Origin of the sequence: Novosphingobium sp. TH158 (assembly GCF_002855555.1) — a bacterium.
Classification (GTDB): Bacteria; Pseudomonadota; Alphaproteobacteria; order Sphingomonadales; family Sphingomonadaceae; genus Novosphingobium.
Map to the genome: position 1 here is coordinate 2,000,657 of NZ_PKRT01000001.1, position 56,082 is coordinate 2,056,738.

General features: G+C 65.1%; 56 protein-coding genes (2 of these 56 only partly in view). 20 read left to right on the plus strand and 36 right to left on the minus strand.

All coding sequences use genetic code 11. The features are described from left to right. The 3 genes from C0V78_RS09855 to C0V78_RS09865 all read right to left on the minus strand — a co-directional run. On the minus strand, positions 1-344 hold the 5' portion of the coding sequence (locus C0V78_RS09855) for a polysaccharide biosynthesis/export family protein (RefSeq protein WP_158241530.1). Its footprint begins 394 nt before the window's first position; 344 of the gene's 738 nt are visible here — the first part of the coding sequence; the start codon lies at positions 342-344; its stop codon lies off the left edge, out of view. A 106-nt stretch (positions 345-450) separates the two neighbouring features. Beyond that, complete coding sequence (locus tag C0V78_RS09860; RefSeq protein ID WP_371514433.1) at positions 451-1,593, minus strand: glycosyltransferase family 4 protein; 1,143 nt, start codon at positions 1,591-1,593, stop codon at positions 451-453. Then, a complete protein-coding gene (locus tag C0V78_RS09865) occupies positions 1,590-2,660 on the minus strand; it encodes an EpsG family protein (RefSeq protein ID WP_101797556.1) in 1,071 nt (356 codons plus the stop codon). The genes C0V78_RS09860 and C0V78_RS09865 overlap by 4 nt, the downstream gene beginning before the upstream one ends. 639 nt (positions 2,661-3,299) lie before the next feature. Between C0V78_RS09865 and C0V78_RS15290 the strand changes: the two genes are divergently transcribed. The 5 genes from C0V78_RS15290 (at position 3,300) to C0V78_RS09890 (ending at position 7,585) form a co-directional block, all read left to right on the plus strand. Next, positions 3,300-3,506 carry an IS3 family transposase gene (locus C0V78_RS15290; protein ID WP_371514434.1) on the plus strand — a complete coding sequence of 69 codons (207 nt, stop codon included), beginning with the start codon at positions 3,300-3,302 and terminating at the stop codon, positions 3,504-3,506. Positions 3,507-3,916: 410 nt separating this feature from the next. Continuing rightward, positions 3,917-4,552: an imidazole glycerol phosphate synthase subunit HisH gene (hisH, locus tag C0V78_RS09875; RefSeq protein ID WP_101797558.1), complete on the plus strand. Its 636-nt coding sequence runs from the start codon at positions 3,917-3,919 to the stop codon at positions 4,550-4,552. Between the two features lie 5 nt (positions 4,553-4,557). Further along, positions 4,558-5,316, plus strand: coding sequence for an AglZ/HisF2 family acetamidino modification protein (locus tag C0V78_RS09880; protein ID WP_101797559.1), 759 nt, complete (start codon positions 4,558-4,560; stop codon positions 5,314-5,316). Continuing rightward, positions 5,313-6,434 (plus strand): N-acetyl sugar amidotransferase, encoded by a 1,122-nt coding sequence (locus C0V78_RS09885; protein ID WP_101797560.1) that lies wholly within the window; start codon positions 5,313-5,315, stop codon positions 6,432-6,434. The genes C0V78_RS09880 and C0V78_RS09885 overlap by 4 nt, the downstream gene beginning before the upstream one ends. Further along, positions 6,431-7,585: a glycosyltransferase gene (locus C0V78_RS09890; protein WP_144039877.1), complete on the plus strand. Its 1,155-nt coding sequence runs from the start codon at positions 6,431-6,433 to the stop codon at positions 7,583-7,585. The genes C0V78_RS09885 and C0V78_RS09890 overlap by 4 nt, the downstream gene beginning before the upstream one ends. Here C0V78_RS09890 and C0V78_RS09895 read toward each other — a convergent pair. From C0V78_RS09895 to C0V78_RS09920, 6 genes are all read right to left on the minus strand, one after another. Beyond that, positions 7,560-8,132 (minus strand): DapH/DapD/GlmU-related protein, encoded by a 573-nt coding sequence (locus C0V78_RS09895; protein ID WP_101797562.1) that lies wholly within the window; start codon positions 8,130-8,132, stop codon positions 7,560-7,562. The genes C0V78_RS09890 and C0V78_RS09895 overlap by 26 nt on opposite strands. A 35-nt stretch (positions 8,133-8,167) precedes the next feature. Next, positions 8,168-9,604 carry a lipopolysaccharide biosynthesis protein gene (locus tag C0V78_RS09900; RefSeq protein WP_101797563.1) on the minus strand — a complete coding sequence of 479 codons (1,437 nt, stop codon included), beginning with the start codon at positions 9,602-9,604 and terminating at the stop codon, positions 8,168-8,170. Further along, positions 9,601-10,707 carry a DegT/DnrJ/EryC1/StrS aminotransferase family protein gene (locus C0V78_RS09905; protein WP_173843376.1) on the minus strand — a complete coding sequence of 369 codons (1,107 nt, stop codon included), beginning with the start codon at positions 10,705-10,707 and terminating at the stop codon, positions 9,601-9,603. The genes C0V78_RS09900 and C0V78_RS09905 overlap by 4 nt, the downstream gene beginning before the upstream one ends. Next, positions 10,692-11,276: an acyltransferase gene (locus C0V78_RS09910; RefSeq protein WP_216822174.1), complete on the minus strand. Its 585-nt coding sequence runs from the start codon at positions 11,274-11,276 to the stop codon at positions 10,692-10,694. The genes C0V78_RS09905 and C0V78_RS09910 overlap by 16 nt, the downstream gene beginning before the upstream one ends. 2 nt (positions 11,277-11,278) lie before the next feature. Continuing rightward, positions 11,279-12,145 (minus strand): Gfo/Idh/MocA family protein, encoded by an 867-nt coding sequence (locus C0V78_RS09915; RefSeq protein ID WP_254049881.1) that lies wholly within the window; start codon positions 12,143-12,145, stop codon positions 11,279-11,281. Positions 12,146-12,358: 213 nt separating this feature from the next. Next, positions 12,359-13,318 carry a UDP-glucuronic acid decarboxylase family protein gene (locus tag C0V78_RS09920; RefSeq protein ID WP_101797565.1) on the minus strand — a complete coding sequence of 320 codons (960 nt, stop codon included), beginning with the start codon at positions 13,316-13,318 and terminating at the stop codon, positions 12,359-12,361. Between the two features lie 148 nt (positions 13,319-13,466). On the opposite strand from C0V78_RS09920, the gene asnB reads away from it, so the two are divergent. After that, positions 13,467-15,413 carry an asparagine synthase (glutamine-hydrolyzing) gene (gene asnB / locus C0V78_RS09925; RefSeq protein WP_101798303.1) on the plus strand — a complete coding sequence of 649 codons (1,947 nt, stop codon included), beginning with the start codon at positions 13,467-13,469 and terminating at the stop codon, positions 15,411-15,413. On the opposite strand, the gene C0V78_RS09930 is transcribed toward asnB, so the two are convergent. Genes C0V78_RS09930 through rfbC form a run of 6 tightly spaced genes read right to left on the minus strand, consistent with a single transcriptional unit; the run spans position 15,405 to position 21,107 of the window. Next, positions 15,405-16,502, minus strand: coding sequence for a glycosyltransferase family 4 protein (locus C0V78_RS09930; RefSeq protein ID WP_101797566.1), 1,098 nt, complete (start codon positions 16,500-16,502; stop codon positions 15,405-15,407). The two genes, asnB and C0V78_RS09930, sit on opposite strands and share 9 nt — an antisense overlap. Then, a complete protein-coding gene (locus C0V78_RS09935) occupies positions 16,499-17,695 on the minus strand; it encodes a glycosyltransferase (protein WP_216822175.1) in 1,197 nt (398 codons plus the stop codon). The genes C0V78_RS09930 and C0V78_RS09935 overlap by 4 nt, the downstream gene beginning before the upstream one ends. A gap of 11 nt (positions 17,696-17,706) precedes the next feature. Continuing rightward, positions 17,707-18,582, minus strand: a complete 876-nt coding sequence (gene rfbA, locus C0V78_RS09940; RefSeq protein ID WP_101797567.1) for a glucose-1-phosphate thymidylyltransferase RfbA — start codon at positions 18,580-18,582, stop codon at positions 17,707-17,709. Then, positions 18,579-19,466 (minus strand): dTDP-4-dehydrorhamnose reductase, encoded by an 888-nt coding sequence (gene rfbD, locus C0V78_RS09945; protein ID WP_101797568.1) that lies wholly within the window; start codon positions 19,464-19,466, stop codon positions 18,579-18,581. Before rfbD ends, rfbA begins: the two co-directional genes overlap by 4 nt. After that, the gene (gene rfbB, locus C0V78_RS09950) at positions 19,459-20,541 is read right to left on the minus strand and encodes a dTDP-glucose 4,6-dehydratase (RefSeq protein WP_101797569.1); all 1,083 of its coding nucleotides are present in this window, start codon (positions 20,539-20,541) and stop codon (positions 19,459-19,461) included. The genes rfbD and rfbB overlap by 8 nt, the downstream gene beginning before the upstream one ends. A 2-nt stretch (positions 20,542-20,543) precedes the next feature. After that, positions 20,544-21,107 carry a dTDP-4-dehydrorhamnose 3,5-epimerase gene (gene rfbC / locus C0V78_RS09955; protein ID WP_101797570.1) on the minus strand — a complete coding sequence of 188 codons (564 nt, stop codon included), beginning with the start codon at positions 21,105-21,107 and terminating at the stop codon, positions 20,544-20,546. A gap of 237 nt (positions 21,108-21,344) precedes the next feature. Between rfbC and C0V78_RS09960 the strand changes: the two genes are divergently transcribed. From C0V78_RS09960 to C0V78_RS09970, 3 genes are all read left to right on the plus strand, one after another. Next, positions 21,345-22,580, plus strand: coding sequence for a sugar transferase (locus C0V78_RS09960; RefSeq protein ID WP_158241532.1), 1,236 nt, complete (start codon positions 21,345-21,347; stop codon positions 22,578-22,580). A 23-nt stretch (positions 22,581-22,603) separates the two neighbouring features. Beyond that, complete coding sequence (locus tag C0V78_RS09965; RefSeq protein ID WP_101797572.1) at positions 22,604-23,875, plus strand: nucleotide sugar dehydrogenase; 1,272 nt, start codon at positions 22,604-22,606, stop codon at positions 23,873-23,875. Between the two features lie 210 nt (positions 23,876-24,085). Next, positions 24,086-25,084, plus strand: a complete 999-nt coding sequence (locus C0V78_RS09970) for a GDP-mannose 4,6-dehydratase (RefSeq protein ID WP_101797573.1) — start codon at positions 24,086-24,088, stop codon at positions 25,082-25,084. A 55-nt stretch (positions 25,085-25,139) separates the two neighbouring features. Here C0V78_RS09970 and wecC read toward each other — a convergent pair whose 3' ends face one another. The 11 genes from wecC to C0V78_RS10025 form a co-directional block, all read right to left on the minus strand. Beyond that, positions 25,140-26,441, minus strand: coding sequence for a UDP-N-acetyl-D-mannosamine dehydrogenase (wecC, locus tag C0V78_RS09975; protein ID WP_101797574.1), 1,302 nt, complete (start codon positions 26,439-26,441; stop codon positions 25,140-25,142). Then, positions 26,419-27,564, minus strand: coding sequence for a non-hydrolyzing UDP-N-acetylglucosamine 2-epimerase (gene wecB, locus C0V78_RS09980; RefSeq protein WP_173843378.1), 1,146 nt, complete (start codon positions 27,562-27,564; stop codon positions 26,419-26,421). The genes wecC and wecB overlap by 23 nt, the downstream gene beginning before the upstream one ends. A 58-nt stretch (positions 27,565-27,622) precedes the next feature. Beyond that, positions 27,623-28,165 carry a hypothetical protein gene (locus C0V78_RS09985; protein ID WP_101797575.1) on the minus strand — a complete coding sequence of 181 codons (543 nt, stop codon included), beginning with the start codon at positions 28,163-28,165 and terminating at the stop codon, positions 27,623-27,625. A 107-nt stretch (positions 28,166-28,272) separates the two neighbouring features. Further along, entirely contained in the window at positions 28,273-28,791 is a 519-nt protein-coding gene (locus C0V78_RS09990) for a demethoxyubiquinone hydroxylase family protein (RefSeq protein WP_101797576.1), read from the minus strand. After that, positions 28,788-29,246 carry a disulfide bond formation protein B gene (locus C0V78_RS09995; protein ID WP_101797577.1) on the minus strand — a complete coding sequence of 153 codons (459 nt, stop codon included), beginning with the start codon at positions 29,244-29,246 and terminating at the stop codon, positions 28,788-28,790. The genes C0V78_RS09990 and C0V78_RS09995 overlap by 4 nt, the downstream gene beginning before the upstream one ends. A 19-nt stretch (positions 29,247-29,265) precedes the next feature. Then, a complete protein-coding gene (locus tag C0V78_RS10000) occupies positions 29,266-30,606 on the minus strand; it encodes a S41 family peptidase (RefSeq protein WP_101797578.1) in 1,341 nt (446 codons plus the stop codon). 106 nt (positions 30,607-30,712) lie between these two features. After that, positions 30,713-31,933 carry a murein hydrolase activator EnvC gene (locus tag C0V78_RS10005; protein ID WP_101797579.1) on the minus strand — a complete coding sequence of 407 codons (1,221 nt, stop codon included), beginning with the start codon at positions 31,931-31,933 and terminating at the stop codon, positions 30,713-30,715. Positions 31,934-31,943: 10 nt separating this feature from the next. Further along, positions 31,944-32,369 (minus strand): 23S rRNA (pseudouridine(1915)-N(3))-methyltransferase RlmH, encoded by a 426-nt coding sequence (locus C0V78_RS10010; RefSeq protein ID WP_101797580.1) that lies wholly within the window; start codon positions 32,367-32,369, stop codon positions 31,944-31,946. Next, the gene (rsfS, locus tag C0V78_RS10015) at positions 32,366-32,767 is read right to left on the minus strand and encodes a ribosome silencing factor (protein ID WP_101797581.1); all 402 of its coding nucleotides are present in this window, start codon (positions 32,765-32,767) and stop codon (positions 32,366-32,368) included. The genes C0V78_RS10010 and rsfS overlap by 4 nt, the downstream gene beginning before the upstream one ends. After that, entirely contained in the window at positions 32,764-33,450 is a 687-nt protein-coding gene (locus C0V78_RS10020) for a nicotinate-nucleotide adenylyltransferase (RefSeq protein WP_101797582.1), read from the minus strand. Before C0V78_RS10020 ends, rsfS begins: the two co-directional genes overlap by 4 nt. Next, entirely contained in the window at positions 33,414-34,697 is a 1,284-nt protein-coding gene (locus C0V78_RS10025; protein ID WP_101797583.1) for a glutamate-5-semialdehyde dehydrogenase, read from the minus strand. Before C0V78_RS10025 ends, C0V78_RS10020 begins: the two co-directional genes overlap by 37 nt. A 291-nt stretch (positions 34,698-34,988) precedes the next feature. Here C0V78_RS10025 and C0V78_RS10030 point away from each other — a divergent pair, with 291 nt between their 5' ends. Next, complete coding sequence (locus C0V78_RS10030; RefSeq protein ID WP_101798306.1) at positions 34,989-36,074, plus strand: M23 family metallopeptidase; 1,086 nt, start codon at positions 34,989-34,991, stop codon at positions 36,072-36,074. A gap of 4 nt (positions 36,075-36,078) precedes the next feature. Then, entirely contained in the window at positions 36,079-36,438 is a 360-nt protein-coding gene (locus tag C0V78_RS10035) for a polymer-forming cytoskeletal protein (RefSeq protein ID WP_101797584.1), read from the plus strand. Between the two features lie 21 nt (positions 36,439-36,459). Here C0V78_RS10035 and C0V78_RS10040 read toward each other — a convergent pair whose 3' ends face one another. From C0V78_RS10040 to C0V78_RS10050, 3 genes are all read right to left on the minus strand, one after another. Continuing rightward, positions 36,460-38,145: a long-chain fatty acid--CoA ligase gene (locus tag C0V78_RS10040; protein ID WP_101797585.1), complete on the minus strand. Its 1,686-nt coding sequence runs from the start codon at positions 38,143-38,145 to the stop codon at positions 36,460-36,462. Between the two features lie 127 nt (positions 38,146-38,272). Then, positions 38,273-38,971 (minus strand): DUF1013 domain-containing protein, encoded by a 699-nt coding sequence (locus C0V78_RS10045; RefSeq protein WP_101798307.1) that lies wholly within the window; start codon positions 38,969-38,971, stop codon positions 38,273-38,275. A gap of 150 nt (positions 38,972-39,121) precedes the next feature. After that, entirely contained in the window at positions 39,122-40,120 is a 999-nt protein-coding gene (locus tag C0V78_RS10050; protein ID WP_101797586.1) for an NAD(P)H-quinone oxidoreductase, read from the minus strand. 105 nt (positions 40,121-40,225) lie between these two features. On the opposite strand from C0V78_RS10050, the gene C0V78_RS10055 reads away from it, so the two are divergent. The 4 genes from C0V78_RS10055 to C0V78_RS10070 all read left to right on the plus strand — a co-directional run bounded on the left by C0V78_RS10055 (position 40,226) and on the right by C0V78_RS10070 (position 44,053). Continuing rightward, positions 40,226-40,426, plus strand: coding sequence for a DUF1192 domain-containing protein (locus tag C0V78_RS10055; RefSeq protein ID WP_101797587.1), 201 nt, complete (start codon positions 40,226-40,228; stop codon positions 40,424-40,426). A gap of 132 nt (positions 40,427-40,558) precedes the next feature. Continuing rightward, the gene (gene clpA / locus C0V78_RS10060; protein WP_101797588.1) at positions 40,559-42,925 is read left to right on the plus strand and encodes an ATP-dependent Clp protease ATP-binding subunit ClpA; all 2,367 of its coding nucleotides are present in this window, start codon (positions 40,559-40,561) and stop codon (positions 42,923-42,925) included. A 74-nt stretch (positions 42,926-42,999) separates the two neighbouring features. After that, a complete protein-coding gene (locus C0V78_RS10065; RefSeq protein ID WP_101797589.1) occupies positions 43,000-43,407 on the plus strand; it encodes a group II truncated hemoglobin in 408 nt (135 codons plus the stop codon). Further along, positions 43,376-44,053 carry a YoaK family protein gene (locus tag C0V78_RS10070; protein ID WP_254049883.1) on the plus strand — a complete coding sequence of 226 codons (678 nt, stop codon included), beginning with the start codon at positions 43,376-43,378 and terminating at the stop codon, positions 44,051-44,053. Before C0V78_RS10065 ends, C0V78_RS10070 begins: the two co-directional genes overlap by 32 nt. Before the next feature lies 1 nt (position 44,054). Here C0V78_RS10070 and C0V78_RS10075 read toward each other — a convergent pair whose 3' ends face one another. From C0V78_RS10075 to C0V78_RS10100, 6 genes are read right to left on the minus strand one after another with little or no spacing between them, the layout of a single operon-like run. Beyond that, complete coding sequence (locus C0V78_RS10075; RefSeq protein ID WP_101797591.1) at positions 44,055-44,333, minus strand: DUF167 domain-containing protein; 279 nt, start codon at positions 44,331-44,333, stop codon at positions 44,055-44,057. Beyond that, positions 44,314-44,898 carry a gamma carbonic anhydrase family protein gene (locus C0V78_RS10080; protein WP_101797592.1) on the minus strand — a complete coding sequence of 195 codons (585 nt, stop codon included), beginning with the start codon at positions 44,896-44,898 and terminating at the stop codon, positions 44,314-44,316. The genes C0V78_RS10075 and C0V78_RS10080 overlap by 20 nt, the downstream gene beginning before the upstream one ends. Beyond that, positions 44,895-47,117 carry a fused MFS/spermidine synthase gene (locus tag C0V78_RS10085; RefSeq protein ID WP_101797593.1) on the minus strand — a complete coding sequence of 741 codons (2,223 nt, stop codon included), beginning with the start codon at positions 47,115-47,117 and terminating at the stop codon, positions 44,895-44,897. Before C0V78_RS10085 ends, C0V78_RS10080 begins: the two co-directional genes overlap by 4 nt. Next, positions 47,110-47,667: a GNAT family N-acetyltransferase gene (locus C0V78_RS10090; RefSeq protein WP_101797594.1), complete on the minus strand. Its 558-nt coding sequence runs from the start codon at positions 47,665-47,667 to the stop codon at positions 47,110-47,112. Before C0V78_RS10090 ends, C0V78_RS10085 begins: the two co-directional genes overlap by 8 nt. Next, a complete protein-coding gene (gene hemB, locus C0V78_RS10095) occupies positions 47,660-48,655 on the minus strand; it encodes a porphobilinogen synthase (protein WP_101797595.1) in 996 nt (331 codons plus the stop codon). The genes C0V78_RS10090 and hemB overlap by 8 nt, the downstream gene beginning before the upstream one ends. Before the next feature lie 42 nt (positions 48,656-48,697). Continuing rightward, positions 48,698-50,266 carry a M23 family metallopeptidase gene (locus C0V78_RS10100; RefSeq protein WP_158241533.1) on the minus strand — a complete coding sequence of 523 codons (1,569 nt, stop codon included), beginning with the start codon at positions 50,264-50,266 and terminating at the stop codon, positions 48,698-48,700. 144 nt (positions 50,267-50,410) lie between these two features. Here C0V78_RS10100 and C0V78_RS10105 point away from each other — a divergent pair, with 144 nt between their 5' ends. From C0V78_RS10105 to C0V78_RS10125, 5 genes are all read left to right on the plus strand, one after another. Continuing rightward, the gene (locus C0V78_RS10105) at positions 50,411-53,053 is read left to right on the plus strand and encodes a helicase-related protein (RefSeq protein ID WP_101797597.1); all 2,643 of its coding nucleotides are present in this window, start codon (positions 50,411-50,413) and stop codon (positions 53,051-53,053) included. Positions 53,054-53,058: 5 nt separating this feature from the next. Further along, positions 53,059-53,373, plus strand: a complete 315-nt coding sequence (locus tag C0V78_RS10110) for an RNA-binding S4 domain-containing protein (protein ID WP_101797598.1) — start codon at positions 53,059-53,061, stop codon at positions 53,371-53,373. Continuing rightward, complete coding sequence (gene fdxA, locus C0V78_RS10115) at positions 53,370-53,708, plus strand: ferredoxin FdxA (RefSeq protein WP_101797599.1); 339 nt, start codon at positions 53,370-53,372, stop codon at positions 53,706-53,708. The genes C0V78_RS10110 and fdxA overlap by 4 nt, the downstream gene beginning before the upstream one ends. A gap of 300 nt (positions 53,709-54,008) precedes the next feature. Next, entirely contained in the window at positions 54,009-54,539 is a 531-nt protein-coding gene (locus C0V78_RS10120; protein WP_101798308.1) for a CarD family transcriptional regulator, read from the plus strand. A 128-nt stretch (positions 54,540-54,667) separates the two neighbouring features. Then, on the plus strand, positions 54,668-55,462 hold the full coding sequence (locus tag C0V78_RS10125; protein ID WP_101797600.1) for a head GIN domain-containing protein: 795 nt from the start codon (positions 54,668-54,670) through the stop codon (positions 55,460-55,462). Here the strand turns inward: C0V78_RS10125 and C0V78_RS10130 are convergent, their stop codons facing one another. Then, positions 55,463-56,082, minus strand: the 3' portion of a protein-coding gene (locus C0V78_RS10130; protein ID WP_101797601.1) for an L-threonylcarbamoyladenylate synthase. The gene runs 325 nt beyond the window's last position; the window shows 620 of its 945 coding nt (coding positions 326-945); its start codon lies beyond the right edge, outside the window — the gene reads right to left on this strand; the stop codon is at positions 55,463-55,465.

Here is a 56,082-nt window from a genome sequence, read left to right on the forward strand (position 1 = left end):
CGCTTGGCGAACTCGGCTGAATCCATGTCGCGGACGCTGGTCTGGCCGACCAGGGGCAGGTTGACCATGCCGAAGCCGTCCACCTGGTATTCGCCCGAAAGTTCGGGGACGCGGAAAACGTTGACGCGGATGATATCGAGCGGCCCGAGCGGCACGTCATAGGCTTCGCGTACCGGGCCATTGCGATCGGGAGCACCAAAATCGGCCGGAGCGTAGGGCAGCTTGCCACCACGCATTTCGCATCCGCCCAGCACTGTCACAACCAGCGTGGCGGCAAGCACGCGCGCAATGCGCTTGTGGCCTGTGCCCTTCGCGCCGCGTAACCTGTCAATCCGCTCGCCCAACTCGCCTCCTCCTTCCGCATAGGGGTTTGTACGGGCCCGAAACAGGCCTCTTGGCAAAGCTTCTAGGGCAAGCCCCGTCGATTGCAAGAGCCCGGCGGGGCCGGATTCATCCGTTTGCGACGGGCAGAGCGCCCGTTTCGCGCAAGGTATCCAGATAGATGCGGTTGACCCGTTCAATCGAGAACTCCTCGATCGCGCGCCTGCGCCCTTCGGCCGCCATGCGATGCCAGTCAGCATCGGAGGTCTCGCAGGCACGCGCCATCGCCGCCGTCAGGCTTTCGGCATCGGCAGGCTTGCACAGGAACCCACTCTCCCCGTCGCGAACGACATCGCGGCAACCGGGAACGTCGGTGGTGACAATCGGCCGCCCCATGGCCGAGGCTTCCAGCAGCACGCGCGAAAGACCTTCGCGATAGGACGGCAGCACGACGAAGTCCGCTGCGATCATCTGGGGGCGAACATCGCCGGACGGTTCGACGTGCTCGATAAGGCCTTCGGCAAGCCAGCCGGCGAATTCCTCGCGCCCGATTGCCGTGCGATTGGCGACATCAATCGGCCCCATCAGCCGGCAGACAGTATCGGGCCAGCGCATGCGCACGGCCCTGGCCGCAGCAACGTATTCCCGGACGCCCTTGTCCCCCACCACCCGGGCAACCATCAGGAATTGCCGCGGTTTCGGGCGATTCCCGTCGGGGCTGCGCCAATGCTTCGGATCTATGCCCGAGCCGGGCAGAAACGTTACCCGCGCCGGATCGACCAGCCGCGCATCCGTGAACAAGGCTGCATCGTCGGCGTTCTGGAAGAACACCCGACTGGCTCCCTTGAACGCCGTCCGGTACAGCAGCTTGACCACCCGCGTGACCAGGTTGGTGCGGATGAAGGCGGTGCCAAGGCCAGACACGTTCGGATAGGCCTTCACCCCGCACGAACGCGCCGCCAGCACCCCGTAGACGTTGGGCTTTATCGTCCAGCTCAGCCAGGCATCGGGCTTCTCGCGCCGGATGATGCGCCTCAATTGGAGCAGCGTGCCGAGATCGCGGAGCGGCGACAGGCCCATTGCATCGATCCCCACCGGCACGAAGCGGCACCCCATCTCCGCAAGCCGCGCTTCCATCTCGGGATCGGGCGGTGCGATCGCGATCACTTCGCAACCCTGCCGCTGCAATTCAGCAATCAGCCCGCTACGAAAGTTTACAAGATTCCACGCCTGGTTGGCGCAGACCACGATGCGGCACGCTGGCTTGGTCACAACAGCTCGAGCACCGACTGGTAAGGCACCCAAAGATAGGCGTGGGTGGCGAAGATGAGGAACACTGCCTGGATCATGGCAGCAAGCCCGACCAGCGCGATGCGCACGCCGGTGGCCATAGAATCGGAGACGCCGGCCAGTGCGCGGATTTCGCCGAAAGCGGCAATCTGGATGACCGAGAAGTAGAGCGCGATACGGTCAACCGCGGTCGAGGAGGAGGAAACGGCCAGCGCGCCCAGCGCGGCGAAGTTGGCCAACGCGATGGCGATCCACACCGAACGGACACGCGCGCTTGCCCCGAAATGCCGCCAGCGGGCGAGCACCAGCATCGAGGGCAGCAGGCTCATCAGGATGCGGGTCGCTGCACCACCCGAATCGTATTCCTGCTCAAGATAGCCCAGCTCAAGCTTGTCCAGCTGCGGCAGGAAGAAGGCAGCGAAAAGCGCCGCACCGACAACCATGGACGCAACCGCCAGCAGCTTGTTCCGCCGCACCAGCGCCCAGCCGAACATCGGGAACAGCAACGAAGCGCTCGAGTGGAACAGCGTGCCGATTGCCATGAGGGCAATCGTCTTGAGTGTCCGTGAATTGTCCAGCGAGGCCAGGGCCATCAACATCATGCCAATCGCCGCACCCTGGCGGACATAGCCCATGCCGACCACGATCAGCAGGTACGGAACGGCAAACAGTATGCCTAGCCAGGGCTCGCGCATGCGCGCCGCAACCTGTACTGTGCCCATGCCGAGCAGCAGGCAGCAGACGCCGTTGACGAGGTACAGGCCCATACCAAGCTGCGCCGAGATCCAGTTCAGCAGGCCGAACAGGGGATCAGTCGTGGTCATCGCGTCGAGCGCAGAACCCAGCGCGATTTCCTCGTGCATGAGGGTATAGGTGTCCCAGTCGCCACCCGTTTCGTGCCGAAGGCCGCCGATCAGCGCATAGGCGACAACGAATGCAACAAAGCCGGCCCGCTGCCCGCGCCGGTCGGCGAATGCGGACTGCGGATGCACCGGATAGGCGAGCGCCATCAGGGCAGGAAAGGCAAACAGCAACCAGTAGATCAGCATCGACGTGCAGCCGCCATCCCGTTGTCTCCTGCCAACGCCTAGTCCAGATGCCGTCCCTGCTCAATGCCGTATCGCGACCGGCGACGGGATGCAGCCTTGGTCGAATTCATGGATGCACTTAGTCCCGGCCTTTGTAGCCAGGCAATCTTACTGGGCCAAAGCGAGAAAAATTCCAATTTATTCCATTGTTATTAATGGCTTTTACGTTATTTTGCATTCGATTTTGCCCCAAACTCAGATAAAGTCCGATCAATTGGCCAATGGAAAGACTGACAGATGGGTCGAGCGAGATTCTCTGAAGAGCAGCTCATCGGGACGCTAGAGGGAGGCGAGCCGGGAGCGAAGATGGCTGATCTGAATCGCAGCGCGGCACGTCGGAAACAACGATCCAGAACTGGAAGGATGAATTCAGGGGGCCTCGCCGTATCGAACGCGAGTCGGTTACGGTCACTTTAGGTTTGAACGCAAGGCTGAAGCAGTCGCTGGTCAAAGCCACGGCAGATAATGCCATCCTGTAGATTTTTGCCGCAAAAAATCGGTGACGCCCGCTGCCAACCGAGGGGCGGTCGCGCGTCTCGAGGTGATCAAGCGGCTCCTGTGTTATGTCGTGTCGTGTGAGTAGGCGCTGATCCGAAGTGCATGAGCTACCGGCCTCAGCGGGATGACGATGCTGAAGTTCCGACGAGGTGGCGCGAGCTGACTCAACTGCGGTTCCGGTTTGGCTATTGCCAGCTGCATATCTTGCTTCTGCGGGAGGGCATCGTGAACAATCGCAAGAGGGCGCAGCGACTGTGTCGCGAGCAGAACCTGGCAGTTCGGCGGCGGCGCAATAGACGCCACCATTAGCTCCCCAACCATGGATTGGGCACCGCCCAACCCGCCTAGGGCCCTAGCTTCACAGATAACCCGCTTGCATCAGGGCGCCTTTCCGGAGTGCTGAACGCTGCGTTCAGGCCGCGGCATGGGCGAAGGACCACAGCCACGAGCGACCACTCTCAGCCGTTTGCTAAGAAACCTCAGCGGCAAGCGCCGCCGAACTGCACAGGCTATTGCTTAGCCTCCGCTCATGCGAAGCAAACGGGCCACGATTCTAATCCCAATCGATAGGAATCTCACGATCATGTCACTTCTTCCAGCTTGGTACATCCCATTTTGACCGCCGAAGAATGACGGCTTGATTTTCCGGCTCGATTGCTCAAAAAGAGGGATTAGAGTTTTTGCCCTCATTACATCCGGATCAGAGCCAAATCCTTGCCATGACCTTAATTATCGTTGACGCAGGGCTAGGTAACATCGGATCAGTGGTGTCTATGTTCCGGCGAATTGGACATAGAGTCAGGACGGTAGATGCTCCTTGTGAAGTTGACCGTTGTGATCGTCTTGTTTTGCCCGGGGTCGGCGCATTCGATGCGGGTATGGCTGCGCTTGCAGCACGCGGCTTCGATACCTGGCTATGCGACGTCGTGGGGCGAGGCAATCAGCTTCTTGGCATCTGTCTTGGCATGCAGCTACTTTTCGAATGCAGCGAGGAAGGCACGCGAGAAGGACTTGGTCTAATAGGAGGGCAAGTCGTACGCATTCCGGCGGAACGGGCGGAACTAAGGCTGCCACATATGGGCTGGAATATCGCCCGCCCCGTTCGCGATAATCCTCTCCTGCAAATGGGCGATGATGAACAACGCTTCTATTTCGTACACAGCTATTGCGTGCGCTGTGCCGATCCCGCGGATGAACTCGCCGTCACCGACTATGCTGGCCCGTTTACGAGCGTAGTTGGCCGGCGGAACCTTTTCGGCGTACAGTTCCACCCGGAAAAAAGCCACCGTTTCGGCATGGCCCTTCTGGAACGCTTCGCCACGGCGCCACTTGTCCCAGGCCTGGAAACTGAATAGCCGCCGTGCTGCGAACCCGCGTGATCCCCTGCCTGCTGCTGCGCAATCGCGGCCTGGTGAAGACCATTGGCTTCCGCCAGCCGAAATATGTCGGCGATCCGATCAACTCGGTGAAGATCTTCAACGAGAAGGAAGTGGACGAACTGGTCCTGCTTGACATTGCCGCTAGCCGCATGGACGCCCTGCCGGACGAGGATTTGCTGGCCGATATCGTCAGCGAAGCTTTCATGCCCATCGCCTATGGCGGCGGGATCGGCTCTCTTGATCAGGCCCGCCGGCTGGCGCGGCTGGGGATCGAGAAGATCATCGTCAATTCCGCAGCCCTGCGCGATTCGGCGATCGTATCGGCCATTGCCGACCAGCTTGGCACGTCAAGTACGGTCGTCTCGATCGATGTCTCGCGCGATTGGCTGGGGCGCGCACGCGTGTTCGATGCGGTTGCCGGGCGCCGCCTTTCGCTTGATCCGGTGGAACACGCCCGCGCTATGGCGGCGCGTGGGGCGGGTGAAATCTTCCTCAACAGTGTTGAACGCGATGGCGCCGGGCGGGGCCTTGATCTGGCCCTAATCGAGGCGGTGAGCGCTGCGGTTCCGGTGCCGGTCATCGCCTGCGGCGGTGCTGCCAGCCTTGCCCACCTGCGCGAAGGCGCCAATGCCGGGGCAGCGGCAATCGCGGCGGGCAGCATGTTCGTCTACATGGGGCCGCACCGCGCCGTGATGATCAACTATCCCGACTATGGCGCGCTTGAAAGGCTTTTCGCATGAAGGCGCCGCGCCGCTGCACCTTCTGTCTGATGGATGAAACCGCGCCGAACATCGTCTTTGACGCTGCCGGCCAGTGCACTTTCTGCCGCAATTTCCAGGCGACCCTTGCCGCCATGCCGACGGCGGAGGACCGCGATGCTCGCCGCCGCGACCTGGTGCGCGAAGTGCGCGAGGCCGGGCGAGGCAAGCGATACGATTGCATCGTCGGCGTTTCGGGCGGGGCAGACAGCAGCTATTCGCTGTGGCTAGCGGTTAATGAGGGGCTGCGGCCGCTTGCGGTCCATCTCGACAATGGCTGGAACAGCGAACTTGCATCCCACAACATCGCGACGCTGGTCAGCCGGCTGAACGTCGACCTGATGACCCATGTGATCGACTGGGAAGAAAACCGCGACATGCAGCGGTCCTTCTTCGCTGCCGATGTGATCGATATCGAGCTGTTGATGGACAGCGCCATGCTGGCGACCAACTTCCGCGCGGCGCGGCGCTTCGGGGTGAAATACATCCTTTCCGGCAGCAACCAGGCAACCGAAGGCATAATCATGCCCGCCGGCTGGAACCACTCGAAATACGATGCCGTCAATGCTCGCGCGATCCACAGGCGGCATGGCCAGGTGCCGATCCGCACGCATCCGCTCTATTCCACCACCCAGTTCCTGATGGATCGCTATGTACGGCGGATCCACTGGGTCTCGTTCCTGGACTATTTCGATTACGACAAGGCGAGCGCCATGGCCTTTCTCAAGGACGAGCTCGGCTACAAGCCCTATCCCTACAAGCACTATGAATCGGTGTTCACCCGCTTCTACCAAGGCTGCATCCTGCCGGCCAAGTTCGGGGTGGACAAGCGCAAGCTCCACCTTTCGGCCCTGATCGTCAGCGGCCAGATGAGCCGGGACGAGGCGCTCGCCCTTCTGGAGCAGGATCCCTATCCCGATCCCCTGCAAAAGCGTGACGATCGCTATTTCGTGCTGAAGAAGCTGGGCTTTTCCGAGGCGGAATTCGATACCTACATGGCGCGTCCGCCCGTGCCCCATTCGGCCTATCCATCCGAACTGGGCCGGCTGGAAAAGCTTTCGCGGGCGCGCAAGGCCTTGCGCGGGGTGATCGGGCGTTGAGCCAGCCGGTCTACCTGGTCATTCCCTCAACTGGCGTCGGGGGCATGGAGAAGCGGCTGGTGGAAGTGTGGCTGCGCCTTACCCCGCACCATGCCGGCCTGCACCTTGTCGTCAGCCAACAGACCCATGCCGCCCTGCTGGCCCGACCCGATCTTGGCGATCTGGTCGCGCTGGCAGACCGGGTGATCCTGTTCGACCCCGGTTCGGGGCGGTTCCCGGCGATGATGCGAGCCCTAATCGGCGTCACCCGACGTCTGCCGCGCGGCGCCACGGTGCATTACCTGCTCAACGCGCCACCGCTGATCGACCGGCTGCTGGGCCATCGGATGATCCTTTCCTGGGTAGCGAACTTCAGCCCGCGCCCGGGCCGCACGCGCGCGGCGAACACGATCTGGCTGGCCGCCCGAGCCGCCTTTCACAGCGCGCACCGGCTGGACGTGCTGACGCCGGGCGTTGCCGATGATCTGCGCCGTTCCGCCCTGCTGGCACCCCGCATCAGCGTGACGGCAGGTGGTTCCTTTGCCGATTTCGATCATTTCCGCCCGGCCCCGGCCAAACGCGACGACGTGGTCTTCCTTGGCCGGACCGAAGCGGGGAAGAACGCGCTCGCCTTTGTTCAGGCAATCCCGCTGGTGGCAGCCCGGCTGGCGGCGGCGGGGCGTTCGACCCGGTTCCTTGTTTATGGCGCACCTGCCGGGCAGGAAGCCGAAATCGCCCGCCTGCTGGCCAGCGATGCCTATCGCGGCATTGCCGTGGAACGCGGCCACACTGTCGATCCGGCCGCCATACTTGCCCCGGCAAAGGTTTTCGTATCACTGCAGGTGCCGTCCAACTATCCCTCGAAGGCACTGGTGGAAGCTATGGGTTGCGGCTGCGTGCCGGTGATCAACGCCAGCGGCGAATCGCGCCTGATGGCTGATGATGCGCTTGCCAGCTTCATCCCGTCTGCCTTTACGCCCGAACAGCTGGCCGATGCCGTGGCCGATATCCTGCTGTTGGACGAAGCCGCCTTTGCCGAACGGTCGCGCGCCACCCGCGAACAGGCCATCTCCCGCTTCCGCATCGAACGCCAGGTGGAATACTTCGCCAGCCTCTGGAGGCTGGAAGAAGCGGCGCTGCGACTGCCTAACCCAAGTCGAGCTGGCGGATGATGCGCGCGGGCGTTCCGCCCAGCACGCAATGGCCTTCCGGGAAGCTGCGCGTAACTACCGAACCGGCGCCCACGGTGGTGTGATCGCCCAGGGTTACTCCCGGCAGGATCACTGCATTCATGCCGATCCAGCAGTTACGCCCGAGGCGCACGGGTTTCCCTTCGGCCTGAATCGCCGGGTCGTTGATATCATGGTTGGCGGTGATGATACCCACGTTGGGCGCAATCTTCGTGCCTTTGCCGATGCGGATCGGCGCCGAGAAGTTCTGGAAATAGCAGCCGTGCGACTGGAAATTGTCGATATCGTCGACATCGAATTCAATCATCGCGGGATCGCTGATCCGGAAGAAGGGGCTGATCGGCCAAGGCACTTCGCGGTTGAAGCCCAGCACCTTCTGCTGCCAGATGCCGCGCAGCGCCCAGACCCAGCCGATCCGCGCCCTGTCGAAGAATTCACCGCGCAGATAGCGCCGGTTGTAGAACAGGGGCATCACCGCGCGGATCGCGGCAAGGCCGATGTTCTTTACCCCTCGTGATACGCGCGACATGGTGGCTCCGGTTGGTTCGGGTGGCACTGGCCCGGTCAGAGGCCTCTGACGACCCTGTGGTAATAGGGAAGCAGCAGCAGGCCACTCATAGCCAGACCGGCAAGCACCGCAAGCATGCCGCCCGCGATCAAGCCTGCTGCCGTCGGCAGGGCAAAGGCCAGCGCCACGGCCAGTGCTTTGCCCTGATCAAGGGCAAATCCCGGCAGCGATGCGCGGGAAAAGCGCACGGCGTAAAGTGCTACGACAAGATAGTAGAACGCGTTCACCGCCGAAAAGATGCCGATCACCAGCACCCAGTCCTTTATCCAGACCGCCGAAAGCAGCGCGGCACAACGCAGCACGAAACCGGCCAGCCCGATCACCGTGCCGTGGTGCAGGTTGCCCTGGACCACCCAGACGGTCGAAACGGTCGATCCCAGGGCCTGCATGTAAAGCCATGGCGTCATTAGGGCGGCAACCGTTCCGGCATCCCGCCAGCGTTCGCCGAAGACGAAGGCGAAAACGTCCGGCCCGGTCAGCGCCAGCAGGACCATGGCGGGCAGCACAAGGCGCGAGAGATTGTTCTGTACCTGGGCCACTAGCCCGCCAAGGCTGCCATCCCGGTTTGCCTGCGCCGCCGAAGCGAAGAACACCTGCCCGCTGGCAGTGGCAACCATCCCCACCGGCGCGCTCAGCACCCGCTGCGCTAGCGCGAAAAGGCCGCCGATCGCCGGGCCGAAGAAGGCGACCAGCAGCACGGGCGGCAGGTAGTTCCCGGCAGAGTTCACCAGGCTGAAAGGCCCCTCGAACAGCGGAAAGCGGCGAAAGCGCGACATGGCCCGGCCGATATTGCGCAGGTTCACGCCTTCGCTTGCGCCATCGGGAAAGGCGGCCCGCCACAGGCGCCGCGCGCCGATCAGCTGCCCGGCGATCATGCCGCCCGCAAGGCCCATGCCGTCCGCCGGAAACAGCGCGGCCTGGCAGGCCGCCGTGGTGCCGGCCTGGACGATCCTGACGCCCGAAATCGCGTTGAAGGCGCGCGCCCGCAGTGCCGCCGCGCTGGCGATCTGGTTGAAGCCCATTCCGGCCAGCAGCAGCGGAATGGCCAGCAGCCAGGCGGGGGATGTCTGCCCGTCGAACAGCCATCCCGCGATGGTGGGCGCGAAGGCCAGCAGGACCAGCGTGGTCAGGACAACACTGGCGCCCAGCAGGGCCAGGCACAGGAATATGGCGTTGACCGCCATGCGCTGCCCACGCGGAACCGGGATGGAAACCTCGTAGGAAAGGCTCGAGATAACGGTCAGCGTGCTGGCTATGCCGACGAGCGTGGCGAACACGCCATAGGCGCCCGGATCATAGATGCGCGTCAGCAGGGGCGATGCGGCAAAGGCGATGACTTGGGCAAGGGCCGTGCCCCCCACGATCTTCACGGTGCTGCGGCCAAAGGCGCTGTCGGGCAGCACCCGGCTCACCAGCCGCGCAACCGCTTTCACCGCAGGCTTCCGCCCAGGGCGGCAATCACCCGGTCTTGCGTGGCGGAATCAAGGTCGGCGGACATCGGCAGGCTCAGCACGCGGGCGGCCAGCCGGTCGGCCATCGGGGTCTGGTGATCGGGATCGCAGGAAAGGTAGGCCTTCTGCCGGTTGATCGGCACCGGATAGTGCACCGCCGTGGGCACGCCGGCGGCCTGGAGGGCGGCCACCACCTGTTCGCGCGCATCCACCATCACGGTATATTGCGCGAAGACCGATGTGCGCCCCGGCCGCTGCACGACGCGTTCCACGCCCAGTTCATCGACCAGCGTATTATAGCGCGCGCCGATGGCCTGGCGGCGTTCCACTTCCCAGTCAAACCGGCCAAGCTTGGCCAGGATGACCGCGCATTGCAGCGTATCCATGCGCCCGCCAAGGCCGATGCGATCATGGACATAGCGTGCGCTTTGCCCGTGGACGCGGATCTGGCGGAAGGCTTCGGCAAGAGTGGCATCGCTGGTGAAGATCGCCCCGCCATCGCCATAGCAGCCCAGCGGTTTCGACGGGAAGAAGCTGGTGCAGCCGATGGTCGAAAGGTTGCAGCTGCGCGCATCGCCATGGCTGGCGCCGAAGCTTTGCGCGGCATCCTCGATCACGGCAAGGCCGTGGTTTGCGGCAAGGGCGTTGATCGCGGCCATGTCGGCCGGCTGGCCATAAAGGCTTACCGGCATGATCGCGCGGGTGCGCGGGGTGATCCGTTCGGCAATCAGCCGGGCATCGATGTTGCCGGTATCGGGTTCGACATCGACGAAGACGGGCCGCGCGCCGGCCAGCACGATCACTTCGGCCGTGGCGATGAAGGAAAAGGGGGTGGTGATCACTTCGTCGCCCGGGCCGATGCCCAGCGCCATCAGCGCGATCAGCAGCGCTTCCGTGCCGCTGGCCGCGCTGATGCAGTGGCTGGCCCCGGTATAGGCGGCAAGGCGGGCTTCCATCTCGGCCACTTCCGGCCCCATGATGAAGGCGCCATGTTCAAGCACGGCCTTGATGCGCGCGTCGATCTCGCCCTCAAGCGTGCGATATTGCGCCTTGAGGTCGATGAAGGGGATCACGCTTCCAGACATTCCAGCCTCTCTCCATCCAGCCGGTAGACCTCGCCGGTGGCGGGGCAGCGTGCCTCGCCCGTGCCCGATGGCGGCAGGGCAAGGCGTTCGCCGCTGCGGCTCATCCAGCCGATGCGGCGCGCGGGCACGCCGGCCATCAGGGCGAAGGGGGCCACGTCGCCGCGCACCACGGCGCCGGCGGCGATGAAGGCATTGGCGCCAATCGTGGCGCCGCAGACGATCGTGGCATTGGCGCCGATCGTGGCACCCCGGCAGACGCGGGTGGGCAGATATTCAGCCTTCCGGTTAACGGCACTTCTGGGATTAACCACATTGGTAAAAACCATCGAGGGGCCGCAGAACACCTCGTCTTCAAGGATAACGCCATCGTAAAGCGAGACGTTGTTCTGGATCTTGCAACCCTTGCCGATCACCACGCTGGGCGCGACATAGACGTTCTGCCCCAGCGAACAGCCCGGCCCGATCCGAGCGCCGCCGCAGACGTGGGTCCAGTGCCAGATGCGCGAATCCTCGCCGATCTCGGCGCCGGGATCGACGATGGCGCTGGGATGGATGGTGGGTGCAGCCACGATCAGTCGCGCCGGGGGGCGCGGCCGGCGGCAACGCGAATATCGTGGACCAGCGCGATCGAAGGCTCTGCCTCGTCCAGGCCGAAGCCTTCTCCGGCCAGGATCTTCTGATAGCTTTGCGTGTGCAGATCGGTGAAGCCGCCCGAGAATTCGACGCTTTCGCCATCGACCAGGATGTTGCGGAAGGTCCGCTGGCCGCGCGCCAGCACTTCGGCGGGCACGTCGTTCACGTCAATCGAGAGGAACCATGTGACATCGGCATTGGCGAAGTGCAGCGTTCCGCGCGCGCGCTCGTCGCCGAGCTCCTCGACCGACATGCCCGTGACCGGCCCGAAGACCCACAGCAGCATGTCGAAGAAGTGGATCCCGATGTTCACCGTGATCCCGCCCGATTTCGCCTCGTCACCCTTCCACGAGGAATGATACCAGGCACCCCGGCTGGTGACATAGTCAAGCGAGGCGGTGAAGCGGTGGCCGGGATCGCATTCCAGGCGCTCGCGCACGCGGTCGCGCAGCGCGATCACCGAAGGGTGCAGGCGCAATTGCAGGATGGTGTTGATCCGGCGCCCGGTATCCTGCTCGACCGCACGCAGGCCTTCGATGTTCCAGGGATTGATGACCAGCGGCTTTTCGCAGATCGCGTCGGCCCCGGCGCGCAGCGCGAAGCGGCAGTGCGCATCGTGGAGATAGTTGGGCGATACGATGCTAACATAGTCCAGCCCGCGCCCTTCGCGCCTTTCCTTTTCCACATGGCGATCGAAACGTTCGAATTCGGTGAAAAACTTGGCTTGCGGGAACTGACTGTCCAGAATCCCAACGCTGTCGTGGTGGTCGATCGCTACCACCAAATCACCACCGACATCCCGCATGGCCTGGAGGTGACGAGGAGCAATGTAACCAGCTACACCGATTAGAGCGAAACGTTTCAAGGGGCAACTCAAGATTGATTGAACCTCAGCGTCAATTATTGCAAACCGCTGGCTCCAGCAAGCCCATGGACACCTTTCTTTCTCCAGTAATTATGACCTGAAGGCGAAGGTCGCACAACCCGAGACCGATTAAAACCTGCCACCGCCGTGCCTTCAGAGGTCCAGCGTCGCGCGGAAATAGGCGATGGTCCGCTCCAGCCCCTGGTCGAGTGCGACCGAAGGCTCCCACCCGAGCCGCGAACGGGCAAGCGTGATATCGGGCTGGCGCTGCTTGGGGTCATCGGCCGGCAGGGGCTCGCGGATCAGCTCGGATCGCGACCCCGTCATGGCAATCACCTTCTCCGCCAGTTCGAGGATGGTAAACTCGCCGGGGTTGCCGATGTTCACCGGGCCGGTGAAATCGGCGGGGCTTTCCATCAGCAGGACCATGCCGCGGACCAGATCGTCGACATAGCAGAAGCTGCGCGTCTGCTGGCCATCGCCATAGATCGTGATCGGCTCGCCCTTCAGGGCCTGGACAATGAAGTTGGACACCACGCGGCCATCGGAAGGGTGCATGCGCGGGCCATAGGTATTGAAGATCCGCATCACCTTGATCTCCAGCGCGTGCTGGCGGTGATAGTCGAAGAACAGCGTCTCGGCGCAGCGCTTGCCCTCGTCATAGCAGGAACGCGGGCCGATCGGGTTGACGTTGCCCCAGTAGTCCTCGGTCTGCGGGTGGATGGCGGGATCGCCGTAGACCTCGCTGGTCGATGCCTGGAGGATTCGCGCACCCAGCCGCTTGGCAAGGCCCAGCATGTTGATCGCGCCGTGGACGCTCGTCTTGGTCGTCTGCACCGGATCGTGCTGGTAATGGACCGGCGATGCCGGGCAGGCGAGATTATAAATCTCATCCACTTCGACATAGAGCGGGAAGGTCACGTCATGGCGGATGAACTCGAACCGTTCGTGCCCGCGCAGATGGGCAATATTGTCTCGCGTGCCGGTGAAGTAGTTGTCAACACACAGAAGCTCGTGCCCCTGCCCCAGCAGGACGTCGATCAGGTGTGATCCCAGGAACCCGGCGCCACCGGTAACAAGAATGCGCTTGCGGCTGGAATAGTTGCGACTCACCCGACCCCCCCACGATTGCTGACTCGACCCTAAACGCCGGTCCGGATCGGAGCAAGCTGACAAATGGGTTGTCTGGCACCGGCTTGTGCCATACCCGCAACGGCAGATGACCGGCCCCGGCCGGCGGCTGATCGGGAGCAATCAATCGATGTGCGGCATAGCCGGCTTCATTTCTGACCGAGTGGCGGTGACCCCGCAAATCCTGCGCGCAATGACCGACCGGATTGTCCCGCGCGGGCCGGATTCCTCGGGCGAATGGGTAAGTTCCGCAGGCACGATCGGATTCGGCCACCGCCGGCTGGCAATCATCGACCTGACCGAGGCCGGCCACCAGCCGATGCATTCCGCCTGCGGGCGCTATACGCTGACCTACAACGGCGAGATCTACAACTTCCAGAGCCTGCGGGCAGAGCTGGAAGCACAGGGCAAGGTGCCGCAATGGCGTGGCCATTCAGACAGCGAAGTGCTGCTCGCCGCCATCTCTGCCTGGGGAATCGAAAAGGCGCTGGAAAAGGCGCAGGGCATGTTCGCCATCGGCCTGGCTGACGGCGAAACCCGCGAACTGGTGCTGGCTCGCGACCGCTTTGGCGAGAAGCCGCTCTATTATGGCTGGACGCAATCGGGGTTTGCCTTCGCATCCTCGCTCGGCCCGATCCGCGCCGCGCCCGGCTTTGCCAATCCGGTCAGCCGCCCGGCGCTCGCCTGCCTGATGGCCCGCGCCTATGTGCCTGCGCCGCTTTCGATCCACGAGCGCATCTTCAAGCTTCCTCCCGGCTGTCTTTTGCGCGTGAGCGAGGACCTTGCCCGCACGCCGCAGGACACCCCGCCGCAAGTGCACAGCTGGTTCGACTATGCCGACCAGGTTATCGCCGGGGCCGCCGATCCGATTGCCGACGAGGCTGAAGCGCTCGAAGCGATCGATGCGGTCCTTACCGGGGCAGTCAGCCGGCAGTTGGTGGCCGACGTGCCGGTGGGCAATTTCCTTTCCGGCGGGATCGATTCCTCGCTTGTCACGGCGATTGCCCAGAAGTGCGTGAGCCGCCCGATCAAGACCTTCACCATCGGTTTTTCCGAAGCCGGGTTTGACGAGGCGGTCTTTGCCAAGCGGGTTGCCGGCGCGCTCGGCACCGATCACACCGAGCTCTACGTCTCGCCGCAGGACGCGCTCGACGTGATCCCGCGCCTGCCGGAAATCTATGACGAGCCCTTTGCCGATTCCTCGCAGATCCCCACCCACCTCGTCTCCAGGCTGGCCCGCAGCCAGGTAACCGTCTCGCTTTCGGGCGACGCGGGAGACGAACTGTTCGGCGGCTACAATCGCCATGTGCAGTTCCCGCGCCTGTGGCGGACGATGCAGAAGGTGCCCGGACCGCTGCGTCGCGCTGCACTGGAAGGAGCCGGTGCCATGCCGGCAGGGCTGTGGAACGGCCTTTCCGATCTGGCACGTCGCCGCCGGTCGGCCTGGTTCGGCGACAATGCCCGCCGCGCGCTCAAGCTCATGGCCCGTGCGCGCAATTTCGATCACCTGTTCGACAGCTTCATGGACGATTGGGCGCTGACCGGTTCGCCGCTTGCCGGTTCGGTCGGCTGCTCCAGCCGGCTCCACCTCGATCCGCGCCTTGCGCACCTGCCGCTGGAAGTGCGGATGATGCACGCCGATGCCATGACCTACCTGCCCGACGACATCCTGTGCAAGGTAGACCGGGCCGGCATGGCCGTAAGCCTTGAATCGCGCATTCCCTTCCTTGACCCGGAGGTTACCGCGCTGGCGGCGCGCATTTCCCCCAGCCTCAAGTTCGCGCAGGGCGGCGGCAAGGCCATCCTGAAGAAGCTGCTTTACCGCTATGTCCCGCGTGAGCTGATCGACCGCCCCAAGGCGGGGTTTGCCATCCCGGTCGGCGTCTGGGTGAAGGGTCCGCTGCGCGAATGGGCAGAGGATCTGCTGTCGGAACGCGCCCTGGCGGAAGACGGGCTGTTCGATGCCAGAACCGTCCGGGCACGCTGGCAAAGCCACCTGGACGGCCGTGAGGAGGCGACCCAGCCCCTGTGGTCCGTGCTGATGTTCCAGGCCTGGAAACGCGCCGCCTCAGCCTAGGATCTGGCGATACCTGCCGGCAATCACGGCCTGTGAATAGCCGGCGACGGCATCCTCGCGGCCCCGTGCGCCCATGGCACGGCGCAATCCGGCGTCACGCACCAGCTGTTCCAGCCGATCGACCCATTCATCGTCGCTGGAAACAAGGAACCCGGTTTCGCCTTCGCGCAGCTGATCGCGCGACAGGGGCACGTCGCTGGCCACGCATGGCAGTCCGGCAGCCTGGTACTGGATGATCTTCAACCCGGCCTTGCCGCGTGACCATTCGTCATCGACCAGTGGATAGATCCCGATGTCGAGGCCCTGGAGGTCCTCTGCCTCGCGCTCCGCAGTCCAGCGCACCACCTCAAGGTCAACCCCCGGTAGCTGGTAGTCGAAATTGCCAATCACCCGCAGGCGGAAGGGCACCCGCGCGGACAACCGCCGAAAGACATCGGCAAGCAGGTCAAGGTAGATGCGGCTGCTGAAGGTGCCGGTCCAGCCGATCACCACCGTGCCGTCGTGGCGCGGCGCGGCTGCCGGGCGGATGCGCTCGGTATCGAGCGAAGGCGGGATAAGGTGCACCGGCCCCCGCGCGATGGCGCGATAGGGCTCGACCAGGAAGGGGGAGGCGACGATGACCGCATCGGCCCCCGCGATCAGCAGGCGCACCTTGCGCGCGCGATCGACCAGCGGACCGGCCACCCGCCGCAGCAAACCTACCGCGGGGGGGCGGGCCGAAACGATGTTATCTTCCACATCGTAGATGAACCGCCCGCCGCCGCGCCGCACCAGCCACATCACCAGCCGCTCTGCCATGGTGCCGCCAAGCGGCGTGATCCACATATGCACGAAGATCAGGTCATGCTGCGAAACCTGTCGCAACTGGCAAAGGCGGCGCAGGTATCCCTTGGCCATGCCGAGCAGCTTGGCCGGCAGGTGGCCGGGTTCGTAGAGCACCCGCCAGAGCGCCATGTCCATGAACGGCGCGACGGTGACGGTATGGCCGGCAGCGCGCCAGTCATCATAGTATTGTTCGAACTTCAACCGCTGCCCGGCCGCGACCCCTTCCGGGTAGGGGCAGAGGACAAGGATGCGCTTGCCGTTCATTCCAGCAGCCCGCGATAGATCGCCCGGTAATCTTCTGCACCCTTGTCGACCGAGAAGTGCTTCTGCGCGACCACGCGGCAGCGCTCGGGCGTCTGCGCATCGGCCGCCAGTGCCAGCAGCCGATCGACGGCGCGTTCGCGCTCCTGCTGCGTGAAGGCGCGCAGGGCAACGCCACCGCCTTCGCCTTCGAGCATCGATTCCATGTCGCCGACATCGACATTGCCCAGGCACGGAACGCCGCAGCCAAGATATTCCGCCAGCTTGGTGGGGGCACTGGCGAGCTTCGAGAAGACCGGCTTGATGATTGCTGCCCCGGCGCTCATCCGCCGAACCTGTGCCGGAACCTCGGCATGATCGGCGGCGGTGATCTCGATGGCACTTTCGGGGATGCCCGCCTCAGCAGCGAGCCTGCGGACAAGGTCCTGTTCGTTGCGGTTGACCACCAGCAGCCGGGCATCGGGAAGGCGCGCGCGCAGGATGGCAAAACAGGCCAGCACCTCATCGAAGAGATACCAGGTGCCGATCGAGCCGAGATAGCCGAGCGTATAGGGCCCGCCAGAAGATTGCGCCCCGGGCGAGAACCGGTCGAGGTCGGCGCAAGTGGGAATGACGGTAACAGGCGCGTGACCCCGATCCCTGAGCCAGGGGAAATCCTCGATCACAGCCTTCGATGCATGCGTCAGCGTGACGATATGGTCCGTCCCGCGAAGCAGCACGCGTTCGATGCGCTTTACCGCACGGTAAATGCGTCCGCCCGGTGGCCAGATGCCGCCATCGGCACGCTCGTCGGCCCAGAAGCCGCGCATGTCGAAGATGAAGGGTGTGCCGGTGAGCAGCTTTGCCAGCCAGGCGATCAGCGCCGAGACATAGCTGCGGGCATGGACCAGTCCGAGCCGGTGCCGCAGGACAAGCCAGAGGGTGACGAGCAGGCCCTGGCTGATATCGAACAGGGTGGCGGGGACGGTAGGGCGCTTGTGATAGGCCAGCGGATGCCAAGCGATCCCGGCCTGTTCGAGCCGTGACTGCACCTGCGCCACCTTGTCTGCCCGGGCCCGGTCTTCCGGCTTTTCGAAACTGAGCACATGGATGCGGAAATCGCCGCTCAGCCGTTCCAGGTAGGTGATGACCTGGCTCTGCCCCAGCGGCTCGAGCATTCCGTCATAACTGATGTACAGGACGCCGGGTTTGCGCACGCCGGATCCCTTCACGCTTCGCCGAGCAGCCGCAGCAAGTACTGCCCGTAGCCCGTCTTTGCGAACTCCCGCCCCCGGGCGCGCAAGGCATCATCGCCGATCCAGCCGTTGTCCCAGGCGATTTCCTCAAGGCAGGCAAGCTGGATGCCCTGGCGATGCTGGAGCGTGCGGACGAATTCGCTCGCTTCGAGCAGGCTGTCGTGAGTGCCGGTGTCGAGCCAGGCATAGCCGCGCCCCATGCGTTCGACGTGAAGATCGCCCGCTTCCATGTACATGCGGTTGAGGTCGGTGATCTCCAGTTCGCCGCGCGCCGAGGGCTTCACATAGCGGGCCAGTTCGGTCACCCGGTGATCGTAGAAGTACAGCCCGGTCACCGCCCAGTGCGACTTGGGCTGGGCGGGCTTCTCTTCGATGCTGAGCGCACGGCCGTTCTCGTCGAGTTCGACCACGCCATAGGCGCTGGGGTTCTCGACATGATAGCCGAATACGGTGGCTGCGCCGGCGAGTGCCCGGGCCCGGCTGGCGGCCAGCATTTCCGGCAGGCCCGCGCCGTAGAAGATGTTGTCACCCAGAACCAGGCTGGCCGGTCCGCCGGCAACGAAATCCGCACCGATATGAAAGGCCTGCGCCAGCCCTTCCGGTCGCGGCTGCACGGCATATTCGATGGTCAGCCCGTATTGCTCGCCCGTGCCGAAAAGGCGGCGGTAATTGTCGAGATATTCGGGCGAGGAGATGATCAGGATCTCGCGGATGCCTGCCAGCATCAGCGTCGAGACGGGGAAGTAGATCATCGGTTTGTCGTAGATCGGCAACAGCTGCTTGTTCACCGCGAGCGTCGCGGGGTGGAGCCGGGTGCCCGATCCGCCGGCAAGGATGATGCCCTTCATTGTGCGTCCCTTTGTGCGAGTTCCCCGACGATTTCGGCCACTGCATCCTGCCAGGGACGCATCGTAATGCCGAAATCGCGTTCCAGCTTGCTGCAATCCAGCCGAGAATCCGCCGGCCGCCGCGCGGGAGTGGGGTATTCGGCCGTGGTGATCGCCTCGACCCGCGATGGCACCTTCAGCCCGTGGGCCGCAGCGCAGGCGAACACGTGTTCGGCAAGGCCGTGCCAGGTCGTTTCACCCGAATTGGTGCAATGCCAGATGCCCGAGGCCTGATCCGGATCGGACACAAGACGGCGGGTGACCGCGGCGAGCACTTCGGCAAGGTCGCCTGCATGCGTAGGACAACCGCGCTGGTCCGCCACGACGCGCAGGACCTCGCGTTCGGCACCAAGGCGCAGCATGGTCTTGACGAAGTTGGCACCGTCCGCGCTCACCACCCAGGCGGTGCGCACAATGGCATGGCGCGCGCCCGACGATCGCACGGCGCCCTCGCCTTCGGCCTTGGTGCGACCATAGGCGCTGGCGGGGGCAACCATCGCATCTTCGCGCCATGGCCCTTGCCCATCGGCCGGGAAGACATAGTCGGTGGAAACGTGGACAATGGGAATGCCCGCGCGCCTGGCTGCCGCAGCCAGCCGCGCCGGGCCGGACGAGTTGATCGCCCGCGCAAGGAAGGGTTCGCTCTCCGCCTTGTCGACCGCGGTGTAGGCACCGCTGGAAATAACAGCACTGAACCCGGCAAACAGCAGATCGAGATCAGGCAGCGCGGCCAGGTCCAGCTCGGCCCGCGATGGGGCAACGATTTCCACCCCCGGCAGCTCCAGCCGGCGCAGGGCCTGCCCGACCTGCCCGGTGCCGCCGGTAACCAGCCAGCGCTCAGCCATGGGCCGAATCTTCGTTCGACAGGCCCAGCCGCTCGCCGCGGTAGGATCCGTCGCGGATGGCGCGCCACCAGGCTTCGTTGTCGAGATACCAGCGCACCGTGCCTGCAATGCCGCTTTCGAAGCTTTCCCGCGGCTGCCAGCCCAGTTCGCGGCCGATCTTGGCCGTATCGATGGCATAGCGGAAATCGTGGCCCGGCCGGTCGGTGACGAAGGTGATCTGTTCACGATAGGACTTGCCATCGCCGCGCGGGCGAAGGCCGTCCAGCTCGTCGCAGATGGAATGGACCACCTGCAGGTTGGTCCGTTCGGAATTGCCGCCGACACAATAGGTTTCGCCCGGCACACCCTCGCTGACCACCAGCCGCAGTGCGCGGGCATGGTCTTCCACGTGCAGCCAGTCGCGGATGTTGGAACCGTCGCCATAGACCGGCAGCGGTTCGCCCGCGATCGCCTTCAGGATCACCAGCGGGATCAGCTTTTCAGGGAAGTGGTAAGGCCCGTAATTGTTCGAGCAATTGGTCACCACCACTGGCAGCTTGTGCGTGTGGTACCAGGCCCGCACGAGGTGGTCGCTCGATGCCTTCGATGCCGAATAGGGCGAGCGGGGATCGTAAGCAGTGGTCTCGGTGAACATGCCCTCGCTGCCCAGCGAGCCGAACACCTCGTCGGTCGAGATGTGATGGAACCGGAAAGCGGAACGGGCCGGCTCGTCAAGGCTGCGCCAATGCGTAGTCGCGGCATCGAGCAGGGTGAAAGTGCCGACGACGTTGGTCTGGATGAACTCCGCCGGGCCGTCGATCGACCGGTCGACATGGCTTTCGGCAGCAAGGTGCATCACCGCATCGGGGCGGAAATCGGCGAAGGTCCGGGCCATGGCGCCGGCATCGCAGATATCCGCCTGGACGAAATGGTGCCGGTCGGAATTGCGCGCTTCCCCCAGTGAGGAGAGGTTGCCGGCGTAGGTCAGCTTGTCGACATTGCAGACTTCGGCGTCGGTTTCGGCAATCAGCTGGCGCACGACCGCCGATCCGATGAAGCCGGCGCCGCCGGTAACGAGGATGCGTTTGTGCTGCATGATCAGTCCAGTTCCACCATGGGAATGCCGTCATAGGCGAAGGGGCTGTCAAATTCGGCGAGCCGCGGCTGGGCCGCGTCCTTGCCGGACAGTTGCGGCTGCTGGCCATCGAGCGGCCAGGGGATTGCGAAATCGGGATCGTCCCAGGCCAGACCGCCATCGCATTCGGGCGCATAATAGTCCGAAGTCTTGTAGGCGACTTCGGCATTCCCGGTCAGTGTCAGGAAGCCATGGGCAAAGCCGACCGGCACGTAGAGCTGTTCGCCGCCGGCCGCGGTCAGTTCGGCGGCCACCCATTTGCCATAGGTGGGAGATCCATTTCGCAGGTCTACCGCCACGTCCCAGATCGCGCCGACAAGGCAGCGCACCAGCTTGGCCTGGGCATGCGGAGGCGACTGGAAATGTAACCCGCGCAGCGTGCCCTTGGCGGCAGAGAAGCTATGGTTGTCCTGGACAAAATCGTCAGTGATGCCGGCATCGGCCAGCCGTCGCTTGCTGTAACTTTCAGTAAACCAGCCACGCGCGTCACCGTGGCGGACAGGAACAATGCGCTTGGGAATGGGCATGTCGGCTACGCTGGCTCGCCAATGAGGTCTGGGTTCGCTCCTCGCGTTAGGGGCAAATCGGAACGAGGTCCAGCCCGAGTCCCGATAGGTCCAAAACGAAGCGAACCGGTTGCAGACAGGCCGCTTTCGCCCCTATAGCGCCGCGGCGGAGCATGAAGCAGCAAGGCGGGACGAGACAGGCGAATGAACGTCGTAAGCAGACGGTTTCAGAGGCGGAGCTTGTGGTTGCACCCGCTGGTGCAGCTCCTCGTCGCCAGCCTGCTTTGCGTCATCCTGCCCTGGCTGATCCAGACCTGGTCCTTGCCCGTCGCCAGGAATAAACCCGAAGCGGATCATTCCGCCCTCACCTCGCTGGCTGCGCTATTCGGTGGTTTCTGGCTTCACCGTTCGGTCGCCAGCCTGCCGGGAACCCGCGAAAGCTCTGGCATCCTGCCCGGTTTTCTCGCTTCGTACGGGCTGGCGCTCACCATCATCCTGCTGTTCCGAATAGACTATTCGCGCGCATTGCTGGTTGTCGGCTTTGTCATGTCGGTGGCCTGGTTCTTCCTCATCTACGCAGTGACCCAGCGCAAGACGCAGCTGGTTCTCGGCGTGGTCGGCGGCGGTCGGACGGGCCTTTTCGATGATATGAGCGGCGTGGAAGTGGTGCCGCTCGATGGCGGCCCGCTCCCGGAAGAGGTCGATGCGGTCACGGCCGATTTCCGCCATGACCATTCGGACGAATGGGAAGCGCGGCTGGCGGACTACACGCTGGCGGGAATCCCGGTCTACCATTCGAAGGACCTCTACGAATCGCTGACCGGCCGCGCCGATCTTGAACATCTTTCCGAAAACACCTTCGGCGCGCTTGGCCCGATGGCCAGCCTGCTCGAATTCAAGATGATCCTCGACCGGCTGGTTGCCCTTCCGTTCGCCATTGTCTTGCTGCCGCTTTTCGCGGTGACCGCCGTGGCCATCAAGCTGGACAGCCCAGGCCCGGTGTTCTTCCGCCAGCGCCGCATGGGCTATCGCGGGCAGGAATTCACCGTCATCAAGTTCCGCACCATGCGGGAAGACCGCAAGCATCCGCGGACGGAATCGGCCAATCCGGGGGTGGAGCAGTTCATCACCAGGGAAAACGACCGGCGTATTACCCGCCTGGGCCGTTTTTTGCGCCGGACCCGGATCGATGAACTGCCGCAGGTGTTCAACGTGCTGGCCGGGCAGATGAGCTGGATCGGCCCGCGACCGGAAGCCTCGCAATTGTCGGAATGGTACCAGGCGGAAATCCCGTTCTATCGCTATCGCCATGTGGTTCGCCCCGGCATTACCGGCTGGGCGCAGGTGAACCAGGGGCACGTGGCGGAGATCGACGACATCCGCACGAAGCTGCAGTACGACTTCTACTACATCCGCAACTTCTCGCTCTGGCTCGATATCCTGATCGTGGTGAAGACCATTCGGACGGTGTTTACCGGTTTCGGCCATAAGTGACCGCGAAAGCACAAGGAATATTCATGGCATCCCCCTCTCCGCGCGTCACCGTGATCGGCCTCGGCTATGTCGGCCTGCCGCTCGCCGTGGCGCTGGCCAAGCAATTCGACACGACCGGGCTCGACATCGACACCCGCCGCATCGACGAGCTGAAGAGCGGCCACGATCGCACCGGCGAGATCGAACGCGAGCGGCTGGAAGCAAGCAGCCTTGCGCTGACCGCAGAGCCTTCGTCCTGCCCGCCCTCCGACTTCTACATCGTTACCGTGCCGACCCCGATTGACAGCGCCAACCGGCCGGACCTGACCCTGGTCGAAAAGGCCAGCCGCACCGTTGCGGCCATGCTGCCTGCCGCCGTCGCGGAAGGGCGAGTGCCGGTGGTGGTCTATGAATCGACGGTCTATCCGGGCGTCACCGAAGACCTTTGCGCCCCGATCCTCGAGGAGGTCTCGGGGCTGGTCTGCGGCAAGGACTTCTTCCTTGGCTACAGCCCCGAGCGGATCAACCCGGGCGACCGGGAACACACGATCGACAAGATCACCAAGGTCGTCTCGGGCCAGACCCCCGAAGTGCTCGACCGCGTGGCGAACCTCTATAACGCCATCACCTCTGGCGGGGTGTTCCGCGCGAAATCGATCAAGGCCGCAGAGGCCGCCAAGGTCATCGAGAACGCCCAGCGCGACATCAACATCGCCTTCATGAACGAGATCGCGCAGATCTTTGGCGCGATAAACCTCTCGGTCTGGGACGTGCTCGAAGCGGCGCGGACCAAGTGGAACTTCCTGCCGTTCTCGCCCGGTCTTGTCGGCGGTCACTGCATCGGCGTCGATCCCTACTACCTCTCGCACCGGGCAGAAGAGCTGGGCCTCGATCCGCAAGTGATCCTTGCAGGTCGCGGAGTGAACGATGGCATGGCGGCCTGGGTTGCGGGCAAGTTGCATGAAATGCGCGGCAAGCAGGCCGGCTCGGTGCTGGTGCTTGGCCTGACCTTCAAGGAAGACGTGCCGGACCTGCGCAACAGCAAGGTGGCAGACCTGATTTCGGCACTGAAGGCCCTGGGCCACACGGTCACCGTTCACGATCCTCACGCCGATCCGGAAGAGGCGGCGCACGAATACGAGCTGACCCTGCAAGGGGGCGAGCCTGCGGGTGCGCATGACCTCGTGCTCCTCGCCGTCCCGCACCGCGAGTACCTGGCCCTGGGCGAGGGAACTCTGCGCGCGCTTGTCGCGCCCGGCGGCACGCTGGCCGACCTCAAGGGCGCGCTTGGCGGCGCGGCGGACTGGACGCTTTGATTTTCTGGTTCGCGCGGAGATCGCAGAGGAGCAGAGAGGCGCAGAGATGGGGTGAGCGCCGCAGGCACTACTTTCCAACCCCGGCGCAGCGAGAAGGCTAGCGAATGAATGGAGGGCGGCTTTGCCGCAAACGCGACACCTCTGCGTCTCCATTTTCTTCTCTGCGATCTCTGCGTGAACCGTTCCACCGAATGCAGTAAGGCTGACCTAATGAAGATCCTCGTTACCGGCGCCGCCGGATTCATCGGTTTCTCCCTCTCGCGCGTGCTGCTGGCGCGCGGCGACGAGGTGATCGGGGTCGACTGCGTCAACGACTATTACGACGTCAGCCTGAAGGAAGCCCGCCTGGCCCAGCTGCGCGAGCTCGGCGGCAGCCGCTTCACCTTCGTGCGGCAGGATTTCGCCGATTACGAAGGGCTTGTCGCCGCGCTGGAGCCCTACCGGTTCGATCGCGTCGTCCACCTGGGCGCGCAGGCCGGGGTGCGCTATTCGATAACCCACCCGCACGCCTATCTCCATGCCAACCTTGCCGGGCATCTCAACCTGCTCGAAATCTCGCGCCACCGCGGGGTGGAGAACATGGTCTATGCCAGTTCGTCCTCGGTCTATGGCGGCAACACCAAGCTGCCCTTCTCCGTCGATGACCGGGTGGACCAGCCGATCAGCCTCTATGCCGCCACCAAGAAGGCGGACGAGCTGATGAGCGAGACCTACGCCCACCTTTACCGCCTGCCGCTTACCGGCCTGCGGTTCTTCACGGTCTATGGTCCGTGGGGCCGGCCGGACATGATGATGTGGCTGTTCACCAAGGCGATCCTTGCGGGCCAGCCGATCCCCGTATTCAACCACGGCGACATGTGGCGCGACTTTACCTATGTCGACGACATCATCGCCGGCGTGGTCGCCTGCCTCGACAATCCCGCGCCCGACGACGGTGCGGTGAAGGCCGGAGGCAGTACCAAGCCCCACCGGCTCTACAACATCGGCAATCACAAGAGCGAACACCTGATGCGGGTGATCGAGATTCTGGAAGAGCAGCTGGGCCGCAAGGCCGAGATCGATTTTCAGCCGATGCAGGCCGGTGACGTGCGGCAGAGCTTCGCCGATATCGACGCGATTTCAGGCGATCTGGGTTACAAGCCGACCACGAGCATCGATGTGGGCGTGCCGAAGTTCGTCGCCTGGTACAAGGAATACCACGGGCTCTGACAGCAAACGGCGGGATGGCGGGGAACCGGATGGCCCCCGCCTTTCGCCAAAAGGCTCAGCTTGCCAGCCGCAGCCCTGCTACCGGAGTTTCTCCAGCCTTGGGCTGGTCCGGCCAGATGCCGCGCGTGTCGTAAACCACCTTGCCTGCGCGCTCGGCCAGCGGAACGACGCGGAAGACGTCGTGGTCGACCAGCACGATCATCAGGTCGCAATCCTCCAGCGCCGTGTCGATGTCGATCAGAGCAGCGCCAGTTCCCTCGAATTCACGTGGTAATTCAGCGGCATAGGGCTCAACGACCGAAATCCGGCTGCCGAAACGGCGGGCCAGCGTCGCTGCAACAAGGCGTGCCGGGCTTTCGCGGAAGTCGTCGATATTGGCCTTGAAGGCGAGGCCAAGGCAGGCCACCCGGGCCTGCGGATTGGCCTGAACCAGCGCGTCCGCCTTGGCGATCACGTGGTGGATCTTGCAATCGTTCACCCCGCGCGCCGTGCGGATCAGCGGGCTTTCCTCCGGTGCCGAGTGGACGATGAACCAGGGATCGACCGCGATGCAGTGGCCACCGACGCCGGGGCCGGGCTGCAGGATGTTGACGCGAGGATGGCGATTGGCCAGCCGGATCACTTCCCAGACATCAAGGCCGAGCTTGTCCGAGATGATCGACAGCTCGTTGGCGAAGGCGATGTTGACGTCGCGATAGGCGTTCTCGACCAGCTTGGTCATCTCGGCCGAGCGGCTGTCGGTGGTGACGCAGGTGCCGCGCACGAACAGCTTGTAGAAGGCCAGTGCCTTGCGCGCGCAGCGCGGCGTGATGCCGCCGATGGAGCGGTCGTTGTTGGTCAGTTCCTCAAGGATCTTGCCGGGCAGAACGCGCTCCGGACAATAGGCGATCGACACGTCGGGCGTTTCGCTGGTGAGGCCCGGAAACTTCAGGTCGGGCCGCTCGGCGGCGAGCAGGTCGCGCAGCTGTTCGGTGGTGCCGACCGGCGAGGTCGATTCGAGGATCACCACGTCGCCTGCCTTCAGCGCCGGGGCGACCGAGCGACCCGCATTCAGCACATAGGTCAGGTCGGGCGCATGCGCCTTGTCGAAGGGTGTCGGCACGGCAATGATGAACACGTCCGCCGGCTTAACCGTGGTCGAAGCAGTCAGCAGCCCGCGCGAGACCACGCCATGCACCAGGCCATCGAGATCGACTTCCTCGATATGGATCTCGCCCCGGTTGATCGTCTCGACGACCTTTTCCGAAACGTCCACGCCATTCACCCGGCATCCGGCCCGGGCCACGATGGCAGCGGTGGGAAGGCCGATATACCCCAGGCCTACGACACAGACGTCAGGCTTCTTGTCCGATTTCATTCGCGAGCAGCTCCACGATCTGGCGCGCGGAGGTGCCATCCCCGAATGGGTTGTGCGCCCGCGCCATGCTTTCGTAGGCGGCCTTATCGTCGAGCAAGGTGAAGATTTCGGTAACGATACGAGTGACATCGGTGCCAACAAGCCGGGCGGTGCCCGCCGCAACGCCCTCGGGCCGCTCGGTCGTCTCGCGCATGACGAGCACCGGCTTGCCAAGCGCGGGCGCCTCTTCCTGGACGCCGCCCGAATCGGTCAGCATGATCTCGGCGATGCCCAGCAGGCGGGCAAAGTGCGGGTAATCGAGCGGTTCGAGCAGGGCGACATTGTCCAGCCCTGCCAGCGCCGTATTCATGACCTTGCGCACGTTGGGGTTGAGATGGACGGGGAAGACGACGGCGACATCCGGGCGCGCGGCGAGGCGGCGGATGGCCTCGGCAATGTTTTCCATCCCGTCGCCGAAGTTTTCGCGGCGATGGCTGGTCACGCCAATGATGCGCTTTCCGGCAAATCGCGCCTCGACCACAGCGAGGCCCGAGGCCATGTCCGGATTCTCGGCGATGCGCGCGCTGACCCAGTGCAGCGCATCGATCACCGTGTTGCCGGTAACGTGTACCCGCGCCGGATCGACGTTCTCTCGCAGCAGTGCTTCACGTGAAACATCGGTCGGCGCGAAATGGAGCGAGGCCATCGAACCGATGATCTTGCGATTCACCTCTTCCGGCCAGGGGTGGTAGATGTTGCCCGAACGCAGCCCCGCCTCGACATGATCGACCGGTATCTTGCGGTAGTATGCGGCCAGCGCCCCGCACATGGCGGTGGCGGTATCGCCCTGCACCATCACCCGGTCGGGCTTTTCCGCGTCCATCACCCGGCCGAGACCGGTGAGCAGGACGGCGGTAAGGGCATCAAGGCTCTGGTCCGGCTTCATCACGTCCAGATCGTGGTCCGGCACGATGCCGGCGATCTCCAGCACCTGGTCGAGCATGCCGCGGTGCTGCGCAGAGACGCAGACCCGGCAATCGAACCGGGCGTCGGCCTTCAGCGCTGCGACAACGGGGAACAGCTTGATCGCCTCCGGGCGGGTACCGAAGACGACAAGGACTTTCAGGGGGTGCGACACGCTCATGGGCGTGCCTTAACCCGCCGGAGGTTAAGGTTAAATCACCGGTACACCCCGGCAAGGCTTACTTGGGCGGAGCGGCGGGGGCCTGCTTGGCAGCTTCGGCGGCTTCCGCCTCGGCGCGCTGCTTGGCCTCGATTTCCTTCTCCAGCGCCTCGACCCGCGCCTGGGTGGCAGCGGCATCGGCATCGATCGTCGCGGTGCGCTTGGCGCGCTCTTCCTCGATGATCTTGGCGAAGCTCATGTCTTCGCCCTGCTTCTCCGCATAGGCCTGGTCGATCAGGCGCTGCGAGCAACCGGTCCAGCCGCCGGCACCCGTGGGCGTGCACGACATCGTGCCGGTCTTGCCGACGCGCTCATAGGCCAGAACCCGGCTGTTCCACGATTCGCTGGTGGCAGAAGGGGTTTCGCGCAGGCCCTTGGGGATGCGGAAGCGCTCCTTTTCCTCCTTGCGGGCGCAGATCGTGATTTCGTCGCCAACCGGCTTGGGGCATTCGTCATCACCATAGACGATGACGGCGTTGACCTTTTCGTTCGGATTATCCTGCGCGAGCGCCGGGACGGAGCCAGCCAGAACGGCAAGCGAAAGGGCGATAGTCAGGCGCATCGGCGAACTCCTTGGCACGTCACGGCCCGATATAGGGGCCATCGGGCTTTAACGGTAGATGAAGCTTGCCGCGAGGCGAAGCTTTGTCCCGAGTCAATTCCGGCCGGTCAAATGCGTTCGGAAAGACGGATCGCCATGCGGCACCCCAGCCGGATCGCGCCGGACAGCAGCGGATAGGCAGGCGCCCGTTCGGCCCCGGCGGCAAGGGCGGCATCGCGATGTTCCCGCTCGTCGTCGCGGAATTCCTCGACCATGGCGGCCAGCTCGGGGTCGGAGCCGTCGGCCAGTTCGTCGAGTTGCTGGGTATAGTGCCGGTCGATCTCTTCCTCGATCGCGGCGGTGCAGGCCATGGCCGCTTCGGGCCCGATCAGCGCCGTCGCCGCACCCAGGGCATAGCCAGCCACCGACCATAGCGGCTGCAGCGCCGTGGGCCGCACCCCGCGCTCTGCCACCAGCCGGTCAAAACGGGCGCGGTGATCGGCCTCCTGCGCGGCCATGGCGGCAATCTCCGAGGCGTGCGGGCCGCGATCGCCCATCACCGCCAGCTGCCCGGCATAAATCCGGGTCGCGCCGTATTCTCCGGCCTGGTCGACGCGCAGCATCCGGTCGGAGCGGGCGCGGCTCATGCCTTGCGCCCCAGCAGGGCGAAGACCGCGAGGGCACCTGCGGTCGAGATAAGGAAATTGTAGCCCGCAAGCGAGATGCCGAACAGCGACCACTGCACCTCGTCACAGCGCGTGACCGGTGCGGCAAGGATCGCGGCCAGCGGATCGTCACCCTTTTCAACCAGCGAGGCGCAGCGGGTGAACCCTTCCCACCAGCCATATTCGACCCCGGCGTGGAATGCGCCGATCAGGCCCGATGCAAGCACCGCCAGCGCGGCCAGAGCGACAGGCAAGCGCGCACCCTTCACGGCGAAGCCCAGTAGCGCGAGGGGAATCGCGGCAAAATGCGGATAGCGCTGCCACCAGCACATCTCGCACGGATAAAGCCCGAAGCCGTATTGCGAGACATAGGCCCCGCCAAGCAAGGCTGCAGGAACCAGCAGGGCGAGCCAGCGGGCCTTTTCCAGGTTGGTCATGTCAAGCCCCCTGCCCGCCTTACTTCGCCCTGGCCAGCAGGGCACCGCCAGTGCGCTTCAGCGTGGCGATGGCATAGTGCAGCTGGAAGTCGGTAATGCCCTTGGCCTTGAGGCCTTCCGGCGTTTCCTTGAAGCGCGGGTCTTCCGCCTTGTCGGTTTCCAGCTTCTTGTCGTCCATCGAGATCTCGTTGATCAGGTGGCCGCGCAGGTCGCTCTCGCGCATCTGGAACTTGGCGCGCTTGGCGGCATCGGGATCGGAAAGCTGCGGCACGCGGATATCAGGCTCGATCCCGCCTTCCTGCACCGACTTGCCCGACGGGGTGAAATAGCGCGCCGTCGTCAGCTTAACGGCATGGGTGCGGTCAAGCCGGATCATCGATTGCACCGAGCCCTTGCCGAACGAGCGATCGCCCATGATCAGCGCACGCTTGTGATCCTGCAGGGCACCGGCAACGATTTCCGAGGCGGACGCCGAACCCGCATCGATCAGGACGATTACCGGCAGGCCGGCAGCAACATCGCCGCGGAACATGGATTCAGCCCGGTAATATTCGTTCTCGGAGGCAATCCGCCCGCGCTGCGAAACGATATCGCCCTTGGTCAGGAACAGGTCGGAAAGCGCCACCGCCTCGTCCAGCGAGCCGCCCGGGTTCTGGCGCAGGTCCAGGACCACGCCGGTCATCTTGCCGCCGCTTTCCTTACGCATCGCTTCGATCGAATCGGCGACATAGCGGCCGACATCACGACTGAATTCGTTGACCGTAACCACGCCGATCCCGTCGGTCAGCTTGTGCGTCACCGGCTCGAGCGTGATCACCCCGCGCGTCACGGTGATGTCGAAGGGCTCGTCGCGGCCCGGACGCACGATGGTCAGGCGGATCTTGGTTCCGGCCTCGCCGCGCATCTGCGCCACGGCATCGTCAAGCGGCAGGCCGTAGATCAGCTTGCCATCGAGGTGCGTGATATAGTCCCCTGCCTTGACGCCGACCGCCGCCGCCGGGCTGCCGCGCATCGGCGAAATGACCTTCACCGTTTCCTGTTCCGACTGCACCGAGAGGCCAAGTCCCGAATAGGACCCGTCGATCATGGTATCGAGCCGCGTCAGGCTGGCGCCTTCGAGATATTCCGAATGCGGATCGAGGCTGGCAAGCATCCCGTCGATCGCGCCCTTGATGAGCTTTTCGTCATCGGTCTGGTCAACGTAATTGGCCTTCACCAGCTGGTAGATGGTGTAAAGCTTGCCGAATTCCGGGCCCGAACGGCCATCCACCGCGGCCAGCCCGGCAGTGGCCGCCGGGAGTATCGAAACTGCGCCCAGCAGCAGCGAGGCGCGCAGGAAGGAACTCAGTTTCGTCGCCATGATCGGCCTTTCGGGTATCTCTTGCCGCTTATCTATAACCCGCGGCTGCTTAACGCCAGATGGCGCGTGATTGCCGGCATGCAAGGCCGGATCGACCAAGCGCGGTCTACAGCCGCGCATAGTCGAGCGGATTGACCGGCTTGCCATCGCGCCGCAGCTCAAGGCTGACCACGGGCCGCCCCGGCCCGGCGATGCCGAGCGGCGATCCGCCGACGACCGACTGGCCCACTGCAACGTCCACCTGGGCAAGCCCGGTAATAAGGCTGGTCCAGCCATTGCCGTGATCGACGATGATGATCGAGCCATAGCCGCGATAGGGCCCGGCGAAGGCGATCCGCCCCCCGGCGGGCGCGACGGCCTGCGCCCCTGCACGGGTGGCAAGCGCAATCCCCTGCGAGCGGGGCGTTCCCGGCACCGAAGCGCCGAAACCGGCAATCAGGCGACCCTGAACCGGCATGACGAAGCCGGGTGCACCCGTGGCCGCGGCGGTCGGCTGAACGCGTTCTGCGACAGCGAACTGGGCCGCCTGCGGGTTGGCTGGCCGCATGACCGGGCCGGGCAATTGCGCCAGTTGCTGGCGCAGGGCCCCCGCTTCGCCCAGGCGCGCGGTGAGGCTGTCGAGATCGCGGGCCTCCTCGGCGAGGGCCAGCGCGCGTTCCGCCTCGCGGTCGGCCGAGCCGCTGGTCTGCCGCATATCGAGCCGCTGGCGCGTTTCCAGCCCCGCCAGCACCTGCCGGCGACGGCCGAGTTCGGCCTGTTCCTGCTTGAGCGAGGCAACGGCTGCCTCTGCCTTGTCGCGCAGCGCCTTGCCGCGATCGATCTCGCTGCGCAGGGCGGCGGTGCGCTGTTGCACCTGCGGCAGCATGGTATCGAGCATGGCGCGCATATGGACCGTATCGCGCAGCGAGCCGGGCCGCAGCAGCGATAGCGCCAGCGGCCGGCGCGACAGGCGCTGGAGGGCGGCAGTCAGCCGCACGACCGGCAATTGCCGCTGGGCAAGCTGCGCGCGCAGGTCTTCGCGCTGCCGGTCGATCAGGCGCATGTCCGCTTCGCGCGCGGCAATGCTGGCCTGGGCTTCCTGGATGCGCGCCGCAGCGGCAGCCGCCTCGCGCGCGGTGCGGTCCGCAGCCTGGCCGGCACGGGCCGCCTCTGCCTCAAGCGATTCGGCCCGGGCGCGGGCGGCGGCGCCTTCGCGCTGGGCCTGCAGCAGAGCCTGCCGTGCTTCGCCGGCATCGTCGTAGGTGGCAAGATCCTGTTGCTGGGCCGTCGCGGCAACGCCGATTGCCCCTAGGGCCAGCAGGGCAGCAATGACCGGAAAGGTGCGCATCGGGGCCTGCTTATCCCGAACGATGATAGGGATGGCCAGCCAAAATGCTGGTTGCACGCCATAATTGTTCGGCCAGCATCGCGCGGGCAAGCATGTGCGGCCAGGTCATCGCGCCAAAGGCGATCAGCAGGTCCGCCTGCCCGCGCGCCGCATCGCCATGACCGTCGGCCGCGCCGATCAGGAAGCGCACCTCGCGCACGCCATCGTCGCGCCAGCGGCCCAGCAGGGCGGCGAACTCCTCCGACGACAGCTGCTTTCCACGCTCGTCGAGCAGGACATCGCGCGATGGTGTTGCCGAAGGTGGCGGAATGGTGCCGCCGGTATCGGGCAGCTCGGTCACCTTGAAGGGCCAGGTAATGCGCCTGGCATAGCGATCGACCAGATCCGCCTCTGGCGAGCGGCCGATCTTGCCCCTCGCCACCACGTGCAGCTTCACGCCGCTCCCGAAGGGCCGTCCCCGAAACCCCACATCCTTTCAAGGTTGTAGAAGGTGCGGACTTCGGGACGGAACAGGTGCACGACGACATCGCCGGCATCGACCAGCACCCAGTCCGCAGCGGGAAGGCCTTCGATTCGCACGTGGCCAAAACCGCCCTGCTTGATCCGCTCGGCCAGCTTCTGCGCCATGGAGGCGACCTGGCGGGTCGAACGGCCGCTGGCGATCACCATGTGGTCGGCAATTGCCGTCTTGCCTTCGAGCGGGATCGAAACGATTTCCTGCGCCTGGTCGTCATCGAGCGACTGAAGCACGAGGGCGTGCAGGGTTCCGGGTTCCGAAGGCGGAAGCGGCTGGGCAGCGCCGGAACTGGCCGGCTCTGGTTGGGACTGGTTCATTTAGGAAAAACAGGCTCCTGGAATGGGATCGGACGGTGCGTGACGGAGTCGCGCAGGCTGCGGACAGCCATGCGGTCGGCCCAGAGCGGATCGGCCATTCGGATTGCGGTGGCAGATCGCTTGTCGGGATCGAAACGCAGGATCACCAGGGTCGGAGCGCTCCATCGTGTCCGGTCGCGAAGGCTGGACAAAGGCTGCCGGAACCGCCTTAGCCAGGCCATGGCGGGGCTCGCCATTGCACGGGCATCATAGCCGGGACGGGCGATTACGGCAATCGGCACCTTGGCGGCTATTTTGCGCCAGTCCCGCCACCGGTGGAACTGGGCCAGATTATCGCTTCCCATCAGCCAGATAAACTGCCGCCGGGGCCAACGGCGCTGGATCGCTGCAAGCGTATCGACCGTATAACGCGTGCCGAATTCGCGTTCCATGGCCGAAGCCCGGATCGGTGCCCGCCGGGCCTGCAGCCGGGCCGAAGCGAAGCGGGCGGCCAGCGGGGCCATCCCGGCCACGGGCTTGAGCGGGTTTCCCGGGGAAACCAGCCACCAGGCCTCGTCCAGGGCAAGGGCATCCACGGCAAAGCGGGTAATGCGCCGGTGCCCGCCATGCGCGGGGTTGAAGCTGCCGCCAAGAAGGCCGGTGCGGATCAGGGTCGCACCTGCCCGGTGCCGCGAACCTGCCACTTGTAAGTCGTCAGTCCTTCCAACGCGACCGGCCCGCGGGCGTGGAGCCGCCCCGTGGCGATGCCGATCTCGGCACCCAGGCCGAATTCGCCGCCATCGGCGAATTGGGTGCTGGCATTGACCATGACGATTGCCGAATCGACTTCGTTGAGGAAGCGCTCTGCCGCATCGGCATCGGCGGTAACGATGGCATCGGTGTGGTGCGAGGAATGGGCCTCGATATGGGCCAGCGCGGCATCGATGCCGTCCACCACGGCGACCGAGAGAATCGCGTCGAGATATTCGCAATCCCAGTCGTTGGCACTGGCCGGCACGATTCGCGGATCGAGCGCGCGGGCGCGGGCATCGCCTCGCAACTCGCAGCCTGCATCGAGCAGCGTGCCGACCACGTCCACCGCTGCGGGGAATTGCGCGTCGATCAGCAGGGTCTCCATGGCCCCGCAGATGCCCGTGCGCCGCATCTTGGCATTGAGCGCAATGGTGCGGGCCATGCCCGGGTCGGCGGCGGCGTGGATATAGGTGTGGCAGATGCCGTCGAGGTGGGCGAGCACCGGCACGCGGGCATCCTGCTGGACGCGGGCGACCAGGCTCTTGCCGCCGCGCGGCACGATCATGTCGATCAGCCCGGCGGCGGTGAGCATGGCCCCAACCACGGCGCGGTCCTGTGTCGGCACCAGCTGCACCGCTTCGGCCGGCGCACCCGCGCTGGCAAGGCCCCTGGCGAGAGCGGCATGGATCGCCCGGTTGGAATGTACCGCCTCGCTGCCGCCGCGCAGCAGCACGGCATTGCCCGAACGCAGGCAAAGAGCCGCTGCATCGGCTGTAACGTTGGGACGGCTTTCGTAAATGATGCCGATCAGGCCGATGGGCACGCGCACCCGGCTGAGCACCAGTCCGTTGGGACGCACCGACCTGGAGATTTCCTCGCCGACAGGATCGGGAAGGCCCGCCACCTGATCGACCGCATCGGCGATCCCGGCCAGTCGAGCCGGATCGAGACGAAGGCGATCGAGCATTGCGCCGGTCAGTCCGCGTGCTTCGCCTGCGGCAACGTCCTGCGCGTTGGCGGCAAGGATTTCCGCCTCGGCAGAACGCAATGCGGCAGCGGCAGCCCGCAGGGCCGCAGCTTTTTCGGCGTCGCTCAGTCGCGCAAGCGCGCGCTGGGCCTGCCGGCCGGCGCGGGCAAGGCGCTCGACCAGTGCTTCGGGGCTTTCATCCGTTGCGGAATCGTGGGGCAATGTGGCCATGATGCAGCTGCGCCTAACATCGCAACGCCGCCTTGTCAGCCGCAACGGCGCGTGAGCCGCTGCGATAGGCATTTACCCGTAACTGAAACCAGCTAGGCCGAGAGTCCGTTCATCGCACGACTCCACCGATTCAGCGTGACTCTGCCGCCCGCGATTCGCATGTCCGCCAAGTGCTTGCTAACCGCGCGCCACCCGAAGTGGGCAATTTAGGGACGGGTCGTTTTGCAGCACAAGGCCGAGGGGGCGTTTTCGCAACGCCTGCGTGGCTGGTTCCCCGATCGCGAATTTTTCATGCGATCGCAGGGCCAGGTGCGCTTCATCAAGGTATCTTCGCGCGTCCAGATCTGGGCGGCCGCACTGGTCGCTGTCCTGCTGGCGACCTGGCTGGTCTCGCTCGCCGCGATGACGGTCAATTCCTATCTCGCGAATCGCGACCGACTCGCCCTGCTTGAGCGTGAAGCCAAGGTCACCACCGCAGAAACGCGCGTTTCGGCCTACAAGGACGATATCAAGGGCGTTTCGGAAGAGCTCAAGAAGCGGCAGGATGCCATCGAGAAGATGGTCGGATCGCTGCCGCAGGATATCATGGCGGGCGAAACCGTCTCCGATTCGAGCAGCGAAGCCGCCAAGACCATCGACAAGGTCTCACGCGCCCTGCCCGAAGCTGCCACGCTTGCCCGGATCGAAGCCCGGCAACTCGCGTTCGTCGAAGGGCTTACCCGCCTTGCCGACCGGCGCGCCCGCGATGCCGAAGCGCAGATTCGCCAGCTTGGTCTCGATCCCGGCTACCTGCTCGCCTCGATCGACGACAAGAGCGCCATGGGCGGCCCCTTCATCGCCTTTTCCTCGTCAACCGACGCCGCGCTCGACCAGCGCTTCCAGCGCCTTGCCGTCAGCCTGGCGCGGATGCAGGCACTGCAGCGCGGGTTGACCTCGATGCCGCAGGTCCTGCCGGCCAGCCTGGAATTCATCTCCTCGGGCTTCGGCTATCGCGCCGATCCGTTCAACGGCGGGGCCGCCTTCCACGCCGGGCTCGATTTCAAAGGCCCGGTCGGCGCGCCGATCTATGCTGCGGCCCGTGGCAAGGTCAGCTTCGTCGGACAGCGGCAGGGCTACGGCAATTGCGTCGAGATCGACCATGGCAACGGAATGATCACGCGCTATGCACACATGAGCGCATTCCGCACCACACCGGGCAAGGACGTATTGGCGGGAGAGGTGATCGGCGCTATCGGTAATACCGGTCGCTCCACCGGTCCGCACCTTCACTTCGAAGTCCGCATCAACGACCAGCCGGTCAATCCGCGCCCATTCCTGGAGGCCAGGTCCAATGTTCGCAAAGAAACCAGCGCCGCAAAGCCGGCCTCAGGGAAATAGATCAATGGGCGGTTCCACATTCTCCGTTCTCGGCGCCGATGTTTCCATCAAGGGCGACATCTCCGCCAAGGCCGACCTGCACATTGATGGCCACGTCGATGGCGATATTGCCTGCACCAGCCTGGTCCAGGGTGAAACCAGCGAAATCACCGGCGCGGTGACCGCGGAAACCGCACGGCTCGCCGGCCGCGTGCGCGGTTCGATCACGGCCGGGCAGCTGGTGATCCTCAAGACCGCGCGGATCGAAGGCGATGTGTTCTACGATGCCCTGACCATCGAGCAGGGCGCGACGGTGGAAGGCAAGTTCGCGCACCGCGAGCCGGAGCCGAAGCTGTCCATCGCCGGTGGAACCGAAGCCCTCTGACGGCCCGGCCCGGCGCAGGGTTCAGCCCAGCGCCTGTTCCCTGAGCGCCTTGCGATCCAGCTTGCCGATCATCGTTTTCGGCAGGCTTTCGCGAATCACCACGGCATCGACCCGCTCATGCTTGCCGACGCGCTGGTTGATCCAGTCGCGCAGCTCGTCCGCGCTTTCTGCCGCCTGTTCCAGCAGCGTCACGAAAGCGCGGGGGCGTTCGCCCATGAGCTCGTCCGGCAGGCCGATGACAAGCGCTTCCTTGATCGCAGGATGTTCGAGCAGCACGTGCTCGACCTGGCTGGGGAAGACCTTGAACCCGCCAACCGCGATCATGTCCTTGATCCGGTCAACCACGCGCAGGTAGCCGTCCGCCTCGAACACGGCGACGTCGCCCGTCCGCAGCCATTGTTCGCCGTCGATATCGGCAAAGGCGCTCGCCGCGGCTTCCGGGCGCTGCCAGTAGCCTTTCATGATCTGGGGCCCGATCACCGCGAGCTCGCCCGGCTCGCCGGCGGGCGCATCGCGGGTCGGGTCCTCGCGGTCGAGCAGGCGCACCCGCGTTGCGGGAAAGGGCTGGCCGATCGTGCCGGCGCGATCCTCACCCTCATAGGAGTTGGCCGTGACCACGCCGGACGATTCGGTAAGGCCATAGCCTTCGACAAGCCGCACCCCGGTCTTCGCCTCCCAGCGCTGCTTGAGCGCCAGTGGCAGCGGCGCGCCACCGGCAATGCAGACCCGCAGCGAGGCGAAGTCTGCCGGATCGAACTTCGGGTGATCGAGCAGCGCCTGGAACATGGTGGGCACGCCAGGCAGCGAAGTCGGCCTGAGGCGGCGCAGGGTGGCGAAGACCTGCTCCGCATCGAATCGCGGCAGCATGGCGATCGTCCCGCCCGTGATCACCGTACGATTGAGCACGGCGGTATTGGCGAAGACATGGAACAGCGGCAGGGCCCCGAGGATCAGGTCGTAGTCCATGTTGTGCGGGTCGATGGCATCGACCTGCCGGGCATTGGCCGTCAGGTTCTGGTGCGTCAGCATCGCGCCCTTGGGCGTGCCGGTGGTGCCACCGGTATATTGTAGCAGGGCAAGGTCATGTTCGGCATCAAGGGCCGGGAACACTGCGGAACTGTCGGCCCGCAGCAGGTCGCGCCAGTGGATCACCCCCGGCTCGGTGGGAATCGCCATGGTCTGGCCCATGCCGAACAGGCGCACCAGCAGGCCCTTGAGCGCGGGCAGCTGATCGCCCAGGCGCGAGACAACCAGTGTCTCCAGCGGCGAAGCGCGCAGCACCTCCAGCGCCGTGGGCAGCAGGGCGGGCACGTCCACGGTGACGAGCAGGCGCGTTCCCGAATCGGCAACCTGCGCCTCAAGCTCGGCAGCGGAATAGAGCGGGGAGAAGTTGACCACCGTCGCCCCGGCCAGCATCGCCCCGAAATAGGCCGGGATGTAGGACGGGACATTGGGCAGGAAGAGCCCGACGCGATCGCCCTTGGCGATACCCTGTGCCAGCAGCCCCGCGGCGAAGCGGCGCGATTCTGCGTAAAGTTCACGGTAGGACAATTTGCGCCCGAGGAAATCGACCAGGGCCGTCTTGCCCATCTTTCCGGCGGCTTCGGCGAACATGGCCGGCAGGGTCAGCGGCGGGAAATCGAGGTCCCACGCGCAAGGGTGGCAATAACGCTCGAGCCAGGGCATGGCGGGCTTGCTGACATTCATGTCAGCTAGATTGCCCTATCCACGGGGTTTGGGCAAGTCCGCCGGATGGCGGATGGCAGCGAAATCAGGGCTGTTACGCAGCCGGCCAGCCCTGCCGTAGGGGCAGGGCCGGTGAAATTATTTCAGCTCAGTCTTCGCCCGCTGCTTCGGCAGCGCGCTTGGCTTCGAGCCATGCCGCAGCTTCGGCTTCCTGAGCGGCCTCGCTGGCAGCCTTGGCCTGGGCCTCGCGCTCGGCGCGCAGCTCCTCGATCAGCGCTTCGCGATCGGTGCCGAGGCGTTCGTCCGCCTCGTTATCGACGATGCCGGCCTTCTTCGCCGCCTTGGCAACCAGGGCATCCAGTTCGCGCTGCGAACACAGGCCCAGCGTAACCGGGTCCTTCGGGATGATGTTGGCGATGTTCCAGTGGCTGCGCTCACGGATGGCGGTGATCGTGTTGCGCGTGGTGCCGATCAGCTTGCCGATGGCCGCATCCGAAATTTCCGGATGGTTGCGCAGGATCCAGGCGATGCCGTCCGGCTTGTCCTGACGCTTGGAAACCGGGGTATAGCGCGGCCCCTTGGTGCGGCTGACCTGCGCCGGTGCCTTCTGCATCTTCAGTGCATAGTTGGGATCGGCCTGGCCCTTTTCGATCTCGGCCATGGTCAGTTCGCCCGAACGCACCGGATCACGACCGGTATACTTCGAGCTGGCGAGGTCGTCGGCCATGGCCTGGACTTCGAGGATGTGCAGTCCGCAGAATTCGGCAATCTGCTCGAACGACAGCGCAGTGTTGTCCACCAGCCAGGAGGCGGTGGCATGCGGCATCAGCGGGGTGGGTTGGGTCACGGCCAAAACTCCGGCAGGGAGACAAGGCGTCTCCGGCGAAAATAGATAGGGCCGCCCCTCGCGGAGCGGCCGTTCGGACGGGCATTTAGGCGAGGAGCGCCCGGAGAGCAAGGCAAAGAGTCACCGCAGGGCGATGAATCGGCCCCGCTCTCAGGCCGCCAGCACGATCTTGCCGATGTGTTCGCCGGCTTCCATCCGGGCATGGGCTGCGGCGGCTTCGGCCAGCGGGAAGGTCCGGTCCATCACCGGTCGCAGCGCCCCGTCGGCGACGAGCGGCCAGGCCTCGGCCCGCGCTTCGGCAACCAGCGCCGCCTTGAAGTCATCCGAACGCGGGCGCAGCGTCGACCCGGTCAGGGTGTAGCGGCGGCTCATGACCACGGCCATGTTGATTTCCGCACGCGCCCCGCCCTGCACCGCGATGGTGACATGGCGGCCATCCTCGGCAAGGCACTTGAGGTTGCGCGCGACATAGTCTCCGGCAACCATGTCGAGCACGACGTGGACGCCCTTGCCCCCTGTGATGCGTTTCACCTCCTCGACAAAGTCCTGCGCCTTGTAGTCGATGGCATGGGCGGCCCCGATCTGCAGCGCGGCCGCGCACTTTTCCGGGCCGCCGCAGGTGACGATGACCGTCAGCCCGAACAGCTTGCCAAGCATGATGGCCATCGAGCCGATGCCGCTCGTGCCGCCATGGACCAGGATCGTCTCGCCATCGCGGGCAAGGCCGCGTTCGAACACGTTGTGCCAGACGGTCAGCAGCGTCTCAGGCAGGGCGGCAGCCTGGTCGAGCGGCAGGCCCGGGGGAACCGGCAGGCAGTGCGCCGCCTTGGCGAGGCAATATTCGGCATAGCCACCGCCCGAAACCAGCGCGCAGACCTTGCGTCCTGCCAGATCGGTATCCACCCCTGCACCCAGCGCCACGACCTCGCCCGCGATTTCCAGGCCGGGAATCGGCGAAGCTCCCGGCGGGGCAGGATAAAAGCCCTGCCGTTGCACCACGTCCGGCCGGTTGACCCCGGCAAAAGCCACCCGCACCAGCATCTCGCCGGGGCCGGGCTGGGGCACGGCAACCGCCTGCGGGCGCAGCACTTCGGGCCCGCCGGGCGCATCGAAGCCCACTGCAATCATCGTTCCGGGCAGGTCTGCCATGACTTGGTCCCCATCTGTGGCGCAGGTGCCGCACCGTGGGTGCGACGTCACGCCGCCACTTAGCTTGCGGTTGACAGGAAAGGCAACGCGTTGAATTCTCGGACCATGGACGAAGATGACCGCCCGGCGCGGCGCGGCGATGCCGCCAGCCTTCTCGCCAAGGAGGCGCTCGACTCCTACTCGCGCGAGGAGCTGGACGAGCGCGTGGCCCTGCTTGAGGCAGAGATCGCCCGGGTGAAGGCGCACAAGGGCAAGGCCGAGGCACACCGCCTGGCTGCCGAAGCCTTCTTCAAACCGAAAAGTTGAAAAAGGTGGGCCGCCCCTTACCTTGTACGGGCACGGCGGTTTACCCTCCCTGTTCACGGGCTGGCCATAGAAGCGGCCGCATGCCTGACGTTCTCCATCTCCGCCCGCAAGGGTTCATCGAAAGCCGCTGAAATGCCCAGTTTCGCTCAGAGCCTCGAAAAGACGCTGCACAACGCACTCGCCAATGCGGCGGATCGCGCGCACGAATATGCGACGCTTGAGCACCTGCTGCTGGCGCTGATCGACGATCCCGATGCCGCCCAGGTGATGAGCGCCTGCGGCGTTGACCTCGCCGAACTGGCGGAAGTGGTGAAGCAGTACCTCGATCAGGAATACCAGTCGCTCAAGACCAGCGAAAAGGGCGATCCCGCGCCGACCGCCGGCTTCCAGCGGGTGATCCAGCGCGCCATCCTGCATGTCCAGTCGTCGGGCAAGGACACGGTCACGGGTGCCAACGTGCTGGTGGCGCTGTTCTCCGAACGCGATTCCTACGCCGTCTATTTCCTGCAACAGCAGGACATGAGCCGGCTCGATGCGGTCAGCTTCATCAGCCACGGCATCGGCAAGGGCGGCAAGCGGGTGGAAGACCGCACCCCCAAGGGTTCCGAGGAAGCGCCGCAGCAGCCGCAGCAGGAAGATAAGAGCCAGGCCAAGGGCGATAAGAAGGATTCCGCGCTCGACCAGTTCTGCGTCAACCTCAACGAGAAGGCGATGGGCGGGAAGATCGACCCGCTGATCGGCCGCGGCCCGGAAGTCGATCGCACGATCCAGATCCTCTGCCGCCGCAGCAAGAACAACCCGCTCTATGTCGGCGATCCCGGCGTCGGCAAGACCGCCATCGCCGAAGGGCTGGCGCGCAAGATCGTTGAAGGCGACGTGCCCGAAGTGCTTGCCGACGCTGTGATCTACAGCCTCGACATGGGCGCGCTGCTGGCCGGTACGCGCTATCGCGGCGATTTCGAGGAACGGCTCAAGCAGGTGGTCTCCGAACTGGAGAAAATGCCCGAGGCCGTTCTTTTTATCGATGAAATTCATACTGTTATCGGTGCGGGCGCGACCAGCGGCGGGGCCATGGACGCATCGAACTTGCTCAAGCCGGCGCTGTCGTCCGGCTCGATCCGTTGCATCGGCTCGACCACCTACAAGGAATTCCGCAATCACTTCGAAAAGGACCGCGCCCTGCTGCGCCGGTTCCAGAAGATCGACGTGAACGAACCCACCGTCGAGGATACGATCAAGATCCTGAAGGGCCTGCGCTCGGTCTTCGAAGAGCACCACAAGGTCCGCTACACGCCCGAGGCGATCAAGAACGCGGTGGAGCTTTCGGCCCGCTACATCAACGATCGCAAGCTGCCCGACAAGGCGATCGACGTGATCGACGAGGTTGGCGCCATGCAGATGCTGCTGCCGCCGAGCAAGCGCAAGAAGACCATCACCGCGCGCGAGATCGAGGCGGTGATCGCCACGATGGCGCGCATTCCGCCCAAGTCCGTCTCTTCCGACGACAAGAAGGTGCTCGAACACCTTGAGCGCGATCTCAAGCGGGTGGTCTTCGGGCAGGACAATGCGATTTCAGTGCTGTCCACCGCCATGAAGCTGTCGCGCGCGGGCCTGCGCGATCCGGACAAGCCGATCGGCTCCTTCCTCTTCTCCGGCCCGACCGGCGTCGGCAAGACCGAGGTGTCGCGCCGCCTGGCCGACATCATGGGCATTCCGCTGGTTCGCTTCGACATGTCCGAATACATGGAGCGCCATTCGGTGAGCCGCCTGATCGGCGCGCCTCCGGGTTATGTCGGATTCGATCAGGGCGGCCTGCTTACCGATGCGGTCGACCAGCAGCCGCACTGCGTCCTGCTGCTCGACGAAATCGAAAAGGCCCATCCGGACCTGTTCAACATCCTGCTGCAGGTCATGGATAACGGCCGCCTGACCGACCACCACGGCAAGACGGTGGACTTCCGCAATGTCGTGCTGATCATGACCACCAATGCCGGCGCCAGCGACATGGCACGCCAGGGCATCGGCTTTGGCGATGTTTCCAAGGCCGACGCCGGGGACGAGGCGGTGAAGCGCATGTTCAGCCCCGAATTCCGCAACCGTCTGGATGCCATCGTGCCGTTTGCCTACCTCGGCACCGAGGTAATCGCGCGGGTGGTGGACAAGTTCATCCTGCAGCTGGAGCTTCAGCTGGCCGAACAGAACGTCCATATCCAGTTCGACAGCGATGCGCGGGCATGGCTGGGCAAGCGCGGCTACGACAGGCTCTACGGCGCCCGCCCGATGGCCCGCCTGATCCAGGAAAAGGTCAAGCAGCCGCTCGCCGAGGAACTGCTGTTCGGCAAGCTGGCCCATGGCGGCGAGGTTCATGTCGCGGTGAAGGACGATGCACTTGCATTCGAACTCACTCCGGCACCGCCAAAGCTGGTCAAGCGCAAGGACTCGGCAACGGCCAAGGCCGCGCCGAAGAACAAGGGCAAGGCGCAGAAGGCCAAGGATTGATTCGCGTCAATTCGCTGGCTTTTGCGGCCCGCTAGGGCGGTGCTGTAGCAATTTGCCTTGCCCCCGGAGGCCCCATGAATACCGCAGTTGAAGAAAAGCCCGCCCCGACCACGCCCTATGAACGGCTGGGCGGGCTGCCCGTGCTGGAAGCCATTTCGAACCGCTTCTACGACCTGATGGACCAGGACCCGGCCTATGCCGAACTGCGCGCCATGCATTCGCCCGACCTGTCGCGGATGCGGACTTCGCTGGCGCAGTTCCTGATGGGCTGGTCCGGCGGCCCGCGCGACTGGTTCGAGGCCAACCCCGGCCGTTGCATGATGTCGGTGCACAAGCCCTATGCCATCTCGGCCGATGTCGCCGGGCAATGGGCCGATGCCATGAACCGGGCGGTCCACGATACGCTGGGCGAAAGCGATCCGCCGCTGGCCAAGGAAATGGCCCGCGTGCTTGACCAGCTGGCCCGGAGCATGGGGCGCTGACCCGCATGGCGCGATGAACCGGCTGGATCGCCAGCGACAGGCCATGGCCATCGGCCTTGCCGCTCTGGCCGGTTACGTCGATGCTTTCGGCTTTCTTTCCGCAGACGGATTTTTCGTCTCGTTCATGTCGGGCAACAGCACCCGGCTGGCAGTAAACCTTGCCGAAGCCCCTGCCCGTGCGATCCTGCCGGCCCTGCTGATCCTGGGCTTTGTTGCCGGTGTGGCAGCAGGCGCGGTGGTTGCGGAGAAGGCCGCCAGCAGGCGCAAGCCCGCCGTGCTGTTCTTCGTCGCCATGCTGCTGGCACTTGCCGCACTGGCGCGCATGGCGCGCTGGCACGGAGCCATGCTTTCGGCGCTGGTCCTGGCCATGGGGGCGCTGAACAACACTTTCCGCCGCGATGGCGAGGTTGCCGTGGGGCTGACCTACATGACCGGCGCACTGGTCCGGCTGGGTCAGGCGGTTGCCGGCCTGTTTCTGGGAAGCGGCGCGCAAGGCTGGGGCGCCTACCTGATGCTATGGGCGGGCCTTGTCGTCGGAGCGCTGTGCGGGGCGCTTGCCTTCCTGCACTTTCCCGCAGGAGCTTCGTGGCTGGCTGCGCTTTGGACGGCCGGCATGGCCATGATCGCCCTGCGCCTGCGCGCCTAGCTCAATCGATCAGGAAAAGCTTCTCGCGCGAAGTTGCGCCGCGCAACATCGTCACACGTGACTGGGCAAGGCCCAATGCTTCGGCCAGCAAGCGCCGCACCGCATCATTTGCCTTGCCGTCCTCGGGCTTTGCACGCACCTTTGCCAGCAGACGGCCTGACGCGATCTCGATCGATTCCACCTTCGCACCTGGCGTGACCCGCACCGCCAGCCGCCCCTCGCCATCGATCAGCGCGGCAACGGCGCCGGCATCGGGAAGGTCAGTCTTCGCTCGGGCCAAGCCCTGCCTCCGCCAGCGAGGCCATGTGGGCGCGGGCATTCATGACATAGCCCTGCACACCCATCTGCATGTCTGCCAGGTGGGCATCGCCCAGTTCGCGCATGAAGGTGGCCGGGCGTCCGCCCCACAGCTGGCGCGAGGGGATGCGCTTGCCGGGGGTCAGCATGGCGCCGGCGGCAAGCATGGAATCGCTCTCCATATGGCAGCCATCCATCGTGATCGCCCCGATGCCGACGAAGGAGCGGTCTTCCAGCACCGTGCCGTGGACCATGGCCATGTGGCCGATCAGCACATCATCGCCAATGATCGTGGGGATGCCGTCCGGCCGCTTGGGCTTGGGGGCATCGCAGTGGATCACCGAGCCATCCTGGATGTTCGTACGCGCGCCGATGACGATGCGGTTGGCATCGCCGCGGATCACGCAATTGTACCAGATCGACGCGTCCGGTCCGATTTCGACATTGCCGATGATGCGGCAGCCGGGGGCGATGAAGGCGCTGTCGTGAATGCGCGGCCAGGTGCCGGCGAAGGGCGCAATGGTGGTGCCGGGAGGGGGAGTGATCATTGTGCGTATCCGGTAAGGTTGGACCATTTGACGTGCGGCAGGATCGACGCGTGATCGTCGGTCCAGACCCGCGTGGCGGGGGCTGCCAGCGGGCGAAGTGGCGTGGCGGGTACGCGCCCGGCCAGCGCCTTGAGCTGCGCTGCATCGCGGGAGAGCAGAACCCATGAACTGGGCGCCAGCTCGGTATCCTGCGCCGGGTTATCATCCCGGATCAGCGCGTGCAGCCCCTCTGCCCGCGCGCCGGCGGCAATCACGGGCTCCAGTTCGATGAAGCGGTTGGAGATATGCACCAGCAGCACGCCGCGCGGGCTGAGCGCATCCATGTAGACCCGGAACGCCTCGCGCGTGACCAGGTGGAGCGGGATCGAATCGGAAGAGAACGCATCGATCGCCAGCAGGTCGAAACTCGCCTTGGGCGCCTTGGCCAGTTCGAGTCGGGCATCACCGATCACCATGCGCGCATCGGGGGCGCATTCGCTGATGAAACTGAAAGTGCCATTGCGCGAATAGGCGAGCACCGTGGGATCGATCTCGTAATAGGTCAGGCTCATCGCCGGCTGCTTGTAGCAGGCGAGCGAACCTGTCCCGAGGCCGACGACGCCGATCCGCGCGGCATCCCCGAACAGGACCGGGGCATTGGCAAAGGCAATGCCCGCGCCCGAACCCGGCCCGTAATAGGTCAGCGGCTGGCGGCGGCGGGGGCCGTCCAGCAGCTGTTCTCCGTGCAGGGTGGTGCCATGGGCGAGGGTGCGAACCTTGCGGTCCTCGTAAGTGCGGACGGTGTAAATGCCGAAGTAGGAGCGATGCCGCACCCCGTCGCGCGTATCGGCCAGGGTCTGGAACCCGCCCTGCACGATCATCGTCGCCACCAGTACCAGCAGCACCGGCCCCCGCATCTGCACCAGCGCCAGGCCGCAGAGTGCAATGGCCGCCGAAAGCCCCCAGCGCTTCCAGCCGAAATCGCTTTCGAGCGTGACCGAGTAGAGCAGCCACAGCAGGAACCCGGCGAAGACAAGGATGGTCAGCATGGCCAGCCGTGCCATTGCCGGCTCCAGCCCCTTGAGCCGCCGCCAGTCAGGCATCGCATCAAGCGGCAGCAGCGCGGCTGCGGCGAAGACCAGAATCGGATGCTCCCAGGCCCAGTCGAACACCACCGGCGCAACCAGCGCCGTGAACATGCCGCCGAGCGCGCCGCCGGCCGACATGACGAGATAGAACAGCGTCAGCCGGTCGGATGCGGGGCGCAGGTCATACATGCGGCCATGGAGCGAGACGCAGACGAAATAGAGCAGGGCGATGCTGGCAATGGCCGGGATCAGCCCGACCGACCCCTGCGAAACCATGGCGAAGCCACCGGCGACGAGGATCACCGGCCAGGTCAGCGCACTCAGCACTCGCGCCGGGCGGCGGTTGTCGGAAAAGGCCGTAACGAAGCTCAGCAGGTAGATGCCCAGCGGGATGACCCACAGCAGCGGCATGGCGACAAGGTCGGTCGTCAGGTGCGTGGTGGTCGAGAGCATCAGCCCCGAAGGCACGGCAGCAAGCAGCAGCCAGAGCACGATGCGACGCGCGGGCACCGGAGGCGAGGTTACGGCTTCTACTGCCGCAATCGTGTCGGCCATCGCGCGCCGCGCCCGGGCGCACAGCAGTACCAGCACAACCAGCAGGCCATAACCCACGGTCCAGCCGATCGATTGCAGGTGCACCGAAAGCAGCGGTTCGGCCAGCAAGGGGTAGGCGATCAATCCGCCGAACGAGCCAAGGTTCGATGCAGCATAAAGCGCCCAGGGCTCGCCCGCCTTCGGATCGGTTGCATACCAGCGCTGCATCAGCGGGGCCTGTGCGGAAACAAGGAAAAACACCGGTCCGATAGTCAGCGCCAGAAGCGCGGGCACCCACAGCACTTCGGTGCCCGGGCTGGGTGCCGGCAGGTCAGCCAGCGCCACCGGCAGGGTGAGCGCACCCAGCGCCAGCAGTACCACATGGATCCGCGCCTGTCTGGCAAGCGCCATCTTGCCCAGCCGATGGGCATAGAAATAGCCAGCCAGCAGCAAGGCCTGGTAGACCAGCATAGCGCTGTTCCACACTGCCGGCGCACCGCCCAGCCGGGGCAGGGCCATGCGCGCGACCATCGGCTGGACAAGGAACAGCAGGAATGACCCGGTCAGGATCGTCGCGACGAACAGCGGGCGGTTGCCCCCGGCCCTGGTTTCAGACACGCATTTTCTCCCACGCCGCCCTTTCGAGGCGGTAGACGATGATCCGCCCCTCCTCCGGATCGAACTCGCTGTTGTCGAAATCGAGATCCGGCCGCCGCTCCATGCCCAGCCGCACCATCAGGCCCCAGCTCGGCGCATTGCGCGTGACGGTCAGCGCCAGCACATGCGGTGCGCCGAACCGGGTGAAGGCCTGCTCAAGCGAAGCCTCTGCCGCCTCGCGCGCATAGCCCTTGCCCCAGGCGTCCTCGCGCAGCCGCCAGCCCACCTCGAAATCGCCCTGCGGACCGCCCGGCTGGTTGGAGCGCTTGAGGCCGCAGAAGCCCAGCACCGCACCATCTTCCTTGCGCTCGACGATCCAGAAGGTGTGGCCGTAATCGCGTGCATAGCCTTCCAGCCGGTCGCGCAGCCATTGCTGCCTGCCTTCGTCCAGCACGCCGCCCAGCCACTGCATCACGGCAGGCGTATTGGTGCCTGCCAGAAAGGGCGGCCAATCGGCTTCGCGCCAGTCTCGCAGGACCAGCCGCTCGGTCTCGAGACGGAATTCAGCCATTCAGCAGCCGCGCCGCATGGGCGGCATGATAAGTCAGCACGCCCGAACAGCCGGCGCGCTTGAAGGCGGTCAGCGTTTCCAGCACCAGCGCATCGCGATCCCCGGCACCGGCGGCGGCTGCCGCCTCGATCATCGCGTATTCGCCGCTGACCTGATAGGCGAACACCGGCACCTCGAAGCGCTGCTTCACCCGCACCACGATGTCGAGATAGGGCAGGCCCGGCTTGACCATCACGCTGTCGGCGCCTTCAGCAATGTCCAGCGCCACTTCGCGCAGGGCTTCCTCGCCATTGGCGGGGTCCATCTGGTACGTCTGCTTATCACCCTTGAGCAGCCCGCGCGAACCCACGGCATCGCGAAACGGGCCATAGAACGCAGAGGCATATTTGGCGGCATAGGCCATGATCTGCACGTTGGCATGGCCGGCACCTTCCAGCGCCTCGCGAATCGTGCCGACACGGCCGTCCATCATGTCTGACGGGGCGATGATGTCTGCCCCCGCCGCCGCCTGGTTAAGACCCTGGCCAACCAGCATCTCGACCGTGGCATCGTTCAGCACATAGCCGGCGGCATCCACCAGCCCATCCTGTCCGTGGCTGGTATAGGGATCGAGTGCGACATCGGTCAGCACACCGATCGCATCACCGCAGGCGTCACGAATGGCGCGGATGGCGCGGCACATCAGGTTGTCGGGATTGAGCGCCTCTGCGCCGTTGTCGCTGCGCCGCTCCGGCTGGGTATTGGGGAACAGGGCCAGACACGGAATGCCGAGCGCCACCGCCTCCTTCGCGCGCGCGACGATCAGGTCCACCGACCAGCGCGAAACGCCGGGGAGCGAGCCGATCGGCTCTTCCACGTCGCTGCCGTCGGTCACGAACAGGGGCCAGATCAGGTCTGCCGGAGAAAGCAGGATCTCGCGGTGCATGGCACGGCTCCATGCCGTGGCACGGGTGCGGCGGAGGCGGGTGGCAGGATAGGCGCTGGTCATCGTGCGGCTGTCCTGCCGCAAAGAGGGCGCGGCTTCAATGGCTCAACGCAGCGCAGCCCGGCCCGCAGGCGCCATGGCCACTGCCGAAGTGCCGCCCGGACGGATTGCCTTGAGCTGGGCCATCTTCGCCTTGAAGGCAGCGAGCTGGCGCGGATCGACCTTCTGCACAAGGGTCGTGGTCGTCGCGTGGCTGGCGCCGAGCGGATTGATCGTGCGGCCGTTGCGATACATTTCGTAATGCAGGTGCGGCCCGGTCGAGAGGCCGGTCGATCCCACATAGCCGATGACCTGACCGGCTCGGACGCGGGTTCCGGCCCATGCCGCGATGGAGCTCATGTGGGCATAGCCGGTGGCAAGGCCGCCGCCGTGTTCAAGCCGCACATAGTTGCCATGGCCGCCATGCCGCCCGGCATAGGCGACAACGCCATCGGCCGTGGCGCGGATCGGGGTGCCCCAGCCGGCGCCGAAATCGACCCCGGCATGCAGGCGGGCATATCCCAGGATCGGATGGCGGCGCATGCCGAACAGCGATGTGATGCGCCCGTTGACCGGTGAAAGCAGGCCGGCGCTGGTGGTCTGGACCACGGGACGCGTGATGGCATCTGCCGAGAAGAATTCGTTGCCGCTGCCCCAGCGCATCAGCTCCACGACCGGCTTGTTGCCGCGATCAAGGCCGGCATAAAGGACTTGCCCCGCCTGCCCTTCCGATCCTTCGGCGCGCTTCCACGTCATGACGATATCGAAGGCATCGCCGGGCTGGATATCGCCTTCCAGGCTGATGTGGCCATCGAGGGCCTGCAGATATTGCTGGATCGCCTCCACCGGCACACCTGCGGCGCGGGCCGAACGGTAAAGGCTCTGGCCAACGACGCCGCGAATGCGCAGCGGCGTGGCATCGACGGCAATGGCCCGGGTGGCGATCGCCAGGCCATCGCCCGAGCGGCCGATCTTCACCTGAAGATCCATGCGCGCCCGCATGTCGAGGCTGGTCAGGCGACGCGCCTCGCCGGGTGCCGGTCGTTCGCCCAGGACAAGCGAAACGCGGGTTCCCGGCGCGATCTGGCCAAGCGGAACCTGCCCCGCGACCAGTTCGGTCGCGCGGGCTGCATCGGCTTCTGCCACGCCGGCGCGCTGCAGCAGGCGGGCAAGGCTGTCTCCCGATCCGAGCACGGCGGTCAATTCCACGCGTTGGCGTTCGGTTACCGTTCCGGCCGGGCGGACCATGGCCGTCGCGCCCATGCGCCGGCCGCTGTCTCCGCCCAAGGCCAGCGGCATGATCATCTGGCTGCGATATTCGTCGCGCACCGGTTCATCGCCGCGCATGGCGGGTGCGGCCTGCAGTTCGAAGGTGGGCCAGAAGGCGAGGGCAGCGGCACTCAGTCCGGCAAAGGTGGCCAGGCCACGCAGCCAGCGCCGGCTGCCGATTTCTTCCGCAAGGTCAGGTGCCCAGTCGATTGCCGACCAGTCCACCGAACGCAAGCGTTGGCGCAGCCGAGCGAGGCGGCCTGCCGCGGGGGGCACAGCACCGATAACCTGGTCAAGCGTCAGCGCGGCTGCACTTGCAGCCGGGCCGGACCCGCCCGGATCATCATGGTCTTGCGCTCGGAACACCCCGTTCTCCTTCCCCCCTTGGTGCATCGGAAAGGGTTAATCTTCACCTAACCTGCCGGAAATACGGCGCTAACCGGCCGGTCCGGGAAAATCGGCAATGGCTGCTTGCGGGCGGGCCCTGCGGCTGTCACATCTGTAAAACAGATGGTCGCCCACCGCCCCGCCCTTTCGCCCCGCGACGATGCGGGCAAGCTGATTGCCGTGCTTGGCCCGACCAACACCGGCAAGACGCACCTGGCTATCGAGCGGCTGTGCGGCCACTCCTCCGGGGCAATCGGCTTTCCCCTGCGCCTGCTTGCGCGCGAGGTCTATGAGCGGGTCTGCGCCATCAAGGGGGCGCACCAGGTTGCCCTGATCACCGGCGAGGAGCGGATCGAGCCGCGCGATGCGCGCTGGCTGCTGTGCACCGCAGAGGCCATGCCGACGCGCGCGGACCTTGCCTTCATGGCGCTCGACGAAGCGCAGCTTTGCGCCGATCGCGAACGGGGTCACATCTTCACCGACCGCCTGCTCCATGCCCGCGGACGCGAAGAGACGATGATCCTGGGATCGGCCACGATCGAGCCGCTGGTCCGCTCGCTCCTGCCCCGGGCGGAGATCGTCAGCCGGCCGCGCTTTTCCACCCTGCGCCATGACGGCGCCCGCAAGCTTAGCCGCGTGCCGCCGCGCAGCGCCATCGTCGCCTTCAGTGCCGAGCAGGTCTACGCCGTGGCCGAACTGCTGCGCCGGTTCAGAGGCGGGGCCGCAGTCGTCATGGGGGCCCTCAGTCCGGAAACCCGCAACAAGCAGGTGGCGATGTTCCAGTCGGGCGAGGTCGATTACCTTGTCGCCACCGACGCCATCGGCATGGGGCTGAACCTCGATCTCGATCATGTCGCCTTCGCCGGGCTTTCGAAGTTCGACGGGCAGCGGCAGCGGCGGCTGACGACGGCGGAAATGGCCCAGATCGCTGGCCGGGCCGGGCGTCATCACCGCGATGGCACCTTCGGCACGCTTTCAGGCACGCGAAGTCATGACGCCGAATTCACCCCGGAGGAAGTCTATGCCATCGAGGAGCATCGCTTCCCGCCGCTGACCAGGCTGTTCTGGCGCGAAGCCGACCCCCGCATCGACAGCCTGCACCACCTGATCGAAGACCTTTCCGCCCCGCCCGAACGGCCCGAACTTGCCCCTGCGCCCGAGGCCATCGACCTTGCAGTGATGCGCCGGCTGGCCGAGGACCCGGAGGTCGCCGGTTCGGTTCGCGGCCGCGCGCTGGTCGAGCGATTCCGCGAAACCTGCATGCTTCCCGATTTTCGCCAGCAGGGGGCAGAGGTTCATTCACGCTTCGTCGCACGGCTGTGGCAGGACCTGCGCCACGGCGCCCTGCCGGGTGACTATGTCGCGGCGCGGATTGCCGAGCTGGACATCGTTTCGGGCGATATCGACACCCTTCAGGGTCGCATCGCCGCCATCCGTTCATGGTCCTATATCGCACAGCGCCCGGACTGGATGATCGCGCGCGAGGAAATGGCCGCACGCGCCCGCGCGGTCGAGGCGCGACTTTCGGATGCCCTGCATTCCCGGTTGACCGAACGCTTCGTCAACCGGAGACTAACCATTCTCATGCGAGGAGCCGGTGCCGACGCGGCGCTGCTGCCCGTCGCACTTAAGGGGGAGGAAATCTTGGTCGACGGCGAGCCTATCGGAAAGTTGGAAGGGTTTCAGTTCAAGGTTGATCCCCAGGCCCGCCATGCCGACCACAAGCTGCTGTTCGCCGCGGCCGAGCGGCACCTGCCGCAGCTTCTGGCCGAACGCGCACAAGAACTGGCGGCAGCGCTGGAAAGCGGCGCCGAGTCGCTCTACGTCGCCGAAGGCAAGGTGATGCGTGGCGGCGAGGCCCTTGCCCGGATCGAGGTCAATCGCAGCCGCCCGCTCTCCGCCAAGATCGTGCTGGAAAAAGCGCTGGAGGCCATACCCGAGGCAGACCGGCGCCTCCTGAAGGACCGGATCGATGGCTGGATGGCGGCATGGCTGAAGCCGCTTGACGGACTGGCGGCGATCGACGCTGCATCGCGCGAGGAAAGCGCCGGTCCGGACCTGCGCGCGCTGATGATCAAGCTGGTCGATAATGGCGGCGTGATTGCACGATGGCATTCCGGTTTTGATGCCCTCTCGCGTGAGCAGCGCAATGTCCTGCGCTCGCTGGGGGTCTATTTCGGCACGCTTGAAATCTACGTCTATGCAATGCTCAAGCCGGCCGCGCAGCAACGCTGGCGCGAACTTTGCGCGGCGCGTGGCTGGACCCTGCCTGAAGTGCCCGAAGGCATGCCGTCGGTCATTGCCGCCAATGGCGAGCGCCTGCCTTCCGCGTATCGTCGCGCGGGCAAGCAGGCGATCCGCGTGGACCTCGCCGAACGCCTGTTCCGCGCGGCGCACAGCCTGCGCGTCAATGCCCAACGCAAGCCCTTTGTCATTGACGAGGCCATGGGCCGCTCGATGGGACTGACCGAGGCCAGCTTCGAAAGCCTGATGCGCGGCGGTGGTTTCCGCCCCCGCAATGCCCGCAAGCTGGCCGAGGGCGAGTTCGGACCACCGGAGCCGAAGAACTGGAAGTGGATTCCGCCCAAGGCCGAGGATTCGCCCCCGCCCGCCAGGCCCCGCCCGGAACGCGAACAGGGCAAGCGGTCCGCCACGAAACCCGGGCAGCCCCGGCCCGAGCGCAAGCCGAGCATCCCTGGCCCGGCCACAGGAAGCGCATTCGCCGGTCTCGCCGATCTCTGGCAACAGGCAAAGAAGGGAAGCTAAGCGGAATGCGGATCGACAAGCTGCTCTGGTTCCTGCGACTTTCACCCAGCAGGAGCCTTGCGCAGCAATGGGTGCTCGAAGGACACATCCGCGTCAACGGCCGCCGCATCGACAAGCCCAGCGCCGCGATCGCCGTGGGCAATGTCATGACCCTGCCGATGCGATCGGGCGTCAGGGTTATCGAAATCTGCGACATGCCGCGCAGGCGCGGGCCAGCAACCGAAGCCCAGGCGTGCTATCGCGTGCTTGACGACCACTCACCAAAGCCGATAGCAGCACCTCAAACGAAGCAAGACACCGAAGGGGAATTCGAGCCATGACCTATGTCGTCACCGACGCCTGCATCAAGTGCAAGTATATGGACTGCGTCGAGGTCTGCCCGGTCGACTGCTTCTACGAGGGCGAGAACATGCTCGTCATCAACCCCAGCGAGTGCATCGACTGCGGCGTGTGCGAACCCGAATGCCCCGCCGAAGCCATCCTGCCCGACACTGAGAGCGGACTTGAGCAGTGGCTTGAGCTGAACGCCAAGTACTCCGGCGAATGGCCGAATCTCACGACGAAGAAGGATTCGCCTGCCGACGCCGACGAATACAAGGGCGTGGAAGGCAAGTTCGAGAAGTTCTTCTCGCCCGAGCCCGGCGAAGGCGACTGAGCCAGCCGCGCCGATCGGCGGTAAGTCATTGAATTTTATAACAGCTTCAACCCCTGCCCGATAACCGGACAGGGGCCGTTCGCTATTGCGACCCGAGGGTCTGGCAATTTTGTTACAGTGATGCTATATAATGCTGCGAGCGACGGCTTTGTTCCGCCGCCCCATTGAAGACCATTCTTGAAAGGCACGGGTCGTAAGCAGGGTTGATCGGGTTCGGGTCCCGGCTCGCCTTTGGCGAGGCTATTCCCCGGACCGGGCAGAAATCCCCGTTTTCGCCGCTGCCGAATGAAAGGACGCATGATGTCGGCCAAGGCGAACGCCTTCGATGTTGGTGACTACGTCGTTTATCCCAAGCACGGTGTCGGCCGGGTGATCGAACTGCAGGAGCAGGAAATCGCCGGCATGAAGCTCGAACTCTATGTTCTGCGCTTCGAAAAGGAACGCATGACGCTGCGCGTTCCGATGAACAAGGTCGAAGCGATCGGCATGCGCAAGCTGTCTTCCGACAAGACCCTGCGTGAAGCGCTCGATACGCTGAAGGGCAAGCCCAAGGTCAAGCGCACCATGTGGTCGCGCCGCGCCCAGGAATACGAAGCGAAGATCAATTCGGGCGACCTCGTGTCGATCGCCGAAGTGACGCGCGACCTGTTCCGCGCCGATGACCAGCCCGAACAGTCCTATTCCGAACGCCAGATCTTCGAGGCGGCAAGCTCGCGCCTTGCCCGCGAACTGGCCGCCATGGAAAAGACCGACGAACCGGCCGCGCTGCAGAAGATCCTGGCGATCCTCAACGAGCATGCGCCCAAGTATTACGAGACTGCCGCGGTCTGATCCACGCCATATCTCAGAATCACCGAGGGGGGCCGCTTTCGTACAGGAGGCGGCCCTTTTTCGTTGCCCCTTGAAGGCGTGACCTTGCCGTATTATATCGGTAACACACACTGCAAGGGAGCAGCTCGATGCATTTCGGCAAATTCATCCGCACTGTCGCACCGCTGGCGGCAATGGCTGCCATGGGAATGGCGCTTACCGCCTGCGATGGCCGTGTCACCATCAATGGCGAGGACGGCAAGAAGCTGTCGGAACTGGACCTTGGCGGCGAGGCACCGCGCAAGCTGGCCCTGTTCGGGCCGGATACGGTCAAGGTCAGCCAGGGTGACAAGCTGGCGATCACCGTGGACGGCGATCCTGCCTCGGCGGAAAAGCTGCGCTTCTCGCTCAAGGATGGCACGCTCGCCATCCTGCGCACCAAGGACTGGACCGGGGGCCCGGCCGTGACGGTCAACGTCACCATGCCCGCCCCGCGCGAAATCGCGCAGATGGGATCGGGCCGGATTGAGACCGCCGCGCTTGATCGGGATGCCAAGGTCAACCTGATGGGATCAGGCGATGTCGATGCCCAGGGCATTTCCGGCGACAAGCTGGAACTGGCCGTGCTCGGATCGGGTTCGATGCATGGCGCGGGCGCAGTGAAGGAGCTTGAACTCAAGGTGATGGGTTCCGGCAGTGCCGACCTTGCCGCCCTGCGTACCGACAAGGCAGAGGTGGACATCCTGGGCTCGGGCAACGCCGCCTTCGCCTCGGACGGTGAAGTGAAGGCCAAGATCATGGGATCGGGATCGGTCACCGTGAAAGGCCGCGCGCGCTGCACGGTAAAGTCCGTGGGTTCGGGCACGCTGACCTGCGAGAGTGGCCCGGCAACACCCGCGAGTGACGAACCTGCAGCGCCTGCGCCGGAAGCCAGCAAGTTCTGATCAGGCCGCGGCGCGGCGCAACCGGTCGTTGATGGCCGCGCCGATGCCTTCATCCGGGACGGGGGCGACGGCGATCCGGGGATGCGCATCTCCCGCCGCCTCGTGCAGGCATCCATAAAGCCGCGCCGCAGCCTCTGCGAGATCGCCGCCCGCCGAAAGGCTGGTGTGGCCCGCCACATCGCCAAAACCGATATGGAACTCGTCGGCTGCTGCGCTCTCGGCATTGAGCCGGACCGGTTTGCCGGGTGCATAATGGCTGGCGAGCTGGCCGGGTGCCTCGATTCCGCGTGGCGTCGTGACGTCACCGGCCGGTCCGATTACGGCTTCGACCTGCTGCGCCGTCACCGGTCCGGGCCGCAGGAGCGACCAGCCAGAGTCGCGCGGCGCAACTATTGTCGATTCGATCCCCCGGGCGCAGGCCCCGCCATCGAGCACCATGTCCACCGCCGAACCGAGACTGGCAGCAACGTGGTCTGCCGCCGTCGGGCTGACTGCCCCGCTACGGTTGGCAGAAGGCGCCGCCAGCGGCAGGCCGCAGCTTTCCAGCAGCGCGTGCATCGCCGGATGAGCCGGACAGCGCAGGGCCACGGTGGGCAGGCCCGCCGTCACCGCCGGCGCAA

Coding starts and splice junctions, on each gene's coding strand:
- C0V78_RS09865 (WP_101797556.1), bottom strand. CDS start 2,660: ATGCTGATCTACTGGTTGCTGTTTGCCTTTCCTGCCCTGATGGCGCTC.
- C0V78_RS15290 (WP_371514434.1), top strand. CDS start 3,300: ATGAGCTACCGGCCTCAGCGGGATGACGATGCTGAAGTTCCGACGAGG.
- hisH (WP_101797558.1), top strand. CDS start 3,917: ATGACCTTAATTATCGTTGACGCAGGGCTAGGTAACATCGGATCAGTG.
- C0V78_RS09885 (WP_101797560.1), top strand. CDS start 5,313: ATGAAGGCGCCGCGCCGCTGCACCTTCTGTCTGATGGATGAAACCGCG.
- C0V78_RS09895 (WP_101797562.1), bottom strand. CDS start 8,132: ATGTCGCGCGTATCACGAGGGGTAAAGAACATCGGCCTTGCCGCGATC.
- C0V78_RS09905 (WP_173843376.1), bottom strand. CDS start 10,707: ATGTCTGGAAGCGTGATCCCCTTCATCGACCTCAAGGCGCAATATCGC.
- C0V78_RS09915 (WP_254049881.1), bottom strand. CDS start 12,145: ATGCGGGATGTCGGTGGTGATTTGGTGGTAGCGATCGACCACCACGAC.
- asnB (WP_101798303.1), top strand. CDS start 13,467: ATGTGCGGCATAGCCGGCTTCATTTCTGACCGAGTGGCGGTGACCCCG.
- C0V78_RS09930 (WP_101797566.1), bottom strand. CDS start 16,502: ATGAACGGCAAGCGCATCCTTGTCCTCTGCCCCTACCCGGAAGGGGTC.
- rfbA (WP_101797567.1), bottom strand. CDS start 18,582: ATGAAGGGCATCATCCTTGCCGGCGGATCGGGCACCCGGCTCCACCCC.
- rfbD (WP_101797568.1), bottom strand. CDS start 19,466: ATGGCTGAGCGCTGGCTGGTTACCGGCGGCACCGGGCAGGTCGGGCAG.
- rfbB (WP_101797569.1), bottom strand. CDS start 20,541: ATGCAGCACAAACGCATCCTCGTTACCGGCGGCGCCGGCTTCATCGGA.
- rfbC (WP_101797570.1), bottom strand. CDS start 21,107: ATGCCCATTCCCAAGCGCATTGTTCCTGTCCGCCACGGTGACGCGCGT.
- C0V78_RS09965 (WP_101797572.1), top strand. CDS start 22,604: ATGGCATCCCCCTCTCCGCGCGTCACCGTGATCGGCCTCGGCTATGTC.
- C0V78_RS09970 (WP_101797573.1), top strand. CDS start 24,086: ATGAAGATCCTCGTTACCGGCGCCGCCGGATTCATCGGTTTCTCCCTC.
- wecC (WP_101797574.1), bottom strand. CDS start 26,441: ATGAAATCGGACAAGAAGCCTGACGTCTGTGTCGTAGGCCTGGGGTAT.
- wecB (WP_173843378.1), bottom strand. CDS start 27,564: ATGAGCGTGTCGCACCCCCTGAAAGTCCTTGTCGTCTTCGGTACCCGC.
- C0V78_RS09985 (WP_101797575.1), bottom strand. CDS start 28,165: ATGCGCCTGACTATCGCCCTTTCGCTTGCCGTTCTGGCTGGCTCCGTC.
- C0V78_RS09990 (WP_101797576.1), bottom strand. CDS start 28,791: ATGAGCCGCGCCCGCTCCGACCGGATGCTGCGCGTCGACCAGGCCGGA.
- C0V78_RS09995 (WP_101797577.1), bottom strand. CDS start 29,246: ATGACCAACCTGGAAAAGGCCCGCTGGCTCGCCCTGCTGGTTCCTGCA.
- C0V78_RS10000 (WP_101797578.1), bottom strand. CDS start 30,606: ATGGCGACGAAACTGAGTTCCTTCCTGCGCGCCTCGCTGCTGCTGGGC.
- C0V78_RS10005 (WP_101797579.1), bottom strand. CDS start 31,933: ATGCGCACCTTTCCGGTCATTGCTGCCCTGCTGGCCCTAGGGGCAATC.
- rsfS (WP_101797581.1), bottom strand. CDS start 32,767: ATGAACCAGTCCCAACCAGAGCCGGCCAGTTCCGGCGCTGCCCAGCCG.
- C0V78_RS10025 (WP_101797583.1), bottom strand. CDS start 34,697: ATGGCCACATTGCCCCACGATTCCGCAACGGATGAAAGCCCCGAAGCA.
- C0V78_RS10030 (WP_101798306.1), top strand. CDS start 34,989: ATGCGATCGCAGGGCCAGGTGCGCTTCATCAAGGTATCTTCGCGCGTC.
- C0V78_RS10035 (WP_101797584.1), top strand. CDS start 36,079: ATGGGCGGTTCCACATTCTCCGTTCTCGGCGCCGATGTTTCCATCAAG.
- C0V78_RS10040 (WP_101797585.1), bottom strand. CDS start 38,145: ATGAATGTCAGCAAGCCCGCCATGCCCTGGCTCGAGCGTTATTGCCAC.
- C0V78_RS10050 (WP_101797586.1), bottom strand. CDS start 40,120: ATGGCAGACCTGCCCGGAACGATGATTGCAGTGGGCTTCGATGCGCCC.
- C0V78_RS10055 (WP_101797587.1), top strand. CDS start 40,226: ATGGACGAAGATGACCGCCCGGCGCGGCGCGGCGATGCCGCCAGCCTT.
- clpA (WP_101797588.1), top strand. CDS start 40,559: ATGCCCAGTTTCGCTCAGAGCCTCGAAAAGACGCTGCACAACGCACTC.
- C0V78_RS10065 (WP_101797589.1), top strand. CDS start 43,000: ATGAATACCGCAGTTGAAGAAAAGCCCGCCCCGACCACGCCCTATGAA.
- C0V78_RS10080 (WP_101797592.1), bottom strand. CDS start 44,898: ATGATCACTCCCCCTCCCGGCACCACCATTGCGCCCTTCGCCGGCACC.
- C0V78_RS10090 (WP_101797594.1), bottom strand. CDS start 47,667: ATGGCTGAATTCCGTCTCGAGACCGAGCGGCTGGTCCTGCGAGACTGG.
- hemB (WP_101797595.1), bottom strand. CDS start 48,655: ATGACCAGCGCCTATCCTGCCACCCGCCTCCGCCGCACCCGTGCCACG.
- C0V78_RS10105 (WP_101797597.1), top strand. CDS start 50,411: ATGGTCGCCCACCGCCCCGCCCTTTCGCCCCGCGACGATGCGGGCAAG.
- C0V78_RS10110 (WP_101797598.1), top strand. CDS start 53,059: ATGCGGATCGACAAGCTGCTCTGGTTCCTGCGACTTTCACCCAGCAGG.
- fdxA (WP_101797599.1), top strand. CDS start 53,370: ATGACCTATGTCGTCACCGACGCCTGCATCAAGTGCAAGTATATGGAC.
- C0V78_RS10120 (WP_101798308.1), top strand. CDS start 54,009: ATGTCGGCCAAGGCGAACGCCTTCGATGTTGGTGACTACGTCGTTTAT.
- C0V78_RS10125 (WP_101797600.1), top strand. CDS start 54,668: ATGCATTTCGGCAAATTCATCCGCACTGTCGCACCGCTGGCGGCAATG.